Origin of the sequence: Streptomyces sp. CAI-85 (genome assembly GCF_013363615.1) — a bacterium.
GTDB classification, from domain to species: domain Bacteria; phylum Actinomycetota; class Actinomycetes; order Streptomycetales; family Streptomycetaceae; genus Streptomyces; species Streptomyces antibioticus_B.
Genome location: NZ_JAANNX010000039.1, coordinates 1 through 47,282 on the forward strand (window position 1 = coordinate 1; position 47,282 = coordinate 47,282).

44 protein-coding genes and 3 pseudogenes are annotated in these 47,282 nt (G+C 73.1%); 24 read left to right on the plus strand and 23 right to left on the minus strand.

From position 1 onward, the window contains the following. A pseudogene (locus tag G6W55_RS27905) lies at nt 1–337 on the minus strand (excinuclease ABC subunit A); the annotation flags it as partial. Between the two features lie 210 nt (nt 338–547). Between G6W55_RS27905 and G6W55_RS27910 the strand changes: the two are divergent. The 5 genes from G6W55_RS27910 (at nt 548) to G6W55_RS27930 (ending at nt 4,785) form a co-directional block, all read left to right on the plus strand. Then, nucleotides 548–1,234, plus strand: coding sequence for a maleylpyruvate isomerase family mycothiol-dependent enzyme (locus G6W55_RS27910; protein ID WP_175523561.1), 687 nt, complete (start codon nt 548–550; stop codon nt 1,232–1,234). 10 nt (nt 1,235–1,244) lie between these two features. Then, a complete protein-coding gene (locus G6W55_RS27915) occupies nt 1,245–1,901 on the plus strand; it encodes an MBL fold metallo-hydrolase (protein ID WP_175523562.1) in 657 nt (218 codons plus the stop codon). Between the two features lie 348 nt (nt 1,902–2,249). Beyond that, on the plus strand, nt 2,250–3,134 hold the full coding sequence (locus tag G6W55_RS27920; protein ID WP_175523563.1) for an ABC transporter substrate-binding protein: 885 nt from the start codon (nt 2,250–2,252) through the stop codon (nt 3,132–3,134). Then, nucleotides 3,131–4,036 (plus strand): amino acid ABC transporter permease, encoded by a 906-nt coding sequence (locus G6W55_RS27925; RefSeq protein WP_175523564.1) that lies wholly within the window; start codon nt 3,131–3,133, stop codon nt 4,034–4,036. Before G6W55_RS27920 ends, G6W55_RS27925 begins: the two co-directional genes overlap by 4 nt. Further along, on the plus strand, nt 4,033–4,785 hold the full coding sequence (locus tag G6W55_RS27930; RefSeq protein WP_175523565.1) for an amino acid ABC transporter ATP-binding protein: 753 nt from the start codon (nt 4,033–4,035) through the stop codon (nt 4,783–4,785). Before G6W55_RS27925 ends, G6W55_RS27930 begins: the two co-directional genes overlap by 4 nt. A gap of 107 nt (nt 4,786–4,892) precedes the next feature. On the opposite strand, the gene aroQ is transcribed toward G6W55_RS27930, so the two are convergent. Further along, nucleotides 4,893–5,366 (minus strand): type II 3-dehydroquinate dehydratase, encoded by a 474-nt coding sequence (aroQ, locus tag G6W55_RS27935; protein ID WP_175523566.1) that lies wholly within the window; start codon nt 5,364–5,366, stop codon nt 4,893–4,895. 96 nt (nt 5,367–5,462) lie between these two features. Here aroQ and G6W55_RS27940 point away from each other — a divergent pair, with 96 nt between their 5' ends. Together G6W55_RS27940 and G6W55_RS27945 are read left to right on the plus strand one after the other, a co-directional pair. Continuing rightward, nucleotides 5,463–6,509: a S66 peptidase family protein gene (locus G6W55_RS27940; protein WP_175523567.1), complete on the plus strand. Its 1,047-nt coding sequence runs from the start codon at nt 5,463–5,465 to the stop codon at nt 6,507–6,509. Between the two features lie 77 nt (nt 6,510–6,586). Further along, a complete protein-coding gene (locus G6W55_RS27945) occupies nt 6,587–7,906 on the plus strand; it encodes an MFS transporter (RefSeq protein ID WP_175523568.1) in 1,320 nt (439 codons plus the stop codon). Here G6W55_RS27945 and G6W55_RS27950 read toward each other — a convergent pair. From G6W55_RS27950 to G6W55_RS27975, 6 genes are all read right to left on the minus strand, one after another. Beyond that, the gene (locus tag G6W55_RS27950; RefSeq protein WP_175523569.1) at nt 7,896–8,996 is read right to left on the minus strand and encodes a calcium:proton antiporter; all 1,101 of its coding nucleotides are present in this window, start codon (nt 8,994–8,996) and stop codon (nt 7,896–7,898) included. The genes G6W55_RS27945 and G6W55_RS27950 overlap by 11 nt on opposite strands. Before the next feature lie 142 nt (nt 8,997–9,138). Then, a complete protein-coding gene (locus G6W55_RS27955; protein ID WP_175523570.1) occupies nt 9,139–10,140 on the minus strand; it encodes a TerC/Alx family metal homeostasis membrane protein in 1,002 nt (333 codons plus the stop codon). A 224-nt stretch (nt 10,141–10,364) separates the two neighbouring features. Beyond that, complete coding sequence (locus G6W55_RS27960) at nt 10,365–12,383, minus strand: TerD family protein (protein ID WP_175523571.1); 2,019 nt, start codon at nt 12,381–12,383, stop codon at nt 10,365–10,367. 81 nt (nt 12,384–12,464) lie between these two features. After that, the gene (locus G6W55_RS27965; protein WP_030791391.1) at nt 12,465–13,043 is read right to left on the minus strand and encodes a TerD family protein; all 579 of its coding nucleotides are present in this window, start codon (nt 13,041–13,043) and stop codon (nt 12,465–12,467) included. Nucleotides 13,044–13,207: 164 nt separating this feature from the next. Then, complete coding sequence (gene uvrB / locus G6W55_RS27970; protein ID WP_175523572.1) at nt 13,208–15,388, minus strand: excinuclease ABC subunit UvrB; 2,181 nt, start codon at nt 15,386–15,388, stop codon at nt 13,208–13,210. Nucleotides 15,389–15,428: 40 nt separating this feature from the next. Further along, entirely contained in the window at nt 15,429–16,301 is an 873-nt protein-coding gene (locus tag G6W55_RS27975; protein WP_175523573.1) for an MHYT domain-containing protein, read from the minus strand. A 292-nt stretch (nt 16,302–16,593) separates the two neighbouring features. Between G6W55_RS27975 and G6W55_RS27980 the strand changes: the two genes are divergently transcribed. The 5 genes from G6W55_RS27980 (at nt 16,594) to G6W55_RS28000 (ending at nt 21,499) form a co-directional block, all read left to right on the plus strand. Continuing rightward, on the plus strand, nt 16,594–17,466 hold the full coding sequence (locus G6W55_RS27980; RefSeq protein ID WP_078633106.1) for a glycerophosphodiester phosphodiesterase family protein: 873 nt from the start codon (nt 16,594–16,596) through the stop codon (nt 17,464–17,466). A gap of 120 nt (nt 17,467–17,586) precedes the next feature. Beyond that, a complete protein-coding gene (locus G6W55_RS27985; RefSeq protein ID WP_175523574.1) occupies nt 17,587–18,141 on the plus strand; it encodes a methylated-DNA--[protein]-cysteine S-methyltransferase in 555 nt (184 codons plus the stop codon). A 53-nt stretch (nt 18,142–18,194) separates the two neighbouring features. Then, nucleotides 18,195–19,487 carry an MFS transporter gene (locus tag G6W55_RS27990; protein ID WP_309243833.1) on the plus strand — a complete coding sequence of 431 codons (1,293 nt, stop codon included), beginning with the start codon at nt 18,195–18,197 and terminating at the stop codon, nt 19,485–19,487. A 27-nt stretch (nt 19,488–19,514) separates the two neighbouring features. Beyond that, nucleotides 19,515–20,423, plus strand: coding sequence for a pseudouridine-5'-phosphate glycosidase (locus G6W55_RS27995; RefSeq protein ID WP_175523575.1), 909 nt, complete (start codon nt 19,515–19,517; stop codon nt 20,421–20,423). Beyond that, nucleotides 20,408–21,499 (plus strand): sugar kinase, encoded by a 1,092-nt coding sequence (locus tag G6W55_RS28000; protein WP_175523595.1) that lies wholly within the window; start codon nt 20,408–20,410, stop codon nt 21,497–21,499. Before G6W55_RS27995 ends, G6W55_RS28000 begins: the two co-directional genes overlap by 16 nt. Before the next feature lie 34 nt (nt 21,500–21,533). Here the strand turns inward: G6W55_RS28000 and G6W55_RS28005 are convergent, their stop codons facing one another. Then, on the minus strand, nt 21,534–22,328 hold the full coding sequence (locus G6W55_RS28005) for a methyltransferase (RefSeq protein ID WP_175523576.1): 795 nt from the start codon (nt 22,326–22,328) through the stop codon (nt 21,534–21,536). 233 nt (nt 22,329–22,561) lie between these two features. Here G6W55_RS28005 and G6W55_RS28010 point away from each other — a divergent pair, with 233 nt between their 5' ends. Beyond that, nucleotides 22,562–23,689: a magnesium and cobalt transport protein CorA gene (locus G6W55_RS28010; RefSeq protein ID WP_175523577.1), complete on the plus strand. Its 1,128-nt coding sequence runs from the start codon at nt 22,562–22,564 to the stop codon at nt 23,687–23,689. A gap of 19 nt (nt 23,690–23,708) precedes the next feature. On the opposite strand, the gene G6W55_RS28015 is transcribed toward G6W55_RS28010, so the two are convergent. Together G6W55_RS28015 and G6W55_RS28020 are read right to left on the minus strand one after the other, a co-directional pair. Beyond that, nucleotides 23,709–24,143, minus strand: coding sequence for a CBS domain-containing protein (locus tag G6W55_RS28015; protein ID WP_175523578.1), 435 nt, complete (start codon nt 24,141–24,143; stop codon nt 23,709–23,711). A 156-nt stretch (nt 24,144–24,299) separates the two neighbouring features. Continuing rightward, entirely contained in the window at nt 24,300–24,941 is a 642-nt protein-coding gene (locus G6W55_RS28020; RefSeq protein WP_175523579.1) for a uridine kinase, read from the minus strand. 74 nt (nt 24,942–25,015) lie between these two features. Between G6W55_RS28020 and G6W55_RS28025 the strand changes: the two genes are divergently transcribed. The 3 genes from G6W55_RS28025 to G6W55_RS28035 all read left to right on the plus strand — a co-directional run bounded on the left by G6W55_RS28025 (nt 25,016) and on the right by G6W55_RS28035 (nt 27,990). Then, nucleotides 25,016–25,735, plus strand: coding sequence for a DUF2293 domain-containing protein (locus G6W55_RS28025; protein ID WP_175523580.1), 720 nt, complete (start codon nt 25,016–25,018; stop codon nt 25,733–25,735). A 126-nt stretch (nt 25,736–25,861) separates the two neighbouring features. Then, nucleotides 25,862–26,341, plus strand: a complete 480-nt coding sequence (locus tag G6W55_RS28030) for a DUF1772 domain-containing protein (RefSeq protein WP_175523596.1) — start codon at nt 25,862–25,864, stop codon at nt 26,339–26,341. A gap of 161 nt (nt 26,342–26,502) precedes the next feature. Continuing rightward, complete coding sequence (locus G6W55_RS28035; RefSeq protein WP_175523581.1) at nt 26,503–27,990, plus strand: glutamate synthase subunit beta; 1,488 nt, start codon at nt 26,503–26,505, stop codon at nt 27,988–27,990. Nucleotides 27,991–28,020: 30 nt separating this feature from the next. Here the strand turns inward: G6W55_RS28035 and G6W55_RS28040 are convergent, their stop codons facing one another. Continuing rightward, nucleotides 28,021–28,566 carry a carboxymuconolactone decarboxylase family protein gene (locus G6W55_RS28040; protein ID WP_254876476.1) on the minus strand — a complete coding sequence of 182 codons (546 nt, stop codon included), beginning with the start codon at nt 28,564–28,566 and terminating at the stop codon, nt 28,021–28,023. 47 nt (nt 28,567–28,613) lie between these two features. Between G6W55_RS28040 and G6W55_RS28045 the strand changes: the two genes are divergently transcribed. The 4 genes from G6W55_RS28045 (at nt 28,614) to G6W55_RS28060 (ending at nt 34,430) form a co-directional block, all read left to right on the plus strand. Further along, entirely contained in the window at nt 28,614–30,062 is a 1,449-nt protein-coding gene (locus tag G6W55_RS28045) for a PLP-dependent aminotransferase family protein (protein ID WP_175523582.1), read from the plus strand. Between the two features lie 326 nt (nt 30,063–30,388). After that, a complete protein-coding gene (locus G6W55_RS28050) occupies nt 30,389–32,635 on the plus strand; it encodes a PEP/pyruvate-binding domain-containing protein (protein WP_175523583.1) in 2,247 nt (748 codons plus the stop codon). Continuing rightward, nucleotides 32,632–33,567, plus strand: a complete 936-nt coding sequence (locus G6W55_RS28055) for a hypothetical protein (RefSeq protein ID WP_175523584.1) — start codon at nt 32,632–32,634, stop codon at nt 33,565–33,567. The genes G6W55_RS28050 and G6W55_RS28055 overlap by 4 nt, the downstream gene beginning before the upstream one ends. Nucleotides 33,568–33,791: 224 nt before the next feature. Beyond that, on the plus strand, nt 33,792–34,430 hold the full coding sequence (locus tag G6W55_RS28060) for a dual specificity protein phosphatase family protein (RefSeq protein WP_244369816.1): 639 nt from the start codon (nt 33,792–33,794) through the stop codon (nt 34,428–34,430). Between the two features lie 31 nt (nt 34,431–34,461). On the opposite strand, the gene G6W55_RS28065 is transcribed toward G6W55_RS28060, so the two are convergent. The 3 genes from G6W55_RS28065 to G6W55_RS28075 form a co-directional block, all read right to left on the minus strand. Continuing rightward, nucleotides 34,462–35,274 (minus strand): SAM-dependent methyltransferase, encoded by an 813-nt coding sequence (locus G6W55_RS28065; protein ID WP_175523586.1) that lies wholly within the window; start codon nt 35,272–35,274, stop codon nt 34,462–34,464. Between the two features lie 97 nt (nt 35,275–35,371). After that, nucleotides 35,372–35,626 (minus strand): DUF397 domain-containing protein, encoded by a 255-nt coding sequence (locus tag G6W55_RS28070; protein ID WP_030791453.1) that lies wholly within the window; start codon nt 35,624–35,626, stop codon nt 35,372–35,374. Then, entirely contained in the window at nt 35,627–36,487 is an 861-nt protein-coding gene (locus tag G6W55_RS28075; protein ID WP_175523587.1) for a helix-turn-helix transcriptional regulator, read from the minus strand. Between the two features lie 183 nt (nt 36,488–36,670). Here G6W55_RS28075 and G6W55_RS28080 point away from each other — a divergent pair. The 3 genes and pseudogenes from G6W55_RS28080 to G6W55_RS28090 form a co-directional block, all read left to right on the plus strand. Further along, nucleotides 36,671–37,300, plus strand: a pseudogene (locus tag G6W55_RS28080) (ATP-binding protein); the annotation flags it as partial. A 452-nt stretch (nt 37,301–37,752) separates the two neighbouring features. Then, nucleotides 37,753–38,190 carry a hypothetical protein gene (locus G6W55_RS28085; protein WP_175523588.1) on the plus strand — a complete coding sequence of 146 codons (438 nt, stop codon included), beginning with the start codon at nt 37,753–37,755 and terminating at the stop codon, nt 38,188–38,190. Between the two features lie 246 nt (nt 38,191–38,436). Beyond that, nucleotides 38,437–40,299 (plus strand): ABC transporter ATP-binding protein, encoded by a 1,863-nt coding sequence (locus G6W55_RS28090; protein WP_175523598.1) that lies wholly within the window; start codon nt 38,437–38,439, stop codon nt 40,297–40,299. A gap of 4 nt (nt 40,300–40,303) precedes the next feature. Here G6W55_RS28090 and G6W55_RS28095 read toward each other — a convergent pair whose 3' ends face one another. The 4 genes from G6W55_RS28095 to G6W55_RS28110 all read right to left on the minus strand — a co-directional run bounded on the left by G6W55_RS28095 (nt 40,304) and on the right by G6W55_RS28110 (nt 44,406). Then, nucleotides 40,304–40,477, minus strand: coding sequence for a hypothetical protein (locus tag G6W55_RS28095; RefSeq protein WP_167797174.1), 174 nt, complete (start codon nt 40,475–40,477; stop codon nt 40,304–40,306). Between the two features lie 173 nt (nt 40,478–40,650). Continuing rightward, complete coding sequence (locus G6W55_RS28100; RefSeq protein WP_175523589.1) at nt 40,651–42,573, minus strand: FUSC family protein; 1,923 nt, start codon at nt 42,571–42,573, stop codon at nt 40,651–40,653. Between the two features lie 170 nt (nt 42,574–42,743). After that, nucleotides 42,744–43,469 carry a uracil-DNA glycosylase gene (locus G6W55_RS28105; protein WP_175523590.1) on the minus strand — a complete coding sequence of 242 codons (726 nt, stop codon included), beginning with the start codon at nt 43,467–43,469 and terminating at the stop codon, nt 42,744–42,746. A gap of 34 nt (nt 43,470–43,503) precedes the next feature. After that, nucleotides 43,504–44,406: an acyltransferase domain-containing protein gene (locus tag G6W55_RS28110; protein ID WP_175523591.1), complete on the minus strand. Its 903-nt coding sequence runs from the start codon at nt 44,404–44,406 to the stop codon at nt 43,504–43,506. Between the two features lie 86 nt (nt 44,407–44,492). On the opposite strand from G6W55_RS28110, the gene G6W55_RS28115 reads away from it, so the two are divergent. After that, on the plus strand, nt 44,493–44,759 hold the full coding sequence (locus tag G6W55_RS28115) for a DUF6343 family protein (RefSeq protein WP_175523599.1): 267 nt from the start codon (nt 44,493–44,495) through the stop codon (nt 44,757–44,759). A 37-nt stretch (nt 44,760–44,796) separates the two neighbouring features. Here G6W55_RS28115 and G6W55_RS28120 read toward each other — a convergent pair whose 3' ends face one another. From G6W55_RS28120 to rpsA, 4 genes and pseudogenes are all read right to left on the minus strand, one after another. Beyond that, nucleotides 44,797–45,177 carry a tetratricopeptide repeat protein gene (locus G6W55_RS28120; RefSeq protein WP_085208539.1) on the minus strand — a complete coding sequence of 127 codons (381 nt, stop codon included), beginning with the start codon at nt 45,175–45,177 and terminating at the stop codon, nt 44,797–44,799. Between the two features lie 50 nt (nt 45,178–45,227). Further along, the gene (gene coaE, locus G6W55_RS28125) at nt 45,228–45,830 is read right to left on the minus strand and encodes a dephospho-CoA kinase (RefSeq protein ID WP_175523592.1); all 603 of its coding nucleotides are present in this window, start codon (nt 45,828–45,830) and stop codon (nt 45,228–45,230) included. A gap of 65 nt (nt 45,831–45,895) precedes the next feature. Further along, nucleotides 45,896–46,834: a PAC2 family protein gene (locus tag G6W55_RS28130; RefSeq protein ID WP_175523593.1), complete on the minus strand. Its 939-nt coding sequence runs from the start codon at nt 46,832–46,834 to the stop codon at nt 45,896–45,898. A 168-nt stretch (nt 46,835–47,002) separates the two neighbouring features. After that, nucleotides 47,003–47,282, minus strand: a pseudogene (gene rpsA, locus G6W55_RS28135) (30S ribosomal protein S1); the annotation flags it as partial.

Consider the following 47,282-nt stretch of genomic DNA (forward strand, 5'->3'; position numbering starts at 1 on the left):
GGTAGTCGTAGACCTCGGTGATGGTGCCGACCGTGGAGCGCGGGTTGCGCGAGGTCGACTTCTGGTCGATCGAGACGGCCGGGGAGAGGCCCTCGATGAAGTCGACGTCCGGCTTGTCCATCTGGCCGAGGAACTGCCGGGCGTACGAGGAGAGCGACTCCACGTAGCGCCGCTGGCCCTCGGCGAAGATCGTGTCGAAGGCCAGCGAGGACTTGCCCGACCCCGACAGGCCCGTGAAGACGATGAGCGAGTCGCGTGGCAGATCGAGCGAGACATTCTTGAGGTTGTGCTCGCGCGCGCCACGGACGATGAGACGGTCGGCCACGCCGGTCCGCACCTTTCTTGAGTGAAGTGACAGGGGCGGGGCCCCCGTCTTCCTCAGACTAGGGGGAGCCACTGACAACGCCGGTCGGATCCACCGGGTGACAACAACCCCCGACCTTCCAGCATGCCCGACGCCGCCAACGACCATATAGCACGCGCATTCGATTTCGGGCCGCGTTCCGCCACCTTCACCCGAAGGAGTGGTGGGGCTAGGGTCAGCACCATGATTGATCACGCTCATGACCTGGAGTCCCTACAGGACGCGACCGAGCGGCTGCTCGTCGCAGTCGGCAAACTGGACAACGCGTCGGTGGCCGAGCCGTCACTCCTGCCCGGCTGGAGCCGGGGTCACGTCCTCGCCCATCTCGCCCGCAACGCGGACGCGCTCGTGAACGTCTTCGAGGGCCGCCCCATGTACGCGGACGCCGCCGTCCGGGAGGCCGACATCGAGCGGGACGCCCCGCGCCCCCTGCCGGAGCAGCTCACGGACGTCCGGGAGAGCGCGGAGCGTCTGCGGCGCGCGGCGGCCGTGCCCGCCGACTGGTCCCGCACGGTCGAGCTGCGCAACGGCGTCACGGACACGGCGGCCCGGGTGCCGTTCCGGCGCTGGGTGGAGGTCGAGCTGCACCATGTGGACCTCGGGATCGGCTACACGCTGGAGGACCTGCCGGCGGAGTTCACCGAGCGGGAGACCGCGTTCCTCGCGGAGCGGTTCACGGGGCATCCCGAGGTGCCGCCGACCCGGCTGACGGACGGCACACGCGTGTGGCGCACCGGCCGGGAGGCCGACGCGCCCGAGGTGACCGTCACGGGCTCCCCCGCCGACCTGCTGGGCTGGCTCGCCGGGCGCCGCGACGGATCCGCCCTGACCGTCGCCGGCGGACCGCTGCCGGCCCTTCCGCCGCTATAGGCTGGCCGTCATGACGTACAGCGGAGACGTGACGGTCGGCGGCCCGGCGGACGTGCACGAGCTGAAGGACCTGATGATCACCAAGCTCGCGGTCGGGCCCATGGACAACAACGCCTATCTGCTGCGCTGCCGGGCCACGGACGAGCAACTGCTGATCGACGCGGCGAACGACGCCGAGGCGCTGCTCGTCACGATCGGTGACGACGGCATCGCGTCCGTCGTCACCACCCATCAGCACGGTGACCACTGGCAGGCCCTCGCCGAGGTCGTGGCCGCCACGGGCGCGCGCACGTATGCCGGCCGGGAGGACGCCCCGGGCATCCCCGTGGCGACCGACGTCCCGGTCGACGACGGCGACGTGATCCGCGTCGGCAACGTCGAACTGACGGCCCGCCACCTGGTCGGCCACACCCCGGGCTCGATCGCCCTCGTCTACGACGACCCGCACGGCCATCCGCACGTCTTCACGGGTGACTGTCTCTTCCCGGGCGGCGTGGGCAACACGCGCAACGATCCCGAGGCGTTCGCCAGCCTGATCCGGGACGTCGAGACGAAGATCTTCGCCGAACTGCCGGACGAGACCTGGGTCTACCCGGGGCACGGCAACGACACCACGCTCGGCGCGGAGCGGCCGCACCTCCCGGAGTGGCACGCGCGCGGGTGGTGACGTCCACGCGCGAGTGGTGACCTCGTCGCCGGCGTGACGCTCCGCCACGCACCGGGGCGCATGCCGGCGTGCACGCGCCCCGTGTGAATCGCGCGCACGCTCCCGAGGCTCGCGCGCGCTGCACACGTGCGTGGCCGCGCGGTCAACTGGTGGGTGCCCCGCGCGGGATGACGGCTCCGGCGCGGCATGGGCCGCCGGCCTCTCGATCCCCGCCCTCGGCCGGCGGCCCCAGGCGGAACAGGCGTCCCTCGCGCCCCTGTTCACGAGACTGCAACACCAGCTCCCACCATGCGGACATCTGCCGGTGCGACCTCGACAAAACGGGGATCCCGCTGTCACTCTCCCGCCATGCACCTCGCCCCTCGTGTTCTGCGCCGTGCCGTCGCCGGCGCCACCGTCGCCCTTCTCGCGACCGCCGTCGGCTGCGCCCCGCAGCCCGAGGACGACGCGGCCGCGAAGCCGTCCGGATCGACCGCCGACGCCTGCGCCCGGGGCGCGTTGGCCACCGAGACCGCCGGCAAGCTGACGATCGCCACCGACCAGCCCGCCTACGAACCGTGGTTCAAGGACGACAAGCCGTCCAACGGCGAGGGTTTCGAGTCGGCCGTCGCCTACGCGGTGGCGGAGCGGCTCGGTTACGACAGGAGCGCCGTCGTCTGGCAGAGCGTGCCGTTCAACAAGGCGTTCGCGCCCGGTGCGAAGACGTTCGACTTCGACATCAACCAGGTGTCGATCAGCGACGAGCGCAAGCAGGCCGTGGACTTCTCGTCGGGCTACTACGACGTGCGCCAGGCCGTCATCGCGCTGAAGGACTCGAAGGCCGCCGGGGCGAAGGGTCTCGCGGATCTCAAGGGGCTCAAGCTGGGCGCCCAGGTCGGCACCACGAGCCTCGGCTACATCGAGGACGTGGTGAAGCCGACCGCGCAGCCGGCCGTCTACGCCAAGAACGACCAGGCCAAGTCGGCGCTGAAGAACGGTCAGGTCGACGCGATCGTGGTGGACCTGCCGACCGCGTTCTACATCACCGCCGCCGAGGTGACCGACGCGCGGATCGTCGGCCAGTTCGAGAACCGGGGCGGTACGCCCGAGCAGTTCGGGCTCGTCCTCGACAAGGGCAGCGCGCTCACCCCGTGCGTGACGGCCGCCGTGGACGCCCTGCGGAAGGACGGCACCCTGGCGAAGATCGAGCAGCGGTGGCTCTCCGACGCCGTCGACGCGCCCGTGCTCAAGTGACCGTCACCGCCAAGGAGTCCGGGTCCGGCCGGGAGGACACGGACGGCCCCGGTGACGCGTACGTGCCGTCGGCGCGGCGGCTGGAGCGCGAGCGCTACCGGCGCACGCGCGCACGCCGCGCCACGGCGGTCGCCGCGCTCTCCACCCTGGTCACGGCCGCCGTCCTCTATCTGGTCGTGGTCGGCGCGCCCGGCTGGCCGCGCACCAAGGAGACCTTCTTCGACGGGCGGTACGCGCGCGAGGCGCTCCCCAAGGTCCTCGAAGGGCTCTGGCTGAACGTCAGGCTGCTGCTGGTCTGCGGCGCGGCCGTGCTCGTCCTCGGCATGCTGATCGCCGTGGCCCGCACCCTGCGCGGCCCCGTCTTCTTCCCGCTGCGGGTGCTCGCGGCCGCCTACACGGACTTCTTCCGGGGGCTGCCGCTGATCATCAACCTGATGATCGTGGTGCTGGGCGTCCCTGCGCTGCGGCTCCAGGGCGTGACGGTGGATCCGGTGCTGCTGGGCGGTACGGCGCTGACGCTGACGTACTCGGCGTACGTCGCCGAGGTGTTCCGCGCGGGCATCGAGTCCGTGCACCCCTCGCAGCGCGCCGCGGCCCGCTCGCTCGGCCTGTCCAACCGGCAGGCGCTGCGGTACGTGGTGCTGCCCCAGGCGGTGCGCCGTCAGGTGCCGCCGCTCCTGAACGACCTGGTGTCCCTCCAGAAGGACACCGGTCTGGTGTCGATCGGCGGCGCGATCGACGCCGTCCGCGCGGCCGACATCATCGTGGGCCGCAGCCTCAACTACACGCCGTACATCGTGGCGGGGCTGGTCTTCGTCGCGCTGACGATTCCGATGACCCGCTTCACGGACTGGGTGACCGCCCGGATGGACCGTCAGCGAGCCCAGGGAGGCACGACATGAGCGACGCGCCGGTGCTGCGGATGGAGTCCGTCCGCAAGACCTTCGGCGGCTCGGTCGTCCTGCGGGACGTCGATCTGGAGGTCGCCCCGCACACCGTGACCGCGCTGATCGGCGCCTCCGGATCCGGCAAGTCCACGCTGCTGCGCTGCGCCAACCTGCTGGAGGACATCGACGACGGCGCGATCTGGCTGGACGGCGAGGAGATCACCGATCCGCGCGCCGACCAGGACGCGGTACGGCGCCGTATCGGCGTGGTCTTCCAGTCGTACAACCTGTTCCCGCACATGACCGTGCTGGACAACATCACGCTCGCGCCGCGGCGGGTGCACGGTGTCTCCCGCGCGGAGGCCGAGGAACGGGCCGGGGAGCTGCTGGAGCGGCTCGGGCTGGGCGGCAGGGCCGGTGAGTACCCGGACCGGCTCAGCGGCGGCCAGCAGCAGCGTGTGGCGATCGTGCGCGCCCTGGCCGTACGGCCCCGGCTGCTGCTGCTCGACGAGGTCACCGCGGCCCTCGACCCGGAGCTGGTGGGCGAAGTCCTGAACGTCGTGCGGGACTTGAAGGGCGACGGCATGACCATGGTGCTGGCCACGCACGAGATGGGCTTCGCGCGCGAGGTGGCCGACCAGGTCTGTTTTCTGGACGGAGGGGTCGTGCTGGAGCGCGGCACCGCGGAGCAGGTCTTCGGCGACCCCCGGCAGGAGCGCACCCGTCGGTTCCTGCGGCGGATCGTGGAGGCGGGACGGCTGTGACCCGCCGTTCGTGACCGTGTAAGAGGCGTGACCGTGTAAGAGGCGTGACCGTGTAAGAGGCGTGCTCCTGGAGGCCGGTGCTTACGTGTCGGTCCTGAGACCGGTGCTCATGTGTCGGCCGTCCCCGACCCCGCCAGCGCCGCCACCCGCTCCACCCCGAACACGTACCCCTGCACCCCGCAGCCCGCGATCACCCCGTCCGCGCGCAGGGAGACGTACGAGTGGTGCCGGAAGGACTCGCGCCGGTGGATGTTGGAGATGTGGACCTCCAGGACCGGCAGCCCGTCACAGGTGTTGAGCGCGTCGAGGATCGCCACCGAGGTGTGCGAGTAGGCGCCCGGGTTGATGACGATGCCGCAGTGGTGCAGTCGGGCCTCGTGGATCCAGTCGATCAGTTCGCCCTCGTGGTTGGACTGCCGGAAGTCCACCGTGCCGCCGTGCGCGGCCGCCGCCTTCACACACATCGCCTCGACGTCGGCGAGCGTGTCGGACCCGTAGATCTCCGGCTGCCGCTGGCCCAGCAGGTTCAGATTGGGGCCGTTCAGGATCATGATCGGGGCGTTGGCCAGGGTGCGGGGCACGGTTCCTCCGGTCCGTCGGGGCGGCCCGTCCCGGACCGCTGCTCCAACCGGTTTATCACGCTGAAACGACGGGGCGGGAAGGCGTAGCCTCCAGGCATGATCCCGCCCGTGTACCCGCCCAAGCCGGCACCCGGCGACCGGATAGCCGTCCTCTCGCCCTCCGCCGGCCTGCCCGAACTGTTCCCGCGCCCCTACGAACTGGGGCTCGGACGACTGCGTGAGGACTTCGGTCTGGAGCCCGTCGAGTACCCGACGACCCGCAGGATGGGGACGACCCCCAAGGAGCGGGCGGAGGACATCCACGCCGCCTTCGCCGACCCGGACATCAAAGTGATCATGGCGTCGATCGGGGGTGACGACCAGATCACCGTGCTGCCGCTGCTGGACCAGGAGTTGATCCGCGCGAACCCCAAGCCGTTCTTCGGCATGAGCGACAACACCAACCTGCTCGCCTTCCTGTACACCACGGGGATCGTCGGCTTCCACGGCGCGACCGTGATGACCCAGCTCGGCCGCCCCGTGGCGATGGACGGGCTCACCGCCGACTCCCTGCGGGCAGCGCTGTTCACGCCGGGCCCCTACGAACTGCGGCCGGCCGAGCGCTGGAACGACGTCAACCGCGACTGGGCCGACCCGGCGACCTTCGAGGCGGAGCCGGAGACCCGGCCCGGCGACGGCTGGATCTGGCGCAACCCCGACCGGGTGGTGGAGGGCCGCAGTTGGGGCGGCTGCCTGGAGATCCTCGCCTGGCTGCTGATGGCCGACCGCGAGATCGCGCACGACCCCTCGGTGTACGACGGGGGCGTGCTGTTCCTGGAGACCTCGGAGGAGCTGCCGAGCGCCACGGAGGTCTACCGCGTCCTGCGCAACATGGGTGAGCGCGGACTGCTGCGGCGTTTCCCGGCGTTGCTGATGGGCCGCGCCAAGACCTGGTCCTTCGAGCGGCCCAACAGCCCGGAGGAGTCCGCCCGGTACGCCGCCGAGCAGCGTGCGGCGGTGGAGCGCGCGCTGGCGGAGTACGCCCCCGACACCCTGGCCGTCTTCGACGTGGACCTCGGCCACACGACCCCGCAGCTCGTCATTCCCTACGGCGGGACGGTCCGGGTGGACGGCCCCGCCCGGCGCATCACGGTCACGTACTGACGCCCCTGGCACCTCCCGCCCCGTCCGTCACTCCGCGCGCCCCGTAACCGTCCGTCACCGCGGGCGGTTGACGCGGCATGCACGACGTACGCACCGTGAGGGCGCCCTCCATGCCGCGGCTCGCGGCCGCCTCCCTGGCGGGGACGGCCATCGAGTTCTACGACTTCTTCGTCTACGGGACCGCGGCCGCGCTGATCCTGGGGCCGCTGTTCTTCCCGACGTTCTCGCCGCTGGCGGGGACGCTGGCCGCGTTCGGGACGTTCGGTGTGGGCTTCCTGGCCCGGCCGCTCGGGTCGATGCTCTTCGGGCACATCGGGGACCGGCACGGGCGCCGGCCGGTCCTCGTCGCCTCGCTGCTGCTGACCGGCGCGGCGACGGTCGCCGTCGGCTGCGTGCCGACATACGACACGATCGGGGCGGCCGCTCCCGTGCTGCTGCTCGTCCTGCGCTTCCTCCAGGGGCTGGGGCTCGGCGGGGAGTGGGGCGGCGCGGTGCTGCTCACCGCCGAGCACGCCCCGGCCGAGCGGCGCGGGCTGTGGTCGAGCTTCCCGCAGATCGGGCCCGCGGTGGGTTTCGTGCTCGCCAACGGGGTGGTGCTGGTGCTGTCCGCGGTGCTGACCGAGGCACAGTTCGCGGGCTGGGGGTGGCGGGTGCCGTTCTGGGCGGCCGGGGTGCTGGCCGTGCTCGGGCTGTGGCTGCGCTCGTCGCTGCCGGAGAGCCCTCGCTTCCTGGAGATCGACGACCGCGCGCGTGTGCCGCTCGCCGAGGTGGTGCGCGACCACTGGCGGCTGCTCCTGCTGACGGCCGGGGCGCTGGCCGCCGGGTACGCGGTCTTCTACACGGCGACGACCTGGTCCCTGGCGTACGCGACCGAGCGGCTCGGTGTGAGCCGGACCGTGATGCTGGCCTGCATCATGGCCGCGGTGGTGGTGAAGGGCGCGCTGACGCCCCTGACGGCGATGCTCGGCGACCGCTACGGGCGGCGGCCCCTGTGCCTCGCCGGGAGCGCGCTGGCGGCGCTGTGGATGTGCCCGATGGTCGCGCTGCTGTCGACGGGGGCGCCGCTGCCGATGTTCGTGGGGCTGATGGGGGCGCTGATCGCGTTCGTGGTGATGTTCGGGGTGATCGCGGCCTATCTGCCCGAGCTGTACGAGCCGCGGGTGCGCTGCACGGGCGCCTCGGTCGGCTACAACCTCGGGGGCGTTCTCGGGGGCGCGCTCACCCCGGTCGTGGCGACGGCGCTCGCGGAGGGGTCGGGGCGGGTGCCGTGGGCGGTGGGGATGTATCTGACGGCGATCGCGCTGGTCAGCCTGGGCTGCTTCGCGCTGCTGCCGGAGACGCGCCCGGCGCCGGTGGGGGCCGGGCGGCCGGTGACGGCCGGGGCCGCTAAGGGTTGATCGCCAGTTCCAGATACGCCGCGAACAGCACCAGATGGACGCCGCCCTGCAAGGGTGTGGCCCGGCCCGGCACCACCGTCAGGGAGCTGACCACGACGGTGAGGGCGAGCAGGACCATATGGGTGGGGCCGAGGCCGAGGACGAGCGGGCCGGTGAGCCAGAGCGAGGCGAGGGCGACGGCGGGGATGGTCAGGCCGATGCTGGCCATCGCGGAGCCGAGCGCGAGGTTGAGGCTGGTCTGCACACGGTCGCGGCGGGCGGAGCGCAGGGCGGCGATGGTCTCGGGGAGCAGCACGAGCAGCGCGATGACGACACCGACGACGGCCTGGTTGAGGCCGGCCGCGTCCACGCCGGACTCGATCGTGGGCGAGACCCCCTTGGCCAGGCCGACGACTCCGATCAGCGCCAGCCCGAGCAGGCCGAGGCTGATCAGGGCGGTGCGGGCGGAGGGGGCGTCGGCGTGGCTGTCGGCGGTGATGACCTCGCCCTGCCGGGTGATCGGGAGGAAGTAGTCGCGGTGCCGGATGGTCTGGGTCGCGACGAACAGCCCGTAGAGGATCAGTGAGGACACCGCGGCGAAGGTGAGCTGGACGCTGGAGAACTCCGGTCCGGGTTTGCTGGTGGTGAAGGTCGGCAGGACCAGGCTGAGGGTGGCCAGGGTCGCGACGGTGGCGAGCGCGGCGCCGGTGCCCTCGGGGTTGAAGATGGCCGTGCCGTGGCGCAGGGAGGCGGTCAGCAGGCACAGGCCGACGATGCCGTTGCAGGTGATCATCACGGCGGCGAAGACCGTGTCCCGGGCCAGGGTCGAGCTCTTGTCGCCGCCGTCGACCATCAGGGTGACGATCAGGGCGACCTCGATGATCGTCACGGCGATGGCGAGGACGAGGGAGCCGAAGGGTTCGCCGACGCGGTGGGCGACGACCTCCGCGTGGTGCACGGCGGCCAGGACGGCTCCGGCGAGGACCAGCGTCACCACCGCGACGAGCACTCCGGGCAGGTCGCGGCCCCAGGTCAGCGCCAGCAGGACGACCGCGAGCACCGGCACGAGGGACGTCCACCGGGTTGTGAGCGACCTGAGCCGAGCGATCATGGAGCGATCGTCGCAGAGCGGCCCGGCCTTCGCATTCCGGCTCTCGCACCCCGGGCGCGGGCGGGAGCGGACGCACCGGGAGCGGTGCTTGGCACTACGCCGCGCACCGCTCCCGGGGTGGTTGTCATCGTGTCCCACGAGGTCAGGCCCCGATGCTGTCCTTCGGGGAGCCCTCGTCCTCGGAGCGCTCCGCCTCGGCCGCCTGCTGCTTCTTCGAGGCGAGCAGGCTGGTGATCGTGGTGACGATCAGGACGGAGCAGATCACGCCGAGGGAGACGGGGATGCTGATCTCGGGGACATGGACGCCCGACTCGTGCAGCGCGTGCAGCACCAGCTTGACGCCGATGAAGCCCAGGATGACCGAGAGGCCGTAGCTGAGGTGGATCAGCTTCTTCAGCAGTCCGCCGATGAGGAAGTAGAGCTGGCGCAGACCCATCAGGGCGAACGCGTTGGCGGTGAAGACGATGTACGGGTCCTGGGTGAGACCGAAGATCGCGGGGATGGAGTCGAGGGCGAAGAGCACGTCGGTGGTGCCGATCGCGAGCATCACGACCAGCATCGGGGTCATGACCCGCTTGCCGTTCTCCTCGATCCACAGCTTGGTGCCGTGGTAGCGGTCGGCGACACCGAACTTGCGCTCGGCGGCCTTGAGCAGCTTGTTCTCCTCGAACTCCTCGTCCTCCTCGGCGGCCCGCGCCTCCTGGATGAGCTTCCAGGCGGTCCAGATCAGGAAGGCGCCGAAGAGGTAGAAGACCCAGGCGAAGTTGGCGAGGATCGCGGCGCCCGCGGCGATGAAGATCGCCCGCAGGACCAGGGCTATGAGGACACCGAAGAGCAGGACCCGCTGCTGGTACTGCGTCGGGACCGCGAACTTCGCCATGATCAGGACGAAGACGAAGAGGTTGTCGACGCTCAGCGACTTCTCGGTGATGAAGCCGGCGAAGAACTCCCCGGCGGGCTGTCCGCCGCCGAAGAAGAGCAGGCCGAGGCCGAAGAGCCCGGCCAGGGCGATCCAGACGACGGTCCAGATCCCGGCTTCCTTGATGGACACGTCGTGCGGCTTGCGGCCGATGAAGAAGTCGACCGCGATGAGGGCGGCCAGGCCCACGATGGTCAGGACCCACAGGGTCACGGAAACATCCACTGCGCCTCCGGCAGTACGTAACGGCAAGGTCAGCGTCGTTGCGCTGCCGGAGGTCTCTTCCACCCAGGTGATGGGCCGACGTCCCGGGATCGGGATCGATCCGTATTGACGGGAACGCCGCAGTCAGGGAGTACTCCCCTCCGCACGGAAGACAGTACCCCAATCACCAAGGAACGGTAAAGCGATTGGCAAAGAAAAGATCAAAACGGCTGGTCAGAGGTCCTTTACCTGTACTTGGCGCGAGCTGCCGCGACCTGTGCGAGCACCTGCTCCAGCACCTGGCTGCCGTGCGGCACGAGGCACGGCTCGTACGTCCACGCGTGCCCCACCCAGGGGTCGGCGAGATGGTCGTCGGGCACCGGGGTCAGCCGCAGCAGGCCGCGCCACAGCGGGTCGAGCAGCGGCCCGTAGGCGCTGGACTCCTCGCGGTCGGCCACCATCATCAGATGCACGCCGACGGCCGGGCCCTCGTCGGCGAGATAGCGCAACTGGTTCACCGCGCGGTCGTCGAAGCCGTGCGGGAAGTCGTTGACGACCAGGAGCTGCTGGGAGGTGTCGAAGCCCGGCGGCAGCGAGTCGGCCGCGCCGCCCCGCACCGCCATCTGCACCAGGTCGACCCGCTGGGTGAGCCGCCCCAGGACGTCCGCCACCCCGGCGGCGCCGACCGCGGGCGGGGCGGCGAGCACCCCGGCGCGCACCAGCGGCGCGAGCGCCTGCGCGCCGGATCCCGCCGGGTCGATGACATGCACGGTGAACTCGTCCGCCGGATGCACGGCGAGGAGGCGGGCCGTGTGCGCCACGGCCGACTCCATCGCGAGCTGCCGCAGTTCGTGGGAGTCCGCGAACGAGCCGTCGGACGCGGCGGTGCGCCCGGCGTCGATCCACAGGCCGCGTTCGAGCGGCAGCCGGACCAGCATCGGGATGCGCAGCGGATCGCTCTCGGGCAACTGGAGGTCCCCGAGCCGGAACGCCATCGGCATCTCCATGGGCACCCGGTAGGCGTGCCACGCCGGGTTGTCCCAGCGGGCGTACGCCACGGGCAGCGCCGGCTCGACGACCTCGGCCTCGGCCGTGAGCTGGACGAGATCGCGCTCCAGCGCCTCACGGGCCTGGTCGACGAGCTGGACGTGCTTGGCCTGGGCGGTCTCCCGGGCGGCGTCGCCCTGGCCGCCGATCCGGCTGCGCGGGTCGGACAGGACCTGGTCCAGCTCCTTCTCCAGCCGGGTGTCGGCGAAGTCCACCGCGCTGCGGTAGGCGGCCGTGGTGCGCGCCAGGTCCTCGAACATGCCCCACACCTGGTTGTAGAGGCGTTCGTCCATGGACCAGCCGGTCGCGTCACCGGCGACCGGCCGGGCCGGCTGACCGGGCTCGGCCGGGGGCGCGGTGGGCGGGGGCGGCGGCGGAGCGGCGTTCTGCCGGCGGGGGTGGCTGTAGTCGATCGGGCCGCCGGAGGACGGGGCCGCGGGCGTCGGCTGGGTCGCGGCCGGGTCGGCGGCCGAGGCGCCGCCGTCCGGACGGCCCGGCGCCCCGCCGTAGGGGCCGGTGGCACCCTGCGCGCCCGGGTACGGCCCGGTGGCGCCCTGGGTGGTGTACGGCGAACCGCTCTGGTCGGGGCCGAGGGCCGAGGTGGCCGTCTGCCGGGAGCGGTCGCCCTCGGGGGTGCGCGGCGGCGGGGCCTGGAGCGAACGGGCCAGTCCCTCGACGACCGCGGAGTTGATGCTCGTCGCGAGCTGGGGCGCCTGCGGCAGGCCCTGGTCGGTGAGCAGCTCCGCGAGACCGCCCGCGTACCCCTGGCCGACGGCCCGCACCTTCCAGGCGCCCTGCCGGCGGTACAGCTCCAGGGCGACCACGGCCGACTCGGCGTCCAGACCGGTGATCGTGTACGAGGCGACCTCGGTGCCGTCGAGACCGGTGACCGCGACGAAGGGGACGGCGGCGGAGCCGAAGCTGACCGGCCCGCCGACGCCCATGGGCAGGGCGAGCAGGACGCTGACCCGGTGCACCTCGGCGGACAGCGCGTCGAGGTCCACCGCGAGACGGTGGTCCGCGGCGGCCTGCCGGGAGACCTCCAGGCCCGGCAGGGTGGGCGCGCCCGGGTGGGCCACCCACTCGACGCTGTGCGCCCTGCCGTCCTCGTCGCCGAGGGTCGCCGCGGCCACGATCGGCGTGCCGGCCGAGACCCTGATCTCGAGGCGGGCCTGGGAGAGCGGGTGGTTCTGTCCCCGCACCAGCTCGGCCGTCATCGCCTGTCGTCCCCCTGTGTCGCGTGTGGTGGTGTCGGATGGGGCCCGGCCGGTGTGCCCGGCCGGGCCCCGCCCGCCGTCTTACAGCGCCGGCAGGATCGCCGGCAGCAGGTCCTGGAAGGTACGGCCGTTGGCCGGGGTGCCGAGGGCCGTCATGTTCCAACCGCCGCCGACCCGGTGCACCTTGGCCATGATCTGCGCGGTGTAGGCGCCGCCGCCGGCGAGCGTGTAGCGCGCCAGCTCCTGGCCGTTGGTCTCGTCGACCAGGCGGCAGAACGCGTTCTGCACCTCCTGGAAGGTCTGGCCCGTGAAGGAGTTCACGGTGAAGATGATCTGGTCGATGTGGACCGGGACACGCGCCAGGTCGACGAGGATCGCCTCGTCGTCGCCGCCCTGGCCGACACCGCCGACCAGGTTGTCGCCGGTGTGGCGGACCGAGCCGTCGTCGCTCACCAGGTGGCGGAAGAAGACGACGTCGACCGGCTGCTTGTCGGCGAAGAGGACGGCGGAGGCGTCGAGGTCGATCTCGCGGGTGCGGGAGCCGAACAGGCCGCGCCGCGGAGCCGCCTGCCAGCCGAGACCCATGCGCACCGCGGTCAGGCTGCCGCCGTCGTTCTTCTGAAGACTGATGGCCTGACCCTTGGTCATGTTGACGGTCACGCGCTGATTCCCCTCTCGGACTGTCCCCTGTTGCCGCGGCACCCGCGGTTGTCCAAAACCCTACGCAAGGGCACTGACAGTGCCGTACCCAGGCCCGCACTTTGTGTCGGTCTTGCAACACAGCGCGGGGGAACCCGGGCACGGCGGCCTCGCGGGCCGGGCCGTCAGGCCAGACCCGCCTCCTTCATCTGACGCAGTTCCTTCTTCATCTCGGAGACCTCGTCACGCAGCCGGGCGGCGACCTCGAAGTGGAGATCGGCGGCGGCGGCCCGCATGCGCTGGGTCATCTCCTCGATCTGCTCGGCGAGTTGGGCGGCGGGACGGTCGGTCGGAACGGTCTCGGCCTTCCCCTTCGCGGACTTCGCCGACGTCGCGGACTTCGCCGACGAGGCGGCCGTGGCGGATTTCGCTCCCTTGGCGGCCTTGCCGCCGAGTGCGGGAACCGGCGCCTTGGTGCCCCCGCCGTCCTTCTTCGCGCGGTAGCCGGAGCCGAGCAACTGTTCGGTGTCGACCTCCTCGCGGGCGATCTGGGCCACGATGTCGTTGATCTTCTTGCGGAGCGGCTGCGGGTCGATGCCGTTCGCCGTGTTGTACGCGACCTGCTTCTCCCGGCGGCGGTTGGTCTCCTCGATCGCCCGCTCCATGCCCGGGGTGATCTTGTCGGCGTACATGTGGACCTGGCCGGAGACATTGCGCGCCGCGCGGCCGATGGTCTGGATCAGCGAGGTGCCGGAGCGCAGGAAGCCCTCCTTGTCGGCGTCGAGGATCGCCACCAGGGAGACCTCGGGCAGGTCGAGGCCCTCCCTGAGCAGGTTGATGCCGACCAGGACGTCGAATTCGCCGGCGCGCAGCTCGCGCAGCAGCTCGATGCGGCGCAGCGTGTCGACGTCGCTGTGGAGATAGCGCACCTGGATGCCCAGTTCGAGGAAGTAGTCGGTGAGGTCCTCGGCCATCTTCTTGGTGAGCGTGGTGACCAGGACGCGTTCGTCCTTCTCCACGCGCGTGCGGATCTCGTGCACCAGGTCGTCGATCTGGCCCTCGGTGGGCTTGACGACGACCTCCGGGTCGATCAGACCGGTGGGGCGGATGATCTGCTCCACGACGCCGTCCCCGCGGGACAGCTCGTACTTGCCGGGTGTCGCCGACAGGTAGACGGTCTGTCCGATGCGCTCCTGGAACTCCTCCCACTTCAGCGGGCGGTTGTCCAGGGCGGACGGCAGCCGGAAGCCGTGGTCGACGAGGGTGCGCTTGCGCGAGGCGTCGCCCTCGTACATGGCGCCGATCTGCGGGACGGTGACATGGGACTCGTCGATGACGAGCAGGAAGTCGTCCGGGAAGTAGTCGAGCAGGGTGTTCGGCGGGGAGCCGGGCGAGCGGCCGTCGAAGTGCATCGAGTAGTTCTCGACACCGGAGCAGGAGCCGATCTGGCGGAGCATCTCCAGGTCGTAGTTGGTGCGCAGGCGCAGCCGCTGGACCTCCAGGTGCTTGCCCTGCTTCTCCAGGTCGGCCAGGCGCTCGCCCAGCTCCTTCTCGATGTCGTTGGCCGCCCGCTCCAGGCGCTCGGGGCCCGCGACGTAGTGGGTGGCCGGGAAGACGTAGAGATGCTCGTCGTCGCTGATGATCTCGCCGGTGAGGGGGTGGAGGGTGGAGAGGGCCTCGATCTCGTCACCGAACATCTCGATGCGGACGGCCAGCTCCTCGTAGACCGGGAAGATCTCGATGGTGTCGCCGCGCACCCGGAAGGTGCCGCGGCTGAACGCCAGGTCGTTGCGCGTGTACTGGATGTCGACGAAGCGGCGCAGCAGCGCGTCCCGGTCGATCTCGTCGCCGACCTTGAGGGAGACCATGCGGTCCACGTACTCCTGCGGGGTGCCCAGGCCGTAGATGCAGGAGACGGAGGCGACCACCACGACGTCCCGCCGGGTGAGGAGGGAGTTGGTGGCGGAGTGGCGCAGCCGCTCGACCTCCTCGTTGATCGAGGAGTCCTTCTCGATGTAGGTGTCCGACTGCGGGACGTACGCCTCGGGCTGGTAGTAGTCGTAGTACGAGACGAAGTATTCGACCGCGTTGTTCGGCAGGAGTTCGCGGAATTCGTTCGCCAACTGGGCGGCCAGGGTCTTGTTCGGCGCCATCACCAGGGTGGGGCGCTGAAGCTTCTCGATCATCCACGCGGTGGTGGCGGACTTGCCGGTGCCGGTCGCGCCGAGCAGGACGACGTCCTTCTCGCCGCCCTGCACGCGCCGGGCCAGCTCGGCGATGGCCGCCGGCTGGTCGCCGCTGGGCTGGTAGGGGCTGACGACCTCGAAGGGCGCCACCGTGCGTTCGATCTGGGATACGGGCCGCATGGCATCCACCGTACGACCCCCCACTGACAACGGGGCCGGGTCAGCGGTTCTGCGGGGTGCGGGTCTCGTGGTGGGCGGCCGTTCCGCGGGTGCGGAGGCGCAGGCGGCGCGGGGTGTGGGCCGGGTGGGCGGAACCGGTCCTGGCCGGGACGCCGGGCTTGTGCTCGACGGGCGCCCGGTCGGGCCCGCCCATGATCATCAGCGGGTCGAAGAGGATGACGACGCCGGCGAGGCAGAGGAAGGCGAGGGGGCCGATCAGCATCGGCGCGAGGAGGGTGGTGGGCGAGTCGCCCGGGACGGGGGCCCCGGTGTGCAGGTGCACCTTCATGGCGGCCATGCCGGTGTAGTGCATGCCGGTCACGGCGAGCCCCATGACGAGGGCGGCGCCCACGCTCCACAGGAAGCCCCTGACCTGTCCCGCGGCCCACAGGGCGGCGGTGGCGGCCACCATGGCTATCGCGACGGAGGCGCCCACGGTGAAGGTGTTGTACTCCAGCGTGCCGTTGAAGCTCATGCCGGCCATGCCCAGGTAGTGCATCGACGCGATGCCCAGTCCGGTGATGGTGCCCCCGGTGAACAGCGCGGTACCGGTCGCGCCCCGGTAGCCGACGATGAAGATCCCGACGCCGACCATGACGACGGCGACGGCGAGGCTCGCGTAGGTCATCGGCTTGTCGTAGTGGATCGGGGCGTCCTGGATGGTGAAGCCCATCATGGCGATGAAGTGCATCGTCCAGATCCCGGAACCGATCGCCGCCGAGCCGAGGGCGAGCCATCCGGGGCGCCAGGAGTGCGAGACGAGCAGCGCCCTGGTCGTGCAGCGCAGACCGAGGGCGCCGCCGAGGCAGGCCATGACGTAGGCCACCAGCGGTGTGACGAGGCCGTAGCTGAATCCGTCGACCGTGCCGTGCATGCGCGGCTGCCCTTCCGCCCTGTTGGATGTCCTGACGCGCCCCTCCCCGGGACCGCGCGAGCGGTCAAGGCTGAGAGAGAGTATGACTGCCACCGGAATGGTCGAACGATTTTCCGGCAAAGAAACACGGTCCTGCCCCACATGTGCGGCATCCGTGAGGGCCCGCGGCACCCTCTTTCATCCTGTCTTTCCTTCCGCGCGCCTTCCGCACCCCCCTCGTCGTTCACTCTGTGCTGTCACAGTTGAGCCGTACGTGACCGGTATGTGAAATCGATCGACACAAGGAGTGCACATGCACGCGCGTGCAGTTGCCGCCACGACCACCGCGCTCCTGGGCACCGCCGCCCTGCTGCTGCCCGTCCACGACGCGCGCGCGGGCGGCGCGGTCCGGCCCACGGTGATCGCCCACCGGGGCGCCTCCGCGTACGCCCCCGAGAACACGCTGGCCGCGGTCGACGAGGCCGCCGCGCGGGGCGTCGTCTGGGTGGAGAACGACGTCCAGCGCACCAAGGACGGCGAGCTGGTGGTGATCCACGACGACTCCCTGCGCCGCACCACCGACGTCGAGGAGGTCTTCCCCGACCGTGCGCCGTGGAAGGTGGCGGACTTCACCGCGGCCGAGATCGCCCGGCTGGACGCGGGCGGCTGGTTCGGTCCCGCCTACGCGGACACGCGCGTGCCGACGCTCGAGGAGTACGTGGACCGGGTGGAGCGCAACCACCAGAAGCTGCTCCTGGAGATCAAGAACCCCGCCCTGTACCCGGGCGTCGAGGCGCAGACGCTCAAGCTGCTGAGCAACGAGGGCTGGCTCGACCCGCGGCATCTGTCCGGGCGGCTGATCGTGCAGAGCTTCAGCGCGGACAGCCTGCGGACCGTGCACGATCTGAAGCCTGCGGTGCGGACCGGGCTGCTCGGGACGCCGCCCGTGGCGGAGCTGCCCTCGTACGCGGGCTTCGCCGATCTGGTCAATCCGTCCCACACCACGCTGTCGCGGTCCTACGTGGACGCCGTGCACGCGCTCACCGGGCCGCACGGCCGGCGGATGGAGGTCTTCGCCTGGACCGTCGACGACGCCCCGGCCGCCCGCACGGTCGCCGGGTACGGGGTCGACGGCATCATCAGCAACAAACCGGACGTGGTGCGGCGGGCGGTGTACTGGTACTGACGGCGGGCCCGCGGTACTGGCACTGACACCGGGCCCGCGCCTCGGCCGGACCGGCGCCGGCGGTGCCCGGCCGGGGGCGGCCGGGGGGCGTTGTCAGTGGCGGGCCGTACGGTGGGGCGCATGAGCAGCCATGCGCAGAACGAGCAGCGGGTCGTGTGGGCCGTCGTCGGCAGCGACATCGGTCCGCTGCTGCTGGCCGCGACCCCCGAGGGCGTGGTCAACGTCGTGTTCCACGCCACCGGCCCGGTCCGGGACCGGACGCTCGCCCGGCTCGCCGAGCGGCTCGGCACCGAGCCCGTCGAGGCCCCCGGCTCCCCGCTGCTGGCCGAGGCGATACGGCAGCTCGACGCGTACTTCGCGGGTGACCGGCGCGACTTCGAGCTGCCGTTGGACTGGTCGCTGATCTCGGGCTTCAACCGTCAGGTGCTGCGCGAGCTGGCCTCCGGGGTGCCGTACGGCGCGGTCGTGGGGTACGGCGATCTGGCCGGCCGGGTGGGGCAGCCGGGCGCGGCCCAGGCGGTGGGGGCGGCGATGGGTGCCAATCCGCTGCCGATCGTGGTTCCCTGCCATCGGGTCGTCGAGAGCGACGGCGGCATCGGAGGGTTCGGGGGCGGCCTGGAGACCAAGCGGAAGCTGCTCGCGCTGGAGGGGGTCCTGCCCGAACCGCTGTTCTGACGTCCGACGGGTGCCACCGGCCCCACAGGTCGGACAGGGGGGAGATCGCGCCGGTGACCGGCCTCATCGTCAAACGCGCGGGCGTGCCGCCCGTCGACGCCGCGCAGGTGCCCGCGCTGCGGCGGCGTACGACCGCGGTGCTGGTCACCGCGCAGATCCTCGGCGGGCTCGGGGTGGCCACCGGCATCGCGCTGTCCGCCGTCCTCGCCCGGCAGGTCAGCGGCACCGAGGCGCTGTCCGGGCTGGCGCCCACCGCGACCGTCGCGGGGACGGCCGTGCTGTCGATGCCGCTGGCCGCGCTGATGGCGGCACGCGGGCGCCGGCCGGGGCTGGTGCTGGCCTATCTGATCGGTGCCCTCGGCGCCTCCGTCGTGGTGGTGGCCGCGCGGATCGGGAGCTTTCCGCTGCTGCTCTGCGGCATGGCGGCCTTCGGCGCGGCCTCCTCGGCGAACCTCCAGGCCCGGTTCGCGGCCGCCGATCTCGCCGAGCCCGAGCGGCGGGCCCGGGCGATCTCGCTCGTGGTGTGGGCGACGACCGTCGGCGCGGTGCTCGGCCCGAACATCTCCGCGCCGGCCGGCCGCAGCGTCACGGGTCTCGGGATACCCGAGGCGGCCGGGCCCTTCCTGTGGGCGGCCGTCATCTTCGTCGTGTCGGCGGTCGTGGTGGCCGTGCTGCTGCGCCCCGACCCGCTGCTGACGGCCCGCGCGCTGGCGCCCGAGGACGAGCACTCCCCCGCGGCGCGTTCCCTGCGGGCCGGGCTGTCGGCCGTCGCCGCCTCGCCGCTCGCCCGGCTCGCGCTGGTGACGGTGGTCGTGTCCCACACGGCGATGGTCTCGGTGATGGCGATGACACCGCTCGACCTCGCGCATCACGGGGCGGGCATCGATCTCATCGGGCTGGTCATCAGCGGGCACATCGCCGGCATGTACGCGTTCGCGCCGCTGATGGGCCGGCTCGCGGACCGGGTGGGGCGGCTGTCGGTGACCGGGCTCGCGGCGGGGCTGCTGGCCTGCGCGCTGTTCCTGGCCGGTACGGCGGGCGGCTCCCACGGGCAGACCGCCGCCGGGCTCTTCGTGCTCGGCCTGGGCTGGTCGGCCGGGCTCGTGTCCGGTTCCGCGCTGCTGACGGACTCCGTCCCGCAGTCCGCGCGGGCGGCGGCGCAGGGGCTGTCCGACCTCACGATGAACACCTCGGCCGGGGTCGGCGGGGCGATCGCCGGGCTGGTGGTGGCGAAGGCGAGCTACGCGTGGCTGAACCTCGCCGCCGCCTGTCTGCTCGTACCGCTGGTCGCGCTGGTGCTCTTCACGCGCGGGGGTTTGACGCGGCGCGGGGCTCGCCAGGGATGAGGGGAGAGCGACGTACAGGAGGCAGGCGTGGTGCTGGTGGTGTCGGAAGAGGTGCGCGAGGCGCTTGACGCGCGTCGCCCCGTGGTGGCCCTGGAGTCCACGATCATCGCGCACGGGCTGCCTCGCCCGCGCAATCTCCAGGTGGCGCTGGAGCTGGAGGCGGTGGTCCGGGAGCAGGGCGCCGTGCCTGCGACGATCGCGGTGCTGGACGGCAGGCCCCATGTCGGCCTGGACAAGCAGCAGTTGGAGCGGGTGGCCAACGAGGACGGGATACGCAAGCTGGGCCATCGTGATCTGCCGCCCGCGGTGGCCGCGGGCGCGAGCGGGGCGACCACCGTGTCGGCGACGGCCCTGCTGGCCGCGCTGGCCGGGGTGCGGGTGTTCGCCACGGGCGGGCTCGGCGGTGTGCACCGGGAGTGGACCGTCACCCAGGACGAGTCGGCGGACCTCGGGCTGCTGGCCCGCACGCGGATCACCGTGGTGTGCGCGGGCGTGAAGTCGATCCTGGACGTGCCGGCGACGCTCCAGCGGCTGGAGACCCTGGGGGTGACCGTCGCCGGATACGGCACGGACCGCTTCCCCGGCTTCTATCTGTCCGACTCGGGACACCCGGTGGACTGGACGCTCACCTCCCCGGCGCAGGTGGCCGCGGTGATGCGGGCCCAGGACGCGCTGGACATGCCGGAGTCGGCGCTGATCGTGGCCAACCCGGTGCCGGAGGAGGAGCAGTTGGATCCCGCGCTGCACGCGCGGGTGCTCGCCGACGCGCTGCACGCGTGCGAGGCGGAGGGCGTGACCGGCCAGGGCGTCACCCCGTTCCTGCTCGACTACCTGGTGCGGCACACCGACGGGGCGTCCCTGAGCGCCAATCTGGCGGCGGTGCGCGGCAATGTCCGGCTCGCGGGGAGGATCGCGGCCGCCTGGGCCGCCGGGTGAGCGGCCCGGCGGGCGGGGCCGCCGCGCGCGAGGGCGGCGGGGCGCTGCTGGTGGTCGGGGACGTCGTGACGGACGTCGTCGCACGGCATCGGGGTCCGTTGGCGTCGGGGACGGACACGGTCGCCGTGATCCGCACCCTGCCGGGCGGCGCGGGCGCCAACGTGGCCTGCTGGGCGGCCCATTGGGGGTGCCCGGACGTCCGGCTGCTCGGGCGGGTGGGCGCGGAGGCGGTGGCCTGGCACGAGCGCGAGCTGCTCGCGTCGGGGGTGCGGCCGCGGCTCGTCGTCGATCCTCAGGCCGCGACCGGCACGGTGATCTGCCTGGTCGACACCGGGGCGGCGGCGGAGCGGACGTTCCTCACCGACAGCGGCGCGTCCCTGCGGCTCGGGCCCGAGGACTGGTCGCAGGCCCTGCTGGACGGGGTGGGGCGGCTGCATCTGTCGGGCTATCTGCTGTTCTCCGGGACCGGGCGGGCGCTGGTCCGCACGGCCGTCGCGTCGGCACGCGCGCGGGGAGTCCCCGTGAGCCTCGATCCGGCGTCGGCGGGCTTTCTGGTGGAGCTGGGAGTCGAGCGGTTCATGGCCCTCGTCGAAGGGGTGGACGTGCTGCTGCCCAGCCGGGACGAGGCGGGTCTGCTGACCGGGCTGCCGGACGGCGCGGCCGCGGCGGCCGCGCTGAGCCGCCGGGTGCCGCTGGTGGTGGCGAAGCAGGGGGCGGACGGCGCGCTGGTGGCCCAAGGCGGTGCCGTCCTCGCACGGGTCCCCGCGGTTCCCGCGACGCCGCGGGACACCACGGGCGCCGGTGACGCCTTCACGGGCGCCTTCCTCGCCACGCTCCTGACGGGAGCGGACCCCGGCGCCGCGGCGGAGGAGGGGTGCCGGGCGGGGGCCCTGGCGGTGGAACGCGTCGGCGGCAGACCGCCGGAGGGCGGGGGCGGCACCGGGCCCTCCGAGTCGGCCAGGTCAGCCAGGTCCGCCGAGTGCTCCAAATCCCCTGCATCGTCCGGGCCGTCCGTGCCCTCCGGTTCTTCGGCCGATGACGGACGGGCGGCGGGTGACCCGGCGCGCGCCGGGTGAGGGGGGGTGGTCTCCGTACCCGGGGTCCCCGGCGTTACGGCTTCCTCCCCCACGCCGAGATCAGCGGGGCCGTCGCCAGGTCCATGGTGCCGGTGGCCACGTTGGCGAGGTGCCGCTCGATGTCGTCCTCGGTGGCCAGGCCGGCGCCGACGAGCCGGTCGCGGATCTGACGGACCGTCGCGGACTCCAGCGCCCCGCAGGCGTCCGAGCTGAGCGGGAAGTAGGCGTCGGCCTCGACCCGGCGCAGCCCGGCCTCCCGGAGCAGACGGGGGAGCTTACGGCCGTAGGAGAGGTCGGCGCCGCGGTCGGCGAGCAGGGTGCGGAAACCGTTCCGCAGGCGGTTGGCGAGCTGCTGCTCGGGGCCGTGCTCGTCGGGGCAGATCAGGGGCTGGAGGGCCGGGTCGCCGTCCTCGACGAGGAGCCGGCCGCCGGGCCGCAGCGACTTGATCATGGAGGCCAACGCCCGCTCCCGGTCCGGGACATGGACGAGGACGAGCCGGGCGTGCACCAGGTCGAAGCCGTCGCCGGGCGGCTCCTCGGTGCCGACGTCGTGGACCCTTACCTCCACCGGCGGGCGGCCGACCGTGGTCAGCAGGCTCGTGTCGATGTCGGTCGCGACCACCTTGCCGGTCGGCCCGACCTTCTTGGCCAGCCAGGACACCACGGAGGTGCCGCCCGCCCCGACTTCCCAGCAGCGCCAGCCGGGGCCGACGCCGAGCCCTTCGAGGTGGCGGAACGTCGTGGGATCGAAGAGGGCGGCGAAGGCGCCGAAGCGTTCGGCCGCCTCGGTCTGCCGGTTGTCCAGGAGGTACCCGTCGGTGCGCGTCATGCCGTGATCATCCCAGTTGACCTGCTTGTACAGGTGGGCGACGCGGCCGGATCGGTCACGCCGGGGGCGGGTACGCGCCGTCCGAGGTGAGCGGGGCGACCGGTTGTCCACAGGCGGGAACAAAGCGGAATCCTCGCTGCCCACAGGCTCACCCACGGTCGGCGTGATCCTGGCAGACTGGCGCGCCAGGGCGCAGGAGTTCGGCGCGAGGAGATCCACGAAGGGGGGCCAGGATGACGATGGCGGGGAATCTGCGGAGGGTCACCGGCCTCGACCGGGTCGGTGGTCTGCGCAAGGTGGCGCGGCTGGGCCGGCGGCGCAGCCGGGTCGACCTCAGTCATCACGCGCGCTCGCCGCTGGGCTCCTCGGTGGTGAACTGCGTGGCGTATCTGGACGGCGTGCGGGCACCGGCCGCGGGTGACCTGGTCAGTGCGGTGGAGGAGGTGCGCAAGCACCGGCACGGTTTCGTCTGGCTCGGTCTGCACGAACCGACGAACGACGAGTTCGCGGGCATCGCCGAGCTGTTCGACCTGCATCCGCTGGCGGTGGAGGACGCGGTCGAGGCGCATCAGCGCCCGAAGGTCGAGCGGTACGACGAGACGCTGTTCGCGGTGTTCAAGACGGTCTGTTATGTGGAGCACGAGCAGTTGACGGCCACCAGTGAGGTGGTCGACACCGGCGAGATCATGGTGTTCGTGGGCCCCGACTTCGTCATCACGGTGCGGCACGGGCGGCACGGCTCGCTCGGCCCGCTGAGGGAGGGGCTGGAGGCCGATCCGGGGCAGCTCGCGATAGGGCCTTCGTCGGTGCTGCACGCCATCGCGGACCATGTGGTCGACGACTACCTCCATGTCATCGACTCCGTGCAGGCCGACATCGACCAGGTCGAGGCGGACGTCTTCGCGGAGAACGGCGCGCGGACCGATCCGGGGCGGATCTACCAGCTCAAGCGGGAACTCCTGGAGCTGAAGCGGGCCGTGGTCCCGCTGAAGCGGCCGCTGACGGATCTGGCCGAGCACCCGGTGCGGGTGGTGGACCCGCAGATACAGGCGTACTTCCGGGACGTCTCGGACCATCTGCTGCGGGCCACGGAGCAGATCGCCGCGTTCGACGAACTGCTGAACTCGATCCTCCAGGCGCATCTGGCCCAGGTCACGGTCGCGCAGAACGAGGACATGCGGAAGATCACCGCGTGGGCCGCGGTGATCGCCGTTCCGACCATGGTCTGCGGTGTCTACGGCATGAACTTCGATCACATGCCGGAGCTGCACTGGAGGTTCGGCTATCCGCTGATACTCGGCGTGATATCCGGGGTCTGTCTGCTGCTGTACCGGGGCTTCCGGCGCAACGGCTGGCTGTGAGGCGGGCCGTGCCCGGGGGTCACTGGCGGCTGGTCCCGGACATCGCGTAGACGTTCTCGACCCAGGACGCGATCTGATCGTCGTTCAGATGCCGGGCGAGGTCGGCCTCACTGATCATGCCGACCAGGCGCTTGTTCTCGATGACGGGCAGCCGGCGGATCTGGTGGTCCTGCATCTCGCGGAGCACCTCGTCGACGTCGGCGCTCGCCTCGATCCAGCGCGGGGTGCCGTTGGCCATCTCCCCGGCGGTGACCTTGGACGGGTCGTGGCCCATGGCCACACAGCCCACGACGATGTCGCGGTCGGTGAGGATGCCGCAGAGCCGGTCGTTGTCGTCGCCGATGGGCAGCGCTCCGACGCCCATGTCTCGCATCAACTGGGCGGCGCGGTCGAGGGTCTCGTGGGCGGGGATCCATCGGGCGCCCCGGTGCATGATGTCTCCGGCGGTGGTCATGCGTACCTCCCGTGGCCGGACGGCCGGCGCGGCGCGGGGGCACCGCTAGTCCCGGCGCCCTTCATTCTCGCCGCGCCGCCGAAGGGCCGCACCCGGAGCCGAGGGCGTCGGCCGGTGCGTCCGGTGGATCCGGTGGATGCCGTGGATCCGGTGCCGTCAGCCGTTCCACGCCGGATGGCGGGGGTCGTCCGCGCGCACCACGACGTCGGCCGTGGCCGCCGGGTCGGTCTCCCGCTCGTAGGTCTCGTAGGCGGGGAGTGTCCAGTGGTCGGGTTCGGGGGTGCGGCGGCGCAGGGCGCCCGGGGAGAGGAGGACGTGCACGCTGAAGTCGAAGGGGAACCAGTGGCGGAGGAGGAAGGGGCCGTGCAGCAGCAGGAAGCCGCCGGGCGGGAGGTGGACGTAGGGGGTGCGGGTGGCGCGGTCGGTGACCGGGTCCCACAGGTCGGGCAGGATCCGTCCGTCGCCGCCGGGTTCGAGGGGGCCGAACACCTCGCGCCACAGGGCGCCGGTGTCGAGCCAGCCGTCGTAGTAGGCGTCGACGTCCTGGTGGCCGTACTCCAGGCGGACCGAGGCGGGGCGCAGGAAGCCGTGGGCGTCCACGGCCCGGGAGGGGCGGCCGCGGACGCGGAGTGCCTCGGCGACGCGTTCGGCGAGGTCGCCGGGGCGGGCGGCGGGGGCTCCGTCGAAGGCGATGCGCGGCCAGGGGCTGCCGTCGGCCGGCTTCAGGTCGAGCAGCCGCTCGGCGAGGAGGTCGCCGAGCCGTTCCCAGGTGATCGCTTCGAGTCGCACACGGCCCATCATGCGTCAGTCGCCCGGCGAACGCGGCGCCGCGGTGACGTGCCGCGACGGCCACCGGCGGGAATGAGGTCCACATGACGGCCGCAGCACCCGCAGCACCCCCAACTCCCCTTCCCCGTCCCGGTCTTCTCGTCGTCCAGCCGCAGCGGCGCAGACACTGCGCCGGATGCCGGCGCGGTCCGCTGCCGATGGTGGTCGTGGAGGACGACGGGCCGCGCTGTCTGGACTGCGCCGACCTGGGACACCTGGTGTTCCTGGCGCGCGGCGACACGGCGCTGACCCGCAGATCGCGGGAGGAGAGCGGGCTGTCGGCGGTGGTGGTGCGGTTCAACCGGCGCCGGGGGCGGTACGAGCGGCAGGGCGTCCTGGTCGAGGAGGCGGGCCTCGCCCGGGCGGAGGCGCGGTGTCTGGCGGACGCGGAGGCGCGGCGAAGACGCCGGGTCCGGGACGCGCGGCGGCGGGCGGAGCAGGACGTGCGGTTCACGGCGGCGTTCGCGGCGGAGATCCTGCGGCTGCTGCCAGGGTGCCCCGAGGACCGGGCGCGGGCGATCGCCGCGCACGCCTCGCTGCGGGGCAGCGGCCGGGTGGGGCGCAGCGCGGCCGGGCGGGCGCTGAGCGAGCGGGCCGTGGTCTCGGCGGTCGTGGCGTCCGTACGGCATCTGGAGACGCCGTACGACCGGCTGTTGATGGGCGGGGTGCCGCGGCGCGAGGCGCGGCGGCGGATCGCGGCGGAGGTGGAGCGGATCCTGCGGGAGTGGGGGTGGGAGGCGGGTCTCGGCCCGGCCGGCGGGTGAGCGGCGTGGACGCTCGCTTATGGTCCGGCGCGGTTCGGCCATGGCCCTGGTGCGCGGACGGGAATTGACTGGGGAGGGCGGATGGTCGCGGGTGCGATCCGGTTCGAGGCGGGAGTTGACGTCGAGATGATCGATGGGCCGTATTTCGTGCTGACGGTGCTGGGGGTGCTCGGCGCCGGGCTGGTGGCGGGGGTGTTCTGCGGGTTCTCGACCTTCGTGATGCGCGGGCTGGCGGCGCTTCCGCCCGCGCAGGGGGTGGCGGCGATGCAGGCGGTCAACAGGGCGGCGGTGCGGCCGGCGTTCATGGCCGTGTTCCTCGGGTCGACGGTCCTGGCGGTGGTGATCGCCGTGGTGACGTTCGTGCTGTGGCCGGACGAGGGGACGGTGGAGCTGCTGCTGGGCAGCGCGCTGTATCTGTTCGGTTCGTTCGGGGTGACGATGATCGCCAACGTGCCGCGCAACGACGCGCTGGCCCGGCTGGATCCGGGCGCTGCGGAGGCGGCGGTGTACTGGCCGGAGTATGTGCGTGAGTGGACGGCGTGGAACCACATACGCACGGTGGCCTCGGGTGCGGCGGCGGTGTCGTACCTGCTGGCCGTCGCCTGATCCGGAGCGGGCGCCCGCCCTGCGCCCGCTTCCCGCGGAGGGACCGGGGAAAGCGGTGTCCCGCGGCTCTGCGGGGCCGGGCGGTGGGACGTATCGTGGCCGGAAGAGTGCCGCCCGATGACGCACGGCCTGTCGCGCACACGCACGCGAGGACTACGGACATGGCCGATCCCAAGGGATTCATGACCACTCCGCGCCAGGACCGGCCCCGCCGGCCCGTGGAGCAGCGGGTCCGGGACTGGGACGAGGTGTACGTCCCCGGCGCGCTCCTGCCCATCGTGAGCCGGCAGGCGGACCGGTGTATGGACTGCGGGATCCCGTTCTGCCACGACGCGTGTCCGCTGGGCAATCTGATCCCGGAGTGGAACGACCTGGTGTCGCGGGAGGACTGGCGGGCGGCGAGCGACCGGCTGCACGCGACGAACAACTTCCCCGAGTTCACGGGGCGGTTGTGTCCGGCGCCGTGCGAGGCGGGGTGTGTGCTCGCCATCAACCAGCCGGCCGTCACCATCAAGGACGTGGAGGTCGCGATCGCCGACCGGGCCTGGGCGGACGGGTTCACCTCCCCGCGCCCGCCGGACCGGCTCTCGGGGAAGACGGTCGCGGTGATCGGTTCCGGCCCCACCGGGCTGGCGGCCGCGCAGCAGCTCACGCGCGCGGGGCACACGGTCGTCGTGTATGAGAGGGACGACCGGATCGGGGGTCTGATGCGGTACGGCATCCCGGCGTTCAAGATGGAGAAGCGCCATCTGGAGCGGCGGATCGAGCAGATGCTCGCCGAGGGGACCCGGTTCCGTACGTCGACGGCGGTCGGGCGGGACATCGGGGCGGCCGAGCTGCGGACCCGCCACGATGCCGTGGTGATCGCGACCGGGGCGACGGCATGGCGGGAACTCCCGGTGCCGGGGCGCGAGTTGGCCGGGATCCAGCAGGCGATGGAGTATCTGCCGCTGGCCAACCGGGTGTGCGAGGGGGATCTGGAGGTGTCGCCGATGTCGGCGGCCGGGCGGCACGTCGTGATCGTCGGCGGCGGCGACACCGGCGCGGACTGCCTGGGCACGGCGGTGCGGGAGGGGGCCGCGTCCGTCACCCAGCTCGACATCTACCGGCAGCCCGGCGCCGAGCGCGACGAGGACACGGACCCCTGGCCGACGTATCCGAAGATCTACCGGATGTCGGCGGCGCACGAGGAGGCGCGCGAGCTGCGGACCGCGCCGGCGGCCGACGCCGACGCGCGCCTGTTCGCCGCCTCCACGCTCCGCTTCACCGGTGACGAGACCGGTCATGTCCGTTCGCTGCACGTCGTCGAGGTCGACGAGCGGCGCACTCCGGTGGCGGGCACCGGGCGGTCGGTCCCGGCCGATCTGGTGCTGCTCGCCCTCGGCTTCTCCGGGCCGGACCGGACGGACGGGCTGACCGACCAGTTGGGGCTGGCGATGGAGCCGCGGGGCACGATCGCGCGGGACGGCGGCTTCGCGACGAACGTCCCCGGGGTGTTCGCCGCCGGGGACGCGGCGCGCGGCCAGTCGCTGATCGTGTGGGCGATCGCGGAGGGGCGGGCGGTGGCGGCGGCCGTCGACCACCATCTGACCGGCGCCTCCCGGCTGCCGGCGCCGATCTCGCCGTACGACCGCCCCATGACCGTGTGAGCGGGAGGAACCGGCCGGCCGCGGCCGGGGTCAGCGGCGTTCGTCCGTGCCGGCCACCTTGGCCGTCGCCAGGGCGATCCGGTTCCAGGTGTTGATCGCGCAGATCAGGGCGATCACCTGGGCCAGTTCCGGCTCGTCGAAGTGCGCGGCGGCCTCGGCGTAGACGTCGTCCGGGACACCGCCGTCGGCGACCAGGGTGAGCGCCTCGGTCAGGGCCAGGGCGGCCTGTTCCCGCTCGGTGTAGAAGTGGCGGGCCTCGCGCCAGACGGCGACCAGGTGCAGCCGGTCCTCGCTCTCGCCGGCCTTGCGGGCGTCGTTGGTGTGCATGTGCAGGCAGTACGCGCAGTGGTTGAGGTGGGACGCCCGGATCTGGACCAGCTCGACTAGGGCCGGGTCCAGGCCCTCGCGGGCGGCGGCGTCGAAGCCGACGAGGGCGCGGAAGGCCGGGCGGGCGGACCGGCCGAAGTCCAGCCGGGTGCGGGCGGCCTCGGCGGCGGCGATCGCGGTGGCGGGGTCGGGGGCGGCGGCCCCCGCATCGATGAGGGCGGTGGCGGTGTGCGTCGTCGTGTGATCCATGTGCTCCAACCTAGAAGCCGGAAAGACCCTCTGTAGGGTGCATTTCCATGGGGGATTCGTGGGTCAATTCCGCGGAGCGGATCGGTGCGGACCTGCATCTGGAGCTGTCCGGTCCGGGCGGGCGGCGGGCCGCGCTCATCCGGGCGCTGCGCGAGGCCGTGCGCGCCGGGCGGCTCGCCCCGGGCACCCGGCTGCCGCCCTACCGCTCGCTCGCCGCCGACCTCGGGATCGCCCGCAACACGGTGGCCGACGCCTATGCCGAACTGGTCGCGGAGGGCTGGCTGACCGCCCGCCAGGGCTCCGGCACCCGGGTCGCCGAACGGGCCGAGCCCCTGCGCCGCGCCGAACGCACACCGGTGGACGCGCCGCCACGCGCGCGTGGCCCGCTGCACGATCTGCGGCAGGGCACCCCGGACGTGTCGGCGTTCCCGCGCGCGGCCTGGCTCGCCTCCTACCGGCGGGCCCTCCAGCAGGCACCCAACGAGGTCTTCGGGCCCGGTGACCCCGCCGGACGCCGGGAGCTGCGCGAGGCCCTCACCGAGTACCTGGCACGCGCGCGGGGCGTACGCACCGAGCCGGAGCGCATCGTGATCTGCTCCGGCTTCGCCCACGCGCTGCGGCTGCTGTGCGCTCCCGGCGGGGTGCTGCGCGGCCCGCTGGCCGTGGAGGCGTACGGGCTGGGCTTCCACCGGGAGCTGCTCGCGGCGGCGGGCGTACGGACGGTTCCGCTGCCGCTGGACGAGGACGGGGCGCGCGTGGAGGCGCTGGGGCGCGAACGGGCCGTTCTGCTCACTCCCGCGCACCAGTTCCCCACCGGCGGCCCGCTGCACCCGGGCCGCCGGACCGCCGTCGTCGACTGGGCACGCGCGCGGGACGCGGTGGTGCTGAAGGACGACTACGACGGCGAGTTCCGCTACGACCGCAGGCCCGTCGGCGCCGTCCAGGGCCTCGACCCCGAGCGGGTGATCTACCTCGGCTCGGTCAGCAAGAGCCTCTCGCCCGCGCTGCGGCTGGGCTGGATGGTGCTGCCGCGGCGGCTCGTGGCCGGCGTGCTGGCCGCCAAGGGCGAGCGGGAGGGATGGGCGAGCGTCCCGGACCAGCTCGGTCTGGCCGACTTCATCGTCTCCGGGGCGTACGACCGTCATGTACGGCGGATGCGGCAACGCTACCGGGGCCGGCGGGACCGGCTGGTCGCGGCGCTGGCGGCCCAGGCGCCGCACATCGGGGTCACCGGGGTCGCGGCCGGGCTGCACGCGGTGCTGCGGCTGCCGCCCGGCACCGAGCGCTCCACGGTGAAGGCGGCCGCCTGGCAGGGCATCGCCCTGGACGGCCTGGCGTCCTTCCGGCACCCGGAGACGGACCTGCCGGCGGCGGACGGGCTGGTCGTCGGGTACGCGACACCGTCGGAGCACGCGTACGGCGCGGCGCTGGACGCCCTGTGCGGGGTGCTGCCGCCGGACCGGCGCCGCGAGCGGGGTCCGCGCCACCCGGGGTGAGGCGCGGCGGCAATCCTTCCCGCGGACGAGGCGCCGCGCGCCCCTCCTGCCCGAGGAGGAGCCGGGAGGAGCCGGGATCTGCACCCACCGGACGAGCCAGCGGACGCGGTCTCCGTCCCACTCACCAAATCCTTCCCCTAGGTGTCCGAAAAGCGGCTTACGGGCTACATGGATCCGAACGGCGGTGGGACCATCGGAAAAGGAGGTGTGCTGTCGTCGCGCCCGGCGCCGGGCAGGCAGCGGCCGCCCCCATCCTTCGTTCCGCCGTCAGGCGCAGGGCCCATCCCGCGCGTCCCCCTGTTGGCGGTCGGTACGGGAGGGTGTTGATGACGACGCTCGACGAACGTCATGGAGACGGAGCCGGCGGCCGGGATGTGCCGGGCGGCGAGGCCGTCCTCGCCCTCGCCGAGGCCCGGGACACGGCCGCCGTCCCGCTGGACGACCCCGGCGCCGCGCTCCCCCGCCTCACCGGCTCCAAGGCCGCGAACCTCGCCCGCGCGGCCCGCGCCGGGCTGCCGGTGCTGCCCGGGTTCGTGATCCCGCACGGAGGCGGCGGCGACACCGTCGCCCTGCGGCGGGCCTGGGACGGCCTCTCCGACGGGGGAACACGGCCGCTCGTCGTACGGTCCTCGTCGCCGCAGGAGGACACCGAGGGGTCCTCGCTGGCGGGCCGGTTCGCCTCGGTGCTCGACGTACGCGGGTGGCCGGCCTTCCGTGCGGCCGTACGGACCGTGCTCGACTCGGCGCGGCTGCCCGACGGATCCACGGCGCCCATGGCGGTCCTCGTACAGCCGATGCTCGGGGCGCGGGCCGGCGGGGTGATGTTCGGGGCCGACCCGGTAACGGGGCGGACCGACCGGATGCTGGTGAGCGCGGTGCACGGCGGCCCCGACACCCTGGTCGGCGGGGAGCGGACCGGCACCGGCTACCGGCTCAGCGCCCGCGGCAGACTGCTGCGCACCGAGCAGCCGGAGCAGCCGGAGCAACAAGAACAGCCAGAACAGCCAGAGCGGCCAGAGCGGCCAGAGCGGCCAGAGGCAGGGCACACACCGGAGGGCCCGCCCCTCACCCGCGCCGAGCTGGCCCGGCTGGTCCGGCTCGCGCGACGGGCGCGCAAGGTGTTCGGCGGACCGCAGGACATCGAGTTCGGGTTCGACACGGACGGGCGGCTGTGGCTGTTCCAGAGCCGTCCCATCACGGCGATGACGGCACGGCCCGCGCGCGGCGCCCGTCTGCTGGGACCCGGCCCGGTCGCCGAGACGCTCCCGGCGCGACTGACCCCGCTGGAGGAGGACCTGTGGGTCACGCCCATGGCGCACGGTCTCGCCGCCGCGCTCGACATCGGGGGCACCGCGCCGCGCCGGCTGCTGCGGACGGTGCCGGTGGTCCGCACGGTCGGCGGACGGGCGGCGGCCGACCTGCGGCTGCTCGGCGCGGCACGGCCCCGGCACCCGTGGCTCGCGCTGCTCAACCCCGCCCCGGGAGCCCGCCGGCTCGCCGCGGCATGGCGAGTGGGGCGGCTCGGCACGGCGCTGCCGGGCCTGGCGACGGACCTCGTCGCGGACGTCGACCGCAGGCTGGCCGGCATCCCGGCCCCCGCCGGAACCCCCTCCCCCGCGCTGGTGGCCGAGCTGCGCTGGACGCGCCGGGTCCTGGTGTCCCTGCACGCACAGGAGGCGCTCGCGGGTGCCCTGCTGCCCGAGCCGCCGACGAGCCGTACGGCGGCGGGCGCGGCGCTCACCGCGCTGGCGGCGGCCCGCGCGCGGGGCGTGCCCGACGCCGAGGTGATCGCCGCGGAGCCGGTGGTCCTCGCCCTGACGGCACCGAGCCTGCGCGGCCGGCCACGGACACCGGACGCGCACGTACCGGGGCAGGGCGACGGCGGCACGGGCGGCGAAGTGCCCCATAAGGCGAGCGAGCAGGATCCACGCCACGCCGACCGCTCCCCCGCCGACGTCCCCGCCCGCTCCCCCGTCCCCGGTCTCCCGCCCCGGGAAGCCCTCCGCCTGCGCATCCGCTGGGTCCAGGAGCTTCAGGTCCGGCTCGCCCGGGAGGCCGCCCGGCGGACGGGGCTGGACGTGGACCGCCTGGCGCTGCTGCGCTGGACGGAGGTGGCCGCCGCCCTGGAGGGCGGTCCGCTGCCGGCCGACGTCCACACGCGTGTGCAGCCCTCCGCGTCACCTCCGCTGCCGGACGCCTTCCGGCTGGCGGAGGGCACGGAGGGCGAGGTCGTGGTCGCGGAACACCACGAGAGGCACGGCGACGGCGACCGCGGCCTGGGCGCCTCCCGCGGCCGCGCGGTCGGCACCGCCTGGGACGGCACGGGCCCCCGCCCGCCCGACGCCGTGCTCGTCGTCCGCACCCTGGACCCGGCGCTCGCCCCGCTGCTGCCGGACCTGACCGGGCTGGTCGCGCAGACCGGCAGTCCGCTGTCCCACCTGGCGGTCCTGGCCAGGGAGTTCGGGCTCCCGGCGGTGGTCGGCGCCGCGCACGCCGTACGCCGCTTCCCGCCCGGTTCGCGGCTCTCGCTCGACGGCGCCACGGGCGACGTACGCGCGGGGGAGGCGCCGTGAAGAAGGTCATGTACGTGTTCGCGGGCCTCGCGGCGGCCGGGGCAGGCTCGTACCTGGTGATCTACCTGTACCGGTGGCAGTGGCAGCGGGCGCTGATCTGCGGGGTGCTGCTGCTGGTCGTCGAGGTGCTGCTGTTCGGCATCGTGCTGCTGGGGCGGCTGACCCGGATCGAGGAGCGGCTGCGGGACGCCGACCGGCGGCAGCGCGAGGCGGAGGCGCGCCAGGAGGACGTGCTCGCCCGGCTGCGGCAGCCCGCGCGGACGCGGGAGGACACGCGGTTCCGGTGGCTGGAGGACCCGTCGGACCGTGCATACGTCTTCGTGCCGGTCCTCATGGTCACCGGGGTGCTGCTGTCGGGGCTGGCGTGGGTGGTGCAGCGGATCGCGTCGGCCACGACGAGACCGGCCGAGCGGCGGCTGGCCGGACGGCTCGCCGTGCTCGGCGCCCCCGGCCCGGAGGGCGAGGACGGGCGGGGTGGACCGGACGAGCTGGCGGGGCTGCCGCCGCAGGGGCCCCGGATGTCGTGGGGCCGTACCGCGCGCGGGGCGGCCGTCGTGGTCGTGGCGGGCGCGCTGACCGTCGCGCTGGTCGCGGGGATCGCGGAGCTGACCCAGACCCGGGAGGAGGAACCGAACGGCGGCGCGGCGACCTCCGTGCTCGAGCAGGTCGACCTGCGGGGCCCCGATCTGACCTCCGCGCGCCGGGCGCTGGCCGCCGAGCAGGTGTGGGAGCGCTGCCGGGACTCCACGTCCGTACCGCTGCGGCACACGGCCCTGGGCGACCTCGGGGACGGTCTGTTCGCCGGGGTCGTACGGCCCGCGCTGACCGAGCACGACCGGCTGCGGCTGCGCGGCTGCCTGGAGGACACGACCCTGGAACGCACCCATCTCACGGTGGTCGGCATCGGCGACACGGGCGCGGACGACGACTGACCGGGGCGGCTCGACCGCATGAACCGGCCGATCCGTACGACATACGGTCCACATATGAATGCGTACACGGACAAGACGGACAAGGGGGGTGCGGGCTACGATGCCAAGGCGCCCACGTCCCCTAGTCCCTCTGGTCGCTCATGGCTGTCCTCAGCGCTACCCTGCCCAACCCCGCCCCCTCCTCCGCTCCCGTTCCCCGCAGGCGTCCCCTCCCCCGGCGCGCGATGCGTGTCCTGATCGCCCTCGTCATCGGCTACGCGGTCCTGTGGGCCGCCGGAGCCGGCGGCATCCTCGCCCTGTCGTACTGGGCCAGGCAGGAGACGCCCGCCCCGGCCGGCACCCGCACCGTGCAGGGCATCCACAACTTCCAGCCCGTCGACACCGAGGGACGGCTGTGGCGCGGTGCCGCACCCTCCCCCGCCGGGTACCGGGCGCTGGCGGGCCTGGGCTTCACCACCGTCGTGGATCTGCGCGCCGAGGACCTGAGCGCCCATCAGCTCGGCGGGCCGGGCAAGGCCGGTCTCGACGTCGTACGCCTGCCGATCCGGGACGGGCAGACGCCGAAGCCCGCGCAGGTGCAGCGGCTGCTGGCGACCGTCGCGGCGGCCGAGGGCAAGGTGTTCGTGCACTGCGGCGCCGGCGTCGGCCGTACGGGCACGATGGCGGCCGCGTATCTGGTGCGGACCGGGGAGAAGTCGCCGTCGACGGCGGTCCGGCGCAACCTCGCGGTCGGACCGCCGTCGATCGAGCAGATCTACTACGGACTGCGTCTCGGCAAGAGCGAGGCCGAGCAGCCGCCGCTGCCGGTCGTCGCCGTGAGCCGTCTGGTGGACGCCCCACGGCGCATGCTGACCTGGTTCTGAGGCCGTCGCACTCTCCCCGCGCGGGACGCAATTACGGCTTGCGCGCCACCGCCCCGTAGCCGGGGATGACGCCGTCCTCCTGGCCGGGCACGGGTTCGCCCAGCTCGGGATGCCAGTCGGGGACGACCGCGACGCCCGGCTCGACCAGGTCGAGCCCGTCGAAGAAGCGGGCGAACTCCTCGCGGGAGCGCAGGGCGAGGGTGATGCCCGCCCCCTTGAGCTTGGCGGTCGCCGCCGCCGACTCCTCCGGGGTGAAGTCGGCGGTGGCGTGGGTCATCATCAGGTAGCTGCCCGACGGCAGTTCGGCGAGCAGCCGGCCGACGAGCTCGTGCGCCCCGTCCTCGTCGGAGACGAAGTGCAGCAGCGCGATCAGCGACAGGGCCACCGGCCGGTCGAAGTCCAGGATCTTCCTGGCCCCCTCGACGATGGTGACCGGGTCGCGGACGTCCGCCTGGAGGTACTCCGTGACACCGCCGGGCGTGCTGCGCAGCAGGGCCGCCGCGTGGGCCAGCACGATCGGGTCGTTGTCGCAGTAGACGATCCTGGCGTCCGGCGCGACCTCCTGGGCGACCTGGTGCAGATTGGGCTCGGTCGGGATGCCCGTGCCGACGTCCAGGAACTGGCGGACGCCGTTCCGCGCCAGCCAGCGTGTGGCCCGGTGCATGAAGGCACGGTTGACTCGTGCCATCACCGGAACACGCGGGTCGAGCGCGAGCATCTGGCGGCCCAGCGCCTCGTCGACGGGATAGTTGTCCTTGCCGCCGAGGTACCAGTCGTACATGCGTGCGGGATGAGGCTTGCTGGTGTCGATCTCGACTACGGGGGTGGGGTCCTGCCCGGTCATGAGGCACTCCGTAAGCGTCTGACGCGGTCAACGATGATCAATTCAGTACCAAGATAAGGAAGTTGAGCGGAAGAAACACAATCCTCAGGACAGATTGTCAGGACAGCAGGAAGTCCGCCTTCCCCGCCTTCGCGCCCTCGATGAACGCGGTCATCTCGTCGGTCGTATAGATGAGTGCCGGACCGTCCGGGTCGGTGGACTGGCGGACGGCTATCCGGCCGTCGGCGAGCTTCATCGCCTCCAGGCAGTTGCCGCCGTTCCCGCCGCTCCACGGCTTGTGCCAGCCTTCGCTGCCCAAGTCCTGCGCGGGCATGCCGTTGTAGACCCGTTTGCGCGGCTTGATGCGATCCATTCACAGCTCCTTGCGGAAATCCCTCAGGATGTCCTTCGTGCGATGTGCAGTAGCGGCCTGCGCCGCCATGCGGTCCATGACCTCGAGATGGGTCGCCACCTCGGTGCGCGCGTCGAGATAGACGGCGCCGGTCAGGTACTCGCTGTAGACCATGTCCGGAAGCTCCGGCATGGCGAATCGGAACAGCACGAAGGGCCCGTACGTCCCCGGGTGCGGCCCGCCGGTGAACGGGGCGACCTGGAGCGTCACATTGGGCAGCTTCGTCGCTTCGAGCAGTTTGTCGACCTGCGCGCGCATCACCTCCGGACCGCCCACCGGGCGGCGCAGCACGGTCTCGTCCATCACGACCCACAGCCGGGGCGCGTCCTGACGAGTGAGCAGTTCCTGGCGTTGCATGCGCAGGTCGACATGGCGCTCGATGTCCTCCGGCCGGGTCTGGCCGATGGCTCCGGAGCGCAGCACCCCGCGCGCGTAGTCCTCGGTCTGGAGCAGACCGGGGATGAAGTGCGGTTCGTACTGGCGGATCAGGGAGGCGGCGCCCTCCAGGCTGACGTGCATGGAGAACCAGCCCGGCAGGACGTCGTGGAAGCGCTGCCACCAGCCGGGCCGGTTGGCCTCCTCGGCCAGTTGCACGAAGCCCTCGGCCTCGTCGTCGGTGACGCCGTACGCCTTCAGCAGCAACTGGAGGTAGGGGATCTTGAGACCGACCTCGGCCATCTCCATCCGGCGGACGGTGGCGGGCGCGACACGGAGGATCCGAGCGGCCTCCTCACGCTTGAGCCCGGCGCGTTCCCGCAGGTCCAGCAGGCGCCGGCCGAGGACGACCTGTCCGACGGTCGGCGCGGACCGCGGTTCGCTCACGCTCCACCTCCATGAAGAACCTGAACAGCCTTACGGCGCCATTCGAAGACTCGATCGAAGATCTGTACGAACGAGTACGGATCTTCGGTGATCCCAACTGGCGCCGCTCAACGTGTTGTTGCGTGCAGTGTGCCACGGCGTTCCACACCGTCACACAGCACTCTGCATTTTTCAGAGTGACACTTGCCAAGTGTTCACGGCGGGGCGATAGTGGCAAGCGTGATTCCGTCCGCGCCCTTAGGAACAGACGCTGCCGCAGGCCACCCCCGAGGTCTCGGTGCCGCCGCGGGAGCAAGGCCCTCCGAGGCCGCTGCCGAGCGCCGGTTCCGCTTCGAGCTGGCCGCCCATCCGGGTTCTCCCGCCCAGGCCAGACGCCTGGCCAGAACGCGGCTGACCGGCTGGGCGGTGTGCGAGGACACCTGCGACACGGCCGCCCTCGTGATATCCGAACTGGTGACCAACGCGATCGTGCACACCGACAGCGATGTCGTCGTGTGCGAGCTGTACGACGGTGACGACCTGGTGCGCATCTCCGTGCGTGACGAGGGATGCGCCCCCGGCGAGCCGCATCCGTCCCCGCAGCGCCCCGAGGAGGAGCACGGGAGGGGACTGCTCCTCGTCGCGGCCGTCTGTCACGCCTGGGGCGCCCAGGAGCACGGGGCGGGCCTGCTGGTGTGGGCCGACGTCCCGCGCAGCGCGGGCCCCGCGCACGCCGACGGCCTCGACACCGACGAACCCCGTGACGACCTGGGCTGGGGCGCACCGCCCGCCCCGGGGCCGGGGGACGACACCGAGCACGACGACCACACCGACCACGCCGACCACTCGGGTGAGGGGGGCGAGGCGAGCACCGCCCCCGACCCACGGGACCTCCGGCGGAACGACGGCCACCCGCACCACACGGCCCAGGCCGGGACGCACCCCGCGCACCCCGCCCACCGCACGCCGGAGCCGGGCACGCACCCGGCCCACCGCGCCGCCCCGGAACCGGGCGCCCACCCGACACACCGCGCACCGGACCCGGCCCCGCACCCCGCTCATCCCACGCACCGCGCCACCCCGGACCAGGCCCCGCACCCCGTACGGCCCCTGCCCCACGGCCCCGCGCCCCACGGCCCCCTGCCCTATGTGCCGAAACCCCCCGACCAGTCGTCGGCCAGTCCGGCGGCGCCGCGCGTGGCCCCGCAGTGGCAGCGCACGCCCGACCTCGGCGCCCGGGCCGCCGGAACCGTACCCGGCGACCGCGGCCGCGAATGGGGCCGGCCATGAGCACCCTGACCTCCCCGGCCCTCAGCCTGAACACCCTCGTCCGGCTGAAGCGCAGCGGCCTGGGCATCGCGCCGCGAGCCCCTCGCCGGCTCGTCGTGCCGGACGGCATGACCGCCCCCCTCGGCTGCGACGCCGTCGCCGCCCCCGCCGACCTCGGCGCACTCCTCGTACCGCGTCTCCCGCGCGTGGGCTGTATCTACGCCGACAGCTCGCACTGGTGGTGGCTCGTCCCCTCCGACTCCGACTACGCCCTGGAGTGGCCCGCCCCCTCCCGGTACGCCACCGGAGCGATCGTGCCGGACACCCCGCGCACGCCCCACCTCTTCCACCGGCCGGACGGCACGCTTCCGTACACGCCGCCGATCCCCCTCTATCTGGCCCTGTGCCGTCTGACCGGCACCGCGCCGGCCTGGTCCCGGCCGATCAGCGCGTAACCCCCGCGCACGCCCGCGCGCACCCGCTCCCCGGCTCTGCGCCCTGTCCTGCCCCACCCCCTCCCGCGATAGTGGCCGTTCGTCCACGATCGGGGGAGGTCATCGGTGGCGAAGGAGCGACAGGGGAAACGCCCGAAAGAGCAGAAGGAGCGGAAGGAAGAGAAGGAGCGCAAGGGCCGCAGCCCCGACGAGCGTGACGTCTCCGAGTCGGAGCGGCTGCTCTTCGGCGGCCCGCTCCGCTACGACATGGGCTGGAACCAGCACCGGGACGCGTTCCTGGAGCTGGACTTCCGGGCCATGGTCGCCCGGCTGCCGTCACTGCTCGCCCTGAGCCTGCGGCTGGCCCGGCAGGCCGACCCGCGCGCGGCCAGGATCGTGCTGGGCGCGGAGATCGCCCAGGGCGCCGCGCAGGCGGTCAGCCTGCTCGCCGTCAACACCGTGCTGACCCGGCTGATCGGCTCCGGACCTATCGAGGACCGGCTGCGCGACGCCGCCCCGGCGCTGACCGTCATGGCCGTCGTCCTCCTGGTGTCGGCGCTGCTGCGGGCCGCGTCGACGTACGCCACCGGGCGGCTCGAACCCAAGGTGGAGCGGGTGGCGACCGAGCTGTACCTGGAGCGGGCGGCGGCGGTCGAGCTGTCCGCGATCGAGGATCACGCCTTCCACAAGCTGCTGGACACCGCGCAGTACGGCGCCCAGTCCGCCCGCCGGATGATCATGTACGGGGCGCGGGTGGTGAACGCGGTGATCTCGCTGGCCGCCGCGGCGGGCGTGCTCACGGTGCTGCACCCCCTGCTGCTGCCGCTGCTGGTGACGATGACGCTGCCCAGCGCGTGGAGCGCGCTGACGAACGCGCGGCGCCGCTACGAGTCCTTCCACACCTGGGTGCAGCACGCGCGCGCGGGCCATCTGATCGGGAGCCTGCTCACGGAGCCGGCGGCCGCGCCGGAGATCCGGGTGCACGGGGTCGGACCGTTCCTGCTGCGGCACTTCCGGGCGATGTCGGAGACGGCGGAGGCAGAGCAGGCCCGGCTGGCCCGGCTGGCCGCCCGCACCGGGCTGATCGCGGCGGCCTGGACGGGCCTGGCGACGGCGGCGACGTACGCCACGCTGGGCGGGCTGCTGCTGACGGGGACGATGGCGCTGGCGGTGGCGGGCACGGCCGTCATCGCGATCCGCTCGGGTTCCACGAGCCTGAACACGCTGGTCCTGGAGATCAACGAGCTGCACGAGGAGGCCCTGTTCGTCGGTGATCTCCAGCGGCTGTACGTCGAGGCGGCCGAGCGGGCGATCCCGGTGGGCGGGGTGGCGCTGCCGGACGATCCGCGGGAGATCCGGTTCGAGAACGTCACCTTCGGCTATCCCGGTGAGTCGGCCCGGCCCGCGCTGGACGACGTCACGCTCACCCTTCCGCTGGGCCGGATCATCGCGCTCGTCGGGGAGAACGGCTCGGGCAAGACGACGCTGGTGAAGCTGCTGGCGGGGCTGTACCGGCCGGACCGGGGGCGGATCCTGTGGGACGACGTGGACGTGGCGGACGCGGACCGGCACCGGCTCGCCGAGCGCATCGCGATGGTGGCGCAGGACTTCAAGCGCTGGCCGTTCACCGCGCGGGTCAACGTGGCGATCGGGCGGTCGTCGGCGGCGCTGACGGAGGAGCGGCTGGCCACGTCGGTCGCGGAGGCGGGCGCGGAGGACGTGGTGGCGGATCTGCCGCGCGGTCTGGACACCCTGCTGGCCCGGCATTTCAGCGGCGGGCACGAGCTGTCCGGCGGGCAGTGGCAGAGGCTCGGCATCGCGCGGGCCGCGTACCGGCGGGGCCGCATCCTGATCGTGGACGAGCCGACGGCCGCCCTGGACGCGCGGGCCGAGCTGGAGGTCTTCGAGAAGATCCGGGCGCTGGCCGACAGCGGCCAGACGGTCGTGCTGATCACCCACCGGCTGGCGTCGGTCCGGCACGCGGACCTGGTGCATGTGCTGGACCAGGGCCGGCTGGTGGAGTCCGGGACACCGGACGAGCTGCTGGCGGGCGGCGGGGTCTACGCCGAGCTGTACGCGCTCCAGGCGGGGCAGTTCTCGACGCCGGCGCCCACCTCGCAGGTGGGCTGACGGCTCAGTCGGTCGCGTCCGCGCGGACGATCACCAGGAAGGTGTCCGTGGCGAGGTCCATGACGACCTCGGCGGGCAGCCCCTCCATGCGCCGTGCGTGCGCGAACTCCTCCGCGGGCCACGATCCGCGCGGCCCACCTGCGGGAAAGCGTTCGAGCACGGTCCGCCCGTTCACCATCTCGCACCTCCGAAGCGTCGTACTTGTAGGAGTTAACGCCCTGCGGAGGCCGAACGGCTCGGTCGGTTGCGGTACTGAGACGTAGCTGACACGGGGTCGGCGCGGACGGTGAGGGTCCGGTCACTTTCCGGACACTTTCCGCACCATCCGTGTCGGAAGGGGCACGTACCGTGTCAGCCGACGCGGGACGGCTCCGGCAGCGCGGCCGACGGGGCGGACGGGGTCGGCAGGCCCACACGGCCGCGTCGTACGGCGAGTTCGTCGAGGAGTTCGGCGAGCCGCTCCCGGTGGGCCGCGTCGAGCCGTCCGGTGTCGTCGCGGTGGACCGCGCAGGCGGTGGTGGTGTCCACGAGCCGCTCCAGCAGGGCGGCGACCTCGTCCGTGCCCTCGGTGTGCCGGGCGAGGGCGGGCAGTTCGGCGGCGGCCCGCGCGCTGGCGGCCCGGGCCTCGGCGAGCGTGCGGTACGCCTCGCGGCGCAGCGTCCAGCGGGCGGCACGGTCGTCGTCCCGGCCGAGCGGGACACCGGCACCGTCCCGCTCGGCGAGCACATGGGTGAGGTAGGCGTGCGCCGCGTCGGCGGCCGTGGCGAGCCGGGCCCGGACCTGGCCGCCGCGCTCCCCCGGCATCGGCAGATGCCCGACGAACAGCACGATCCCGCAGGCCAGCAGGGTCTCCACGAGCCGTCCGGCCGACGCCTGGGGCTCCCCGCCGACCATCACCAGGGACAGCACGAGCATGGTGACGACGGCGGTCAGCGCGGCGAAGTGCCGCGTGGCGACCGGGATCAGCGCGCCGCAGACCGCGACCAGCGCCACGAGCCCGGCAGGGCGCGGCAGCAGGGCGGCGAACCCGGCGAAGAGCAGCGCCCCCGCCACGGTCCCCGCGGCCCGGCACAGCACGCGGGACACCAGCGGCCCGAGGTCGGGCTTGACCAGGAAGACGGCCGTGGCGGGCAGCCAGTACCAGTGCTCGTGCCGCCCGTACCAGTGGGTGTGGTGCAGGGCCTGCGCGAGGGCGACGCTGGTCCCGAAGCAGAGCGCGACCCGCAGCCCGTACTCGCGGCCCCCGGCGCCGAGGACGGTCCGCAGCAGGTCCCGCGCGCCCCGCCGACGGGTGTGCAGATCGTGTCCGGTGCCCCGGTCGAAGGCGTCGGCGGCGCGCAGCAGGGCGTCGTCGAGGGCGCGCAGCGCGGGCGCCGACCGGGACGGGGCGGGCAGCGGTCCGGTGGGGGTGTTCTCTCGGACGGCGGCGGCGAGCCGCCGGGGCCCCTCGCCCGCGCGTGCGCCGACGGGCTCACCGGCCCAGGCGAGGGCTGTGGCGGCCTCGGCCAGGGGCAGCGCGGCGGCGTACTGGCCGTGCAGCCGCCGTTCGGCCGCGCTGCTGGCGAAGCGGCGCAGCCGGGGCCCGTCGAGGGCGTCCTGGGCGTCGTCGAGCGCGGCGGTGAGGGCGGCGCGGCGGGCGGTGGCGTGCCCGGTGCCGGCGGCGTCGAGGAGGGCGGCGATCGCGTCGTACACGCCGGCCACCGCGTCCCGTTCCCCGTCGAAGCGGAAGTCGCCGGTCATCGCGCCCGGTGTGGGCAGGGCCAGCCGCAGGGTGAGCAGCCAGCCGGCGCCGGCGAGGAAGGCGAGGGCGCGGGTCGGGCCGTCCTCGGGCAGCGGCATCCCGGCGCCGATCGCGGCGGCGACCAGCAGTTGGGTCCCGGCGCCCGAGGCGACCGGTCCGACGGCGCTGATCCCGCCGGCGAGGAGCCCGAGCCCGGTGAGCACGGCCGTCAGCGCGACCGGCCCGGCGTGGTCCCCGGCGTACGTCCCGACGAGCAGTCCGGCCGCACCGGCGAGCGCGGGGGCCCCGAGCCGTTTGACGGAGGAGCGGCGGCTGCCGGGCCGGTCGTTGATCCCGGCGAGCATCGCGGCGATCGCGGCCACCACACCGAGGGACGTACGGTCCGCCAGGACGGCGGCGAGCAGCAGCGGCCCGGCGGAGAGCGCCCCGCGTGCGACGGCGCTCCAGGGGACGGGCCCGCGCTGGGCGCGCAGCGCGTGTGCGATCCAGGGCGGCAGAGCGGCGCGAGCGGGACGGTGCGGGCGCGGTGACACGGGGCTCCTGTCGGTGCGAGGGCTCGGATGTGCCTTCGGGCGACAGTGGCCGGGGCGATGATCGGTCAGCGGTGGGCTGCTCCCTCCACGGTACGTGGTGCGCGTGGGGGCTGTGGGACAGGCGCGTTTCAGCCGGGTGACGGCTTCCGGGCGGTCTCACGGGCCGGCGGTCAGGGGAGCCCTGCCCGCTCCGCCGCCGTGCGCAGTACGTCTCTCAGCATCTCGGGGGTGAGGCGCCCGGTGAAGGTGTTGCGCTGGCTGACGTGGAAGCAGCCGAAGAGGGCGAGGCCGTCGAGCGAGACCCTCGCCCCGTGCGCGAACGCGGGCCGGGGCCGGGGCACGGTCCAGCCGGCCTCGGCGAACGCGGGCAGCGCGGCCTGCCAGCCGAAGGCGCCGAGGACGACGACGGCGCGCAGAGTCGGCCGCAGCAGCCGCAGTTCCTGTACGAGCCAGGGGCGGCAGGTGTCCCGTTCGCCGGGCGTGGGCTTGTTGTCGGGCGGCGCGCAGTGCACCGGCGCGGTGACGCGCACGCCGTACAGCTCCAGGCCGTCGTCGGCCGCGACCGAGGTGGGCTGCGAGGCGAGCCCGACGTCGTACAGCGCCTGGTATAGGACGTCACCCGAGCGGTCGCCGGTGAACATCCGGCCGGTGCGGTTGCCGCCGTGCGCGGCCGGGGCGAGCCCGATGATCAGCAGCCGCGCGTCGGAGGGCCCGAACCCGGGCACCGGCCGCCCCCAGTACGTCCAGTCGGCGAAGGCCGCCCGCTTGGTGCGGGCCACCTCCTCCCGCCAGGCCACCAGCCGGGGGCAGGCCCGGCACCCCTCGACCCGCAGGTCCAGCTCGGCCAGCCCGACGGCGCAGCCGGGCCCGGCGTCCGGATCACGAGGGGCGTCCATCACTCCACCGTACGGCCGCGCGGGGCGGGGCGGTTCACAGACGGAACCAGCCGTGCCCCACGTACCAGTGCCCGCCCTCGTCCAGATGGTCCAGGACCGCCCGCTGCACGGGCGTCCGGCGCGGGAGCCGGTCGAGGGGGACGTCGGTGGTGCCGAAGACGAAGCGCACGGGCTCGGTGTCCTCGGGCTCCGAGAGGCGGTGGCTGAGCCGGAACCGCTCCTGGAAGCGGACGATGTTGGAGTCGGCGGGCAGCCGGTCCCTCAGTTGCGGGTCGAGCAGCCAGGAGCCGCAGATCGCCACCTGGTAGGACTCCTCGGGGTAGTGGCGGGCGAAGAAGGCGCGGGCCAGGGCGAGGGAGCGGTCGACGGCCTCCGGCGTCAGCGGGCCCAGGAAGTCGGGAATGTGCAGGGCGAGCGCGGGGTCGCCGGGGACGAGGGGCAGTCCGGCCTCGGCGATCGAACCGCCGGTCCAGGAGCCGATCCGGCCGCGCTGGAACTGGAGCCGCCCCAGTTGGTACAGCTCGCCGTGGAAGTGCAGGCTCAGCCAGCGCGGGCTGAGCACCCCGCCCGTGCCGTACCAGCGCCGGTGCCAGGCGACACACCGGCCGACGTCGGCGAGGGTGTGCCGGCCGATCCGGTCCGGGACGCCCCGCGCGCGGTGGTGGGCGCGGACATGGGGCAGGGCGGCGGCGAAGACGAACAGCGGGGCGTAGCGCGCGAGGGCACCCGTGGCGCCCGGGAGCGGCGGGATGTCGGCCGCCTTCTCGCGGACCGAACCGATTCCCTCGACCAGGCCGGCCGCCGCCTCCTCCAGGAAGCGCAGCGCCCCGGCGTCCCGGCGCAGATGCCGGCTCAGCCGTACGGCCTCGTCGATGTCCTCGTGCGGTACCGCGAGGTCGAGGAGGACCTCGGCCAGTTCGTCGGCGTCCGGCAGCACGGCGCCGCCCCCCTCCGGTTGCTTCGGGCTCCCTTGGAGAACGTCCGGGCCGCGCAGTACGTTGCAGGGAGGAAGTGGTGATCTGGATGCGTACGGGCAGTGAGCCGGTGACCGCGCGCAGTGCGCTGCGGATGCGCTTCTGGCTGAGCCTGTGGGGTCTGGTCTGGGCGGTCTTCGGGACGATCGCGTTCATGCTGGCGGGGCGCCCCGGATGGGCGGTGGCCTGCGGACTGCTGTGGCTGGTGGTCACCGTCGACCTGGCGCGGATCCTGCGGCATCTGCGGCAGGGCCCGCACTACCAGCCGGGCCGCGACGTCCCGCCGTACCGGCCGCCGGACCACGGCCGGTCCTGACGGCTCAGCAGCCCTCAGGTCTCGAAGCGGGAGCCCCTCAGGTCTCGAAGCGGGCCGCCTCCAGATAGCGCGGGTTGGGGTCCAGGGCGGCGGCGAGCCGGAAGTGGCGGGTCGCCATGTCGGCGCGCCCCTGCCGCTGGTAGGTGCGGGCCAGCGCGAAGTGCGCGAAGGCGTTGTCCGGCTCGCGCTCCAGGACGACCGTGAACTCCAGTTCGGCGGGGCGGAGCTGGGCGGCCGCGAAGAAGGCGCGGGCGCGCAGCAGCCGGGCGGCGGTGTTCTCGGGGTGTGCGGCGATGACCCGGTCGAGCAGCTTCACCGCGCCCCGCGGATCCCGCGCGGCGAGCAACTGCTCCGCGGCGCGGAAGTCGATGACATGCGTCTCCGGAGTACGTCCGGTCGAACCGCTGGTTTCGGGCACGGAAAAATCCTTCCCTTGCTGGCAGGGTTCAACGCGCGGAGCGCGGACCGCTATTCCGTGCGCGCCCGGCGCGCCAGATCCGCCCAGACCTCCCGCACCCGCGCCTGGAGGTCGGGGAGCGGTACGTCGTTGTCGATGACGATGTCGGCGATCTTCCGGCGCTCCTCGCGGGTCGCCTGGGCGGCCATCCGCGCGCGGGCGTCGTCCTCGGTCATACCGCGCAGCCGGACGAGCCGGTCGAGCTGGGTGCGGGGGTCGGCGTCGACGACGATGACGACGTCGTAGAACGGGGCGAGGCCGTTCTCGGTGAGGAGCGGGACGTCGTGGACGACGACGGCGTCCTCGGGGGCGGCGTCCTCCAGCTCGCGGGAGCGGGCGCCGACCAGGGGGTGCACGATGCCGTTCAGGACGGCCAGCTTCTCCGGGTCGGCGAAGACGATCGAGCCCAGTCTCGGCCGGTCGAGGCCGCCGTCCTCGGCGAGGACCTCCGCGCCGAACGCCTCCACGACGGCGGCGAGCCCCGGTGTCCCGGGGGCGACGACCTCGCGGGCGATCCGGTCGGCGTCGATCAGTACGGCCCCGCACGCGACGAGCAGCCGGGACACCTCGCTCTTGCCGGCGCCGATTCCGCCGGTCAGGCCCACTGTCAGCATGAGCGGAAGCTTAGGGCCTGCCGGTGGTGTCGCGTCCGGCAGGCCCGGGGCTTCCAGGCGGTGGCTCAGCCCTCGCCCTCGCGTTCCGCGAGGAACTTCTCGAACTCGCGGCCGATCTCGTCGGCGGAGGGGATGTCGACGGGTTCGGCGAGCATGTTGCCGCGGGTCTCGGCGCCCGCCGCCGCGTCGTACTGGTGCTCCAACCCCTGGACGAGGGCGGTGAGTTCCTCGTCGCCCTCCTGGATCTGGCGGTCGATCTCGGTCTGGGTGCGGTGGGCGTCGGTGCGCAGCGCGTGCGCGATGCCCGGCAGGACCAGTCCGGTGGCCGCGGTGATGGCCTCCAGGACCGTCAGGGCGGCGTCCGGGTAGGCGGAGCGGGCGATGTAGTGGGGGACGTGCGCGGCGACGCCCAGCACGTCGTGCCCGGTCTCCATGAGGCGGTACTCGACGAGCGCCTCGGCGCTGCCGGGGACCTGTGCCTCGTCGAAGGGGCTGCGGTGGCCGGGGACCAGGTCCGTCCGGTTGCCGTGCGGGGTGAGGCCCACGGGGCGGGTGTGCGGGACGCCCATGGGGATGCCGTGGAAGTTCACCGACAGCCGGACGCCGAGGCGTTCGACGATCTGCTTCACGGCGACGGCGAACCGCTCCCACTCCACGTCCGGTTCGGGCCCGGACAGCAGCAGGAAGGGGGCGCCGGTGGTGTCCTGGACGAGGCGCACCTCGATGGAGGGCTCCTCGTACTCCGTCCAGCGGTCGCGCTTGAAGGTCAGCAGCGGCCGGCGCGCGCGGTAGTCGACGAGCCGGTCGTGGTCGAAGCGGGCGACGAGCTGGTGGGGCAGTGAGCCGAGCAGCCGGTCGACGATCTGGTCACCGGTCTCCCCCGCGTCGATGTATCCGTCGAAGTGGTAGAGCATCACAAGTCCGGCCGACTCCTGGGCCAGCGCCATGTCGACGACGGCCAGCCCTTTCGGCTCCCATGCGTACAAACCCTGCGGATCAAGCACCTGGACCGCTCCTCCTCGTGTTCCCCCTTCACAACACCCGTGGGAGCGACGGCATTCCCGCACGGGAACGCACAGGAGAAGGGCCGCACCCCGAGAGGTACGGCCCTTCTTCATGCTGTTCTGCCGGCCGGGGCGCTCAGGCCCCGGTGGCAGCCGGTGTGCCGAGCGTCAGCTCTGGCCGCCGGCGAGCTTCTCGCGCAGCGCGGCGAGCGCCTCGTCCGAGGCCAGGGCACCGGAGGTGTCCGCGCCCTCGGAGGAGTACGAGCCGCCACCCGAGGCGGCCGGAGCCGCAGCCTCGCCGCCCTCGGCCGCGGCAGCGGCGTCGGCCTCGCGGGACTTGATGACCTGCTGCTGGTGCTGCTCGAAGCGGGTCTGCGCCTCGGCGTACTGATGCTCCCACGCCTCGCGCTGGGTCTCGTAGCCCTCGAGCCAGTCGTTGGTCTCGGGG

Bases quoted from the DNA above. Each gene is read 5' to 3' on its own strand.
- G6W55_RS27910 (WP_175523561.1), top strand. From the start codon at position 548: ATGATTGATCACGCTCATGACCTGGAGTCCCTACAGGACGCGACCGAG.
- G6W55_RS27915 (WP_175523562.1), top strand. From the start codon at position 1,245: ATGACGTACAGCGGAGACGTGACGGTCGGCGGCCCGGCGGACGTGCAC.
- G6W55_RS27920 (WP_175523563.1), top strand. From the start codon at position 2,250: ATGCACCTCGCCCCTCGTGTTCTGCGCCGTGCCGTCGCCGGCGCCACC.
- G6W55_RS27930 (WP_175523565.1), top strand. From the start codon at position 4,033: ATGAGCGACGCGCCGGTGCTGCGGATGGAGTCCGTCCGCAAGACCTTC.
- G6W55_RS27940 (WP_175523567.1), top strand. From the start codon at position 5,463: ATGATCCCGCCCGTGTACCCGCCCAAGCCGGCACCCGGCGACCGGATA.
- G6W55_RS27945 (WP_175523568.1), top strand. From the start codon at position 6,587: ATGCACGACGTACGCACCGTGAGGGCGCCCTCCATGCCGCGGCTCGCG.
- G6W55_RS27950 (WP_175523569.1), bottom strand. From the start codon at position 8,996: ATGATCGCTCGGCTCAGGTCGCTCACAACCCGGTGGACGTCCCTCGTG.
- G6W55_RS27960 (WP_175523571.1), bottom strand. From the start codon at position 12,383: ATGACGGCCGAGCTGGTGCGGGGACAGAACCACCCGCTCTCCCAGGCC.
- uvrB (WP_175523572.1), bottom strand. From the start codon at position 15,388: ATGCGGCCCGTATCCCAGATCGAACGCACGGTGGCGCCCTTCGAGGTC.
- G6W55_RS27975 (WP_175523573.1), bottom strand. From the start codon at position 16,301: ATGCACGGCACGGTCGACGGATTCAGCTACGGCCTCGTCACACCGCTG.
- G6W55_RS27980 (WP_078633106.1), top strand. From the start codon at position 16,594: ATGCACGCGCGTGCAGTTGCCGCCACGACCACCGCGCTCCTGGGCACC.
- G6W55_RS27985 (WP_175523574.1), top strand. From the start codon at position 17,587: ATGAGCAGCCATGCGCAGAACGAGCAGCGGGTCGTGTGGGCCGTCGTC.
- G6W55_RS28005 (WP_175523576.1), bottom strand. From the start codon at position 22,328: ATGACGCGCACCGACGGGTACCTCCTGGACAACCGGCAGACCGAGGCG.
- G6W55_RS28010 (WP_175523577.1), top strand. From the start codon at position 22,562: ATGACGATGGCGGGGAATCTGCGGAGGGTCACCGGCCTCGACCGGGTC.
- G6W55_RS28015 (WP_175523578.1), bottom strand. From the start codon at position 24,143: ATGACCACCGCCGGAGACATCATGCACCGGGGCGCCCGATGGATCCCC.
- G6W55_RS28020 (WP_175523579.1), bottom strand. From the start codon at position 24,941: ATGGGCCGTGTGCGACTCGAAGCGATCACCTGGGAACGGCTCGGCGAC.
- G6W55_RS28025 (WP_175523580.1), top strand. From the start codon at position 25,016: ATGACGGCCGCAGCACCCGCAGCACCCCCAACTCCCCTTCCCCGTCCC.
- G6W55_RS28030 (WP_175523596.1), top strand. From the start codon at position 25,862: ATGATCGATGGGCCGTATTTCGTGCTGACGGTGCTGGGGGTGCTCGGC.
- G6W55_RS28035 (WP_175523581.1), top strand. From the start codon at position 26,503: ATGGCCGATCCCAAGGGATTCATGACCACTCCGCGCCAGGACCGGCCC.
- G6W55_RS28040 (WP_254876476.1), bottom strand. From the start codon at position 28,566: ATGGATCACACGACGACGCACACCGCCACCGCCCTCATCGATGCGGGG.
- G6W55_RS28045 (WP_175523582.1), top strand. From the start codon at position 28,614: ATGGGGGATTCGTGGGTCAATTCCGCGGAGCGGATCGGTGCGGACCTG.
- G6W55_RS28050 (WP_175523583.1), top strand. From the start codon at position 30,389: ATGACGACGCTCGACGAACGTCATGGAGACGGAGCCGGCGGCCGGGAT.
- G6W55_RS28060 (WP_244369816.1), top strand. From the start codon at position 33,792: ATGCGTGTCCTGATCGCCCTCGTCATCGGCTACGCGGTCCTGTGGGCC.
- G6W55_RS28065 (WP_175523586.1), bottom strand. From the start codon at position 35,274: ATGACCGGGCAGGACCCCACCCCCGTAGTCGAGATCGACACCAGCAAG.
- G6W55_RS28070 (WP_030791453.1), bottom strand. From the start codon at position 35,626: ATGGATCGCATCAAGCCGCGCAAACGGGTCTACAACGGCATGCCCGCG.
- G6W55_RS28085 (WP_175523588.1), top strand. From the start codon at position 37,753: ATGAGCACCCTGACCTCCCCGGCCCTCAGCCTGAACACCCTCGTCCGG.
- G6W55_RS28090 (WP_175523598.1), top strand. From the start codon at position 38,437: ATGGGCTGGAACCAGCACCGGGACGCGTTCCTGGAGCTGGACTTCCGG.
- G6W55_RS28095 (WP_167797174.1), bottom strand. From the start codon at position 40,477: ATGGTGAACGGGCGGACCGTGCTCGAACGCTTTCCCGCAGGTGGGCCG.
- G6W55_RS28105 (WP_175523590.1), bottom strand. From the start codon at position 43,469: ATGGACGCCCCTCGTGATCCGGACGCCGGGCCCGGCTGCGCCGTCGGG.
- G6W55_RS28115 (WP_175523599.1), top strand. From the start codon at position 44,493: ATGCGTACGGGCAGTGAGCCGGTGACCGCGCGCAGTGCGCTGCGGATG.
- coaE (WP_175523592.1), bottom strand. From the start codon at position 45,830: ATGCTGACAGTGGGCCTGACCGGCGGAATCGGCGCCGGCAAGAGCGAG.